This is a genomic window from Candidatus Limnocylindrales bacterium (assembly GCA_035559535.1).
Lineage (GTDB): Bacteria > Moduliflexota > Moduliflexia > Moduliflexales > JAUQPW01 > JAUQPW01.
Genome location: DATMBG010000022.1, coordinates 288,358 through 346,028 on the forward strand (window position 1 = coordinate 288,358; position 57,671 = coordinate 346,028).

A 57,671-nucleotide genomic window follows, 5' to 3' on the forward strand; every position below is an offset into this window, starting at 1 on the left:
TACAGCCGATCCCTGGACAGAAGATCGATTCAGCCAGGGCTGGTAATACAAAGAGGCAGGATATTAGATACACGAGAATACGGGGACAGGGAGGTTATTTCCTCGTCTCCATGTCCTCGCATTGTTTATGACTTATATCCCCGCGTCGGAAATTTTATCGCGGATTGGCGGGTACCCATACCTGATGTTGGGGAATCCACTGACCATTAACCCACTGACCAGGAACTGTGACCCAATAACCAGCCCCGGGGTTGTAAGTAGAATAACCTAAAGTTGGATTACCGTATTGACCGTATCTTTGCTGATCATATTTATCCATGGCATTTCCGATCACAGCCCCGGTTAACCCACCTAATGCCGTACCGATTAAAGTACTCTGTGTATCATGGCCAATGGCCTGTCCAGCCAGAGCTCCAGCCCCAGCACCTATGGCAGCTCCGGTTTCCGTTCGATACCCGGCACAACCCGCCGTCCACAACAAAAGACCTATAACCAGTAAAATTAAACCTGGCTTTTTCATGTTATCTCATCTCCTTTATCTTAGATGCTAGAAAAGCCTTAGCCCAACTGGATCCTTTTAACCCTTGGCTTCTCTAACTTCTAATTCCTATATTAATATAAGCGATTATTTCCAACCCGCAAGGAGTATACCATCCATTGAGATTTATCTCTCCAAACAAGGAAGACGTTGCCAAAATAAAAAAGTTGCAAAAATTCTTGAAACTCTCCTAAAAAAATCTTCAAGGTGAATACGAAATTCCCATTGACAAAACCTATTTTTATAAGGAAAATCCAGGGGTAAAAATCAAATTCATCCACACCTTGTTTCCAGGCCGGAACCTCACAGAGGATAACCGGAAGGATTCAACTCTTTTTCACATTCTTAAGTCAACAACCCGGGGCCCTGCCTGGAGCTGAGAACAGGGAAGAAGGAAAGAATTTGCATGCTAAATTTGGAGTCTATTCCAAGCTCGTTCCATAGCTTTTTTCTGGGAAGTTATAGCCTGACTCTGATAAGTATTTTTTTCTTTAGCTTTATTATATTCTTCGGTCAGGCCCGTTGGATTTCCCGGCTTAAATTTATTTTATTATCGATTCTGGTCTGGTTTACACTGTTTATAGGTTTCTACCCCCTGGTCAGAGATAACTTCCAACTGAATCGTTACTTTGAACTGTACCTGATTTCTTATTTGTTTGCATTTATTTTCATGCTTCACCAGGTCAATTACCGGAATTATGCACTTTTTCCCCTGATAACTTTACTCAACGGAACCGGACTTCTCTTACTCTATCGCTTGAGTTATTTTTCTCATCTGAACACGCAAAAAGAGTTCAGCAAACAGGCTTTATTTTCGGCGGTTGGACTTTTTTTTATGGTTTTAACCACCTGGACCCTTAAGGTAACCCTTCAGGTCGATGTACACAGGGATAGCTTTGCCTTGTTAAAACCCCCCAAACTGGATCTAGTCCTGGGCTGGATCATTAACCACCTGATATTTAATAACTTTGTGTCTTATCACTTCTGGCTCATTATCACGCTTATTTTATTGACAATTCCCATTATCTTTGGAACAGGCATGCGGATCACTTTAAGTGGGGTTCAGTTTCAACCCAGTGAGTTTGTTAAAGTTACGTTTATTTTTTACCTTACCTATCATTTGGTTAAATATCGAGAAAAGATCGGAGGATGGGAAACACCTCTTCGCCAACGGTTAGGATTTCTTATCTTTCCCCTAATAACCTTATCTTTACCTTTTGCTGGTTATGTTCTCCAAAAGGATTTTGGACCTTTGATGCTCTATTCGTTGGTGTTGATGGCCATGTTCTTTGTCGGAACATCTCGGATATTTGAGGTTGCTTTCATCATAAGTCTTTTTACCCTGATTATTTACGTGTATAATACTTTCTCCTCGGTTATCAATGCCGTTATACCAAAATACGCTTCGATTATTGTGGATCGGATCAATATCTGGCAAAATCCCTGGTTGCACACAAAGGGTGAGCAAATTGTTCGTTCTTTATGGGCCATTAAAGAGGGAGGGCTCTGGGGAACAGGCCTGGGGGCTGGACATCCTGAATTTTTTCCTTCTGAGGTTCAGCATGACTTTATTTTTACCTTAATGACCCATGAATTAGGCCTGTTGGGTGGTTTCTTGATCATCCTGGCTTATATTGGTTTTTGTCTTTTGGGGATCCGAATTGCCTTTGCAAACCGTAAAGATTATACCTGGAATGCTAAATGGGCTGAACTTCGACTTATCCTTGCCTTGGGATGTACTTTGATTATTTTTGTCCAAGCCATGATTAATATCGGTGGGGTTATCAATTTTAGCTTGATGACCGGGATCACCTTACCTTTCGTAAGTTATGGAGGGACTTCCATTATGGTGAGTTATATCGTGGTAGGGATATTATTGTTTTGTTCCCTCAGCCGAAGGGAGTTTACTTTCGTTTAACCGTTTGAGAATATTTTTTTCTTGATCTTCGTCTTGTTTACGCCTATTATAATTTATAACCTTAATCAGGAGTTCTATGCTGGATCATAATATCCTCATAGTTGGAACAGATCCCAGTGTGGTCGGTTTACTGAACATCCATCTGGAGGAAGAGGGGTTTTCAGTTTCCATTTCCGATAATATCCCCGATAGTCTTTCTTACCTGGAAAGAAAGAAGTTCGATCTGGTGGTGTTAGATCTTACGGAACTGGGAGCCGAACTTTATCACAGGGTCGGGAGTAATCCTGAAACCGCGGACATTCCTTTTATTTTATTGAATCCCTGGGGGGAAAAAATCTCCTTTACCCCCCGTTCTCGAGATCACATTGTGGAAGATATGAACATGGAGGAGATTGTAGGCAAGGTCAAAGATCTTCTCCATATTACCCAGGAACTGCAAAAATCGAATTCTAAACCGTCTGTTAAAGTCCAGGAACCGGAAAGTGCACCTGCAGAACTTCCCATAACAGTGGAAGATGGGGTTGTGTTTAAAGGATGTCTGGAGAAAATAAGGATCGATGAGATTTTAAGAGGCCTCTCCCTGATGGGAAAGAGTGGTAAACTTCTGGTCACGTATGGAGAGCGAAAGGGCTTTCTTTACTTTACGCAAGGTCATGTGGTCCATGCAGTGACCGGAAATTTAAAAGGGGAAAAGGCGGTATACCGGCTCCTCCTCTGGCATAAGGGACAATTTTTATTTGATCCCCAGACCATCTTAATAGAACAAAACATCCATACTCCCACGGAGACCCTTCTCATCGAATGCTCTCGACGTCTGGATCAATACAAACACCTGCTTACCCAGCTTCCCTCTTTAGAAACACGGATCGAGACGTTATCCCTGAGCCAGCTTAAGTCCTTAAACTCCCAGGAGATGAAGATTTTGAGTATAGCCAACCGTCAGCCGACCCTTCTACGCCTTATCGAGACATGTCCCCTGGATGATGGAATTACCCTTCAGATCGTAGCCCGGTTCTACAAGCAGAAGGTCATCGGTCCGGTAGAAGAAGAGGAAGAAGAAGCTACCCAAGCAATCCCATCCCCGGAACCTACAGCGGCTTTAGAGGGTAACCTGAAAGAGATTAATATTGGGGAAGTCATTCAAATTCTGGTACTAAGCCGGAAGGAAGGAAGGCTTCTGGTTGCCTGGGAGGATCGTAAAGGGGAAGTTTACATCCAGAATGGAAACATTACCTATGCGACGGTCGAGCGTCTCAAAGGGGAGAGTGCCGTCTACCGGCTCCTAACCTGGCGAGAAGGAAAATTTCGCTTTGACACCGGGGTTACCCTAAAGGGTCGTAACGTTCAAAAATCCCTGGAAAGTATCTTCTTCGAAGGTCTGGATATTTTAGAAGAATATAAGCGGTTTATGGAACAATTCCCTTCCCTGACGGCTTACGTGGAGGTTATCTCGGTTACGGGTCAAGAAAAGATCACACCAGATGAGGCAAAGATTCTAAAAGTCGTTAATGAATCGGATACCCTCCAGGATATTATTCACCACAGTCCCTTTGAAGATCTCAAGACGCTCAAAATTTTGAGTAAGCTTTATTCGGATCGTATCATCGGAATAAGTAAAGGGGCACCGGATAAAAAGTCCCAATCGGTTAATTATGATCAAATCGCAGATGATTTGTTTGGATAACTAACCCTCAGTTGTCCGTTGCTGTCGGGCCATGGAGAAAGGCACAGTAAATATTCGCTTCCAGATATGTGAAGTCTCCATGGCTTACTAGATAACGGACCCTAGACAGCTATGTCAGGAGTTGTATCCTTTAAAAAGGGTGAAGAAGGAAGTGACAATCACAAAGTATTGGAGTTAATTTTTGAAACGGCCAGTGAGTTAGTACCTAAAATTGTTGATAATGTAACCAAAACCTTGAATCGTTCCAGTTTCACCATCAAATGCACGGCCGAATATAATAAAGACGATGAGCTGGTGATTAAGGTCAGCGGAGCCTGTTCGCTCCCGACAGAAACCATCGAGCGAAAAGGAGAGATTCTCGAAGGTAAATTGAAGCTATGGTAGATCAATAAAACGTAATGGGTAATGCGTAATAGATAAAAAATGACCGGTTATTTAAGGAACTCTAAGCAGGTGTTACCATTACGTTTTACCTGTTACGTTTTACAGCCTACGTAGTTCATGGATTATCCAAAACTGCGTTACATTAATGCATTCCCCGTAGAGCATGAAGGGCAAAACCTGATTTGTATTCAAGACCCTGCAGGTTTTTGTGAAAAAGTTTTTTTTGTTTCCTATCCCCTTTTTACCTTAATGGCTTTTTTTGATGGTCAGCACTCCATTCGGGATATTCAGGTAGAATACATGCGCCGCTATGGGGAACTTCTCTATAAGGAAAACATTGTGGCGTTGATTAACGAGTTGGATAATCACTTACTGCTGGAGAGTGAGCGATTTGAGGCCCATCGCAAGAAATTAGAGAATGAATTCAGGCAGTTAACGTATCGTCCGGCGGCCCTGGCCGGAAAGAGTTACGAAGCGGATCCCGTTCGTTTGGAGAATCAACTACTCAGCTTTTTTACCTCTCCGGAGGGGCCCGGCCCCATCCCGGAGACTAAACCTTCAAGAACCCTCAAAGGGGTCATAGCTCCCCATGTGGATCTTCGAAACGGGGGACCCTGTTTTGCCTGGGCCTATCAAGAAATCCAGACCTGCTCAGAAGCCGATCTTTTTATCATCTTTGGTACGGCCCATAACCCAACCAGGGGGTTTTTTACCCTTACCACGAAGGATTTTGAAACCCCTCTGGGAACCGTGGAAACCGATAAAGAGTTCATCCAGGAATTGGAAAAAAAATATCCCTACGACCTTTATCAAGACGAATTAAATCATAAAACCGAACACTCGGTTGAATTCCAGGTTGTGTTCCTTCGCTATCTTTACCGGAACCGCCGACCCATCAAAATCCTCCCCATCCTCTGTGGTTCCCTCCATGAACTCATTGTAACCGGGGTTAATCCCATGACGGTTCCGGAAGTGAAGGATTTTATTCAAGCTCTCCGGGAGGTCATCACAGCCCGGTCTTCTAAAGTTTGCATGATCGCCGGAGCCGATCTGAGTCACATTGGTCCCCGTTACGGAGACCCTGAAGCACCTTCCCAGGCTTTCCGTAAATACATTGCCCGGGAAGACCTTTCTATGCTTCAGCAGATCGAACAGCTAAGCCTGGAAGGATTTTTTCAATCTATTCACAAAGATCATAACAAGCGTAGAATTTGCGGAGTGGCTCCGATTTATGCCTTATTGGCTTCCCTGGATGCCTCCCAGGGTAAGCTCCTTAAATATGATCAGACCATCATAGATCCTGTAACGCAATCGGTCGTCAGCTTCGCCAGTATGGCTTTCTATTAAACCCTGGAGGGTGAAAGGCCGTTATTTAAAAGCTATGAACTATCAAATCGCCGTAATTCCCGGAGATGGAATTGGTCCTGAAGTTATTAACGAAGGAATTAAAGTGATAGAGGCTGTTCAGCGCCGTATTCCTGGATTAAGTTTGAAATTTACCCGCTATAAGGCCGGAGCCGACTGCTATCGGGAAACCGGAATTCCTTTCCCAAAGGAAGCTTACAAAGCCTGTATAGAAGCCGATGCAATTTATTTGGGAGCCGTTGGTTATCCCGATGTTCTCATGCCGGACGGGACAGAAATAGCCGGAGAGGTCGTCTTGAAACTTCGCTTCGATCTGGATCTTTATGCCGGGGTCCGTCCCATTAAATTGTATCCGGGTATTGACTCCGTTCTTAAAGGTCGAACTGCAGGGGACATCGATTATGTCATTTTAAGAGAAAACACGGAAGGATTGTACGCTTCCCGGGGAGGTGGAAACCTTTTAAGAGGGGAAGTAACCACCGATACCATGGTTTTGACCCGTAAGGGGACCGAACGGATTATCCGATATGCCTTTGAATTGGCGAAAAAGCGAAAAGGGGCACCTAAGGATGGGAGAAAGCGAGTAACCTGCGTGGATAAGGCCAATGTTCTTAAAAGCTATGCCTTTTTCCGAAAAATCTATCATGAAGTTGCCAGAGATTATCCGGATATAGATCGAGATTATGCCTACATTGATGCCATGGTTCTCTGGATGAACCAGATACCTGAACACTACGATGTTATCGTCACTGAAAATATGTTCGGGGATATCATTTCGGACCTGGCTGCCAGCACCGTAGGCGGCATGGGTATGGCCCCTTCTGGAGATATCGGCGACCATCACGCGGTTTTTCAACCCTCCCATGGAACGGCCCCGACCCTGGCCGGAAAAGGAATTGCCAACCCCCTTGCAACCATCTTATCCGGGAGTATGATGCTGGAGTGGCTGGGTTCCCGGCATCGAGATGCTCAGGCCCTTGAGGCCGCCCAGAAAATTGAGGAAGCCGTTACCCGGGTTCTGGCCGAAGGAAAAGTCCGAACTCCAGATATCGGGGGAAGTGCAAAAACCTGGGAAGTGGGAGACGCCATTGTAGAAAGACTTTGAGAAAAAAGGAGGGATAGGTCATGAAAGAGTTTGTAGCCGTTGTTCTCGGTCTTTTGATGGGGAGTACTATTGTACTTGTCAGTATTTCTATTGGATACCTGATAGCCTCTCACTGAGGAAAGAGATGGGATTAAAAAAAGGGAATCGGGGCGAGAGGATTTGAACCTCCGACTTCTTGCTCCCGAAGCAAGCGCGCTAAACCAGACTGCGCCACGCCCCGATACTTTTTGAAAACAACCAGTACTCTATTTATTTGACCGGTATTCTACGTTTCCCAGCCGTACTTTCCGAGCAGTTTTACAAAGGTACATTGGCAAATCTTCTGGACTTCGAAGGTATCGCCTTTTTTTGTAAAAACCTTCAGGTGTTGTAATAATTTATTTCCAATGGGAATAACCAGTCGACCCCCATCGACCAATTGTTCCAGAAGGGGTTTCGGGAGGTTTGGAGCACTGGCCGTAACGATGATCCCGTTATAAGGGGCATGTTCTTTCCAACCCAGGGTTCCATCGCCAACCTTAATAAGAACGTTATAGTATCTTAAATAATCCAAAATTTTCCAGGCCTTTGTAGCCAGAGAGGGGAGACGTTCTATGGAAAAAACCTGATAAGCCAGTTCTGCCAGAACAGCCGTCTGATAGGCAGAACCAGTCCCGATTTCTAAAATGCGGTCTTCGGGATCTATCTTCAAAGCCTGGGTCATGACTCCCACCATATAAGGTTGGGAAATCGTCTGGTTTTCTCCTATAGGAAGGGGGTAATCATCATAGGCCCGATCTTGAAGTGCCTCCTCTACAAACAAATGCCTGGGGACTTTGGTCATTGCCGCAAGGACTCGGGCATCTTGAATTCCTCTCTGTATAAGCTGCTCCTCCACCATACGTTTCCGTGCTTTTTCAAAATCTACAATGGATAACCCGATCATTTTATCCTTTTTTTTAATCTATCCGGTCCTAAAAGTAAGAGTCGGGGCGAGAGGATTTGAACCTCCGACCACTGGCCCCCCATGCCAGTGCGCTAGCCAGGCTGCGCTACGCCCCGATAGAGTAATAGATTGGTGCTACCTCTGTAAAGCTATTTTAGGGTACACATCATACATTAAGTTGGTATTTTTATCCTGTCAAGTTCTTGCATTCCAAAATCTAGGGAATTAAATTTATTTGTCCGGTAAGATTTAGCTTTACAATTTTGAGTCCCGATGATAATTTCACCTTATGCCCGGGCCGATGATCCGCAAATTTCTGATTGTCTTTTCTATTTTCCTCTCTATAGGTGCAGGGGCGGCGGGAGGTATGCTCTATCTTTATTTACAAGATTTACCTCCCATATCAAAGCTCGAGGAGTTCGAGCCAAGTCTTATTACCAGGGTATATTCCGAAGAAGGGGAGTTAATCGGAGAATTTTTTGAAGAAAGGCGTATTTTAGTCAATTATGCCGATATTCCTAAGAACCTGATCAATGCCACCATTGCCAAGGAAGATCGGAGATTTTATCAACATCACGGTATTGACTTTTACGGAATTGCCCGGGCAGCCCTCGCCAACCTTAAATCCGGTAAGTCTAAAGAAGGCGCCAGCACCATTACCCAGCAATTGGCCCGGGTTTTGTTTTTAACCCCCGAAAAAAGGCTTGAACGGAAAATTAAAGAAATATTGCTGGCCCTTCAAATCGAAAAGAGGTACTCCAAAGAGGAGATTCTTCGTCTTTATTTTAACCAAATCTACTATGGTCACGGGGCCTATGGGGTAGAAGCGGCCGCACAAACTTATTTTAACAAAAGCGTTAAAGACTTAACCCTTGCAGAATGTGCCATGTTGGCGGGTCTTCCGAGATCTCCCAGGTATTACTCCCCCATCCTTTATCCAGAACGGGCCAAACAGCGACGAAAACAAGTCCTTGACTGGATGGTTAAAGAAGGGAAAATCTCAGAGGAAGAAGCCAGAAAGGCTGCGGAAGAACCTTTCAAGCAGAGAGTAGGACCTGTTCAAAAGCAAATCAATAAAGCTCCTTACTTTGTGGAATACGTTCGTCAGTATCTGGAGGATAAGTACGAGAGCCAGGCGGTTCATCGAAGTGGACTCAACGTTTATACCACCCTCAACTTAAAAATGCAGGAAGCCGCAGTGAAAGCTCTACAACAAGGACTTCGGGATCTGGATAAACGGCAGGGGTTCAGACCCCTCAAGCGGGATAAAACGGAGGAGGAATTGAAGGCGGAGCTGGAGAAAATCCGGGAAGAGGAATGGGCTTCACCTCCCGAGATAAATCAGGTTCTTCACGGAATCGTAAAAGACGTCACGCCTAAGAAAGCAACGGTTCAAATGGGGAATTACGTGGGTTCACTACCCCGGGAACGAATAGCTTGGACGGGTAGAACCTTGGAAGCTGTTCTTAAACCCAACGATCTCATTCTGGTCAAAGTCGTGGGAAAAGATGAGAAAACCGGTGAATTTATTCTGGCTTATGATCAAGAACCTCTGGTGGAGGGTGCTTTATTGGCCTTAGATCCCAGGACGGGTGCTATTAAGGCCATGGTCGGAGGTTATGATTTTTATGAAAGCAAGTTCAACCGGGCGACGCAGGCCCTACGGCAACCGGGCTCGGCCTTTAAGCCTTTTATCTATACAACCGCCATCGAAAAAGGATATACGCCCGCCTCTAAAATTGAAGACTCCCCCTTTGTTCTTACTGATCCTCAAACCGGTAAGGAATGGCAGCCAGAAAATTATACCCACCGATACTACGGACCTACCACGCTTCGGGTGGCCCTGGAACAATCCCGAAATGTCGTCGCCGCCAAGCTCTTGATGAAGGTGGGGATCCGTCATGTGATCGATACAGCCCGAAGAATGGGCATCACCAGTGTTTTAAGTCCTTATCCTTCCCTCGCTCTGGGCAGTTCTGAAGTAACTCTGTTGGAAATGGTCTCAGCCTACAGCATTTTCGCCAACCAGGGTATCTTGATGGAACCCATCTTTATAACCAAAATTACCGATCGGAACGGTAAAGTTATCGAGGAAAATATGGGAAGGGCCCAAGAAGTTCTCTCCGAATCTACCGCTGCCATCATGGTTTCTATGCTGAAAGGAGTTATTGAAAGAGGGACGGCTAAAAAAGCCAAAGTTCTTAATCGACCTCTGGCCGGTAAGACCGGAACCACCAACGATTATACCGATGCCTGGTTTATCGGTTTTTCTCCAAACCTTGTCGCAGGGGTCTGGGTCGGGTTTGACGAAAAGAAAAAGCTGGGCAAAGATGAAACCGGAGGAAAAGCCGCCCTTCCTATCTGGATCGCCTTCATGAAAGAAGCTCTGGCCGAAGAACCGGTTGAGGATTTTCCCATTCCAGATAGTGTCAGAGTTGTCAAGATGGATGCAGTATCCGGCCTGTTAGCCAACGGAGCCTGCGAAGGAAATATGGTCCTTCAGGCTTTTAAAAAGGGAACCGAGCCTAAAGAATTTTGTGGTTACAGCTTTGAACCTGAGGATTTTTCTAACGCAACCTCCTACGAAGCGGACTGATCAAAGTATAGAAGTGTGGGAGTGTGGGAGTGTGGGGGTATGGGAGTGTGGAAAGTAAAGTGTTCATACTCCCATACCCCCACACTCCCACACTCCCATACCCCCATTACTTTCCCTAGTCCTTCATGGATAAAATCCATAACTTCCGAGCTTTCTACTGGGCAATATAGAGTAAAAGATCCCGGATTCTACAGGAATACCCCCATTCGTTATCGTACCAGGAAAGAATTTTCACCATATTCCCTCCAATAACATTGGTGGAAGGACCATCTACAATCGAAGAATGGGGATCCCCGTTATAATCCACCGAAACCAGGGGTTCCTTGGAGAAGGCAAGAATTCCTTTCATATCCGTCTCTGCAGCTTTCTGTAAAGCTTCGTTAACCTCTTCCACCGTAACATTTCGACCGACCTGCGCGACCAGGTCTACTAGGGAAACATTGGGAGTAGGTACCCGAATGGCTATTCCGTCCATTTTACCCTTTAGTTGGGGCAGAACAAGGGATACGGCAATGGCCGCTCCGGTTGTCGTGGGTATCATGGAAAGAGCAGCCGCCCGGGCCCGTCGTAAATCTTTATGGGGAAGATCCAGAATCTGCTGATCGTTGGTATAGGAATGGGTGGTGGTCATAAAACCCTTTTCAATTCCAAAATTATCCAGGAGAACTTTTGCAATGGGAGCCAGACAGTTGGTGGTACAGGAAGCATTGGAAATAATATGATGTTTCCTGGCGTCATAGCTCTTTTCGTTAACTCCCATTACCACGGTAATATCCGGGTCCTTAGCGGGAGCTGAAATAATCACTTTTTTCGCACCGGCTGTGAGGTGTTTGGCAGCATCCTCTCTTTTTGTGAATAATCCGGTAGATTCCACCACAATATCCACTCCGAGATCTTTCCATGGAAGTTCGGCCGGGTTTTTTATGGCCGTAACTTTAATTTCTTTTCCGTTAACGATCAGACTATTCTCCTTAGCTTCTACCTGACCTTTAAATTTTCCATGGACCGAATCATATTTAAGAAGATGGGCTAAGGTCTTCGCATCAGTGATATCATTAACGGCTACAAAATCGATCTTTTCATGATCGTAAGAGGCACGAAAGAAATTACGTCCGATTCTTCCGAACCCGTTGATGGCAACACGTATAGCCATAACCTAACCTTCCTATTTAGCGTAAGGAGTATAGGCGTGGGGAAGTGTGGGAGTATGGGGGTATGAACACTTTACTTTCCACACTTCCATACCCCCGCACTCCCACACTTCCATACTCCCATACTTCCATGCTCCCCTACTTCCACACGCCCCTACCGCCTTTATCCTTTGTTAAATTCTGGATATAGAGGAAACTGGGAACACAATTCTCGGACCTCCCCGGCGACTCTCTTTTGCAGATCCACGTTGGTAACATCCTGAAGCACAGCAGCAATCCATCTTGCGATCTGGATACATTCTGCTTCTTTCATGCCTCGCGTGGTGATAGCGGGGGTTCCGATCCGAATACCACTGGTTACGAAGGGGCTCTGGGTTTCAAAGGGTACCGTATTTTTATTAACCGTAATTCCCGCCTGGTCTAAAGCCTTTTCTGCCTCCTTACCGGTTAGATTTTTATTGGTCAGATTGACCAACATCAGATGATTATCGGTACCTCCGGAGACGAGTCGAAATCCATGCCGCTTGAGCTCTTCGGCCATAGCCTTGGCATTTTTTACAATCTGCTCTTGATATTTGCGGAACTCCTCGGTCATGGCTTCTTTCAAAGCCACGGCCTTGGCCGCAATGACATGCATTAAGGGTCCTCCCTGCATTCCAGGAAAAACATTTTTATCGATGATCTGGGCAAATTCCTGTTTGCAGAGAATCATCCCACCCCGGGGACCTCGAAGGGTTTTATGGGTCGTTGTAGTAACAAATTCCGAATAGGGGATAGGACTTGGATGCATCTTACCTACAATTAGTCCGGCGATATGGGCAATATCCGCCATTACATAGGCTCCAACTTCATCGGCGATTTCCCGGAATTTTGCAAAATCGATGATTCGGGGATAAGCACTGGCCCCTACAACGATCAGCCTGGGTCTATACTCCCTGGCCAGATCGCGAACCTGCTTGAAATCGATCTGTTCGGTTTCCTTATCCACTCCGTAAAAAACCACCTGGAAATATTTTCCCGAAAAGTTAACCGGACTCCCATGGGTCAAATGCCCACCGTGGGATAAGTTCATCCCCAGAATGGTATCGCCGGGTTTTAATACGGCAAAATAGACTTCCATGTTAGCTTGAGATCCCGAGTGGGGTTGTACGTTCACATGATCGGCTCCGAAGAGTTGCTTGGCACGCTGAATGGCCAAACTTTCGGCTATGTCCACAAACTCACATCCCCCGTAATATCGTTTCCCCGGGTAACCCTCTGCATATTTATTGGTCATAATGGATCCCTGGGCCTCCAATACCGCCGGGCTCGTAAAGTTTTCCGATGCTATCAACTCCAGTTTCGTACGCTGTCTTTCGATTTCCCGCTCTATAGCCGTTGCAATCTCCGGATCAACTTCCCTTAAAAATTTCATCTCTATCCCTTATCTCTTGTCCATTGTCCGTTTTTCATTGTAGGAGCAAGGGATCGGTCACCTGCCTTACAACGAATCCCGGACTACAGACAACAGATCATCACATATTTTCTTCTATAAGTTTTTCAATTTTTTCTAACCTTTTAGAATGTCGCCCGCCTTCAAATTCCGTACTCAGCCAGATTTTTACCATCTCCCGGGCCAATCCTTTACCCACCACCCGACCCCCCATAATCAAAATATTGGCATCGTTATGTTCCCGGCTCATGCGGGCTGTATAGAGGTCCTGACAAAGGGCTGCCCGAACCCCCTTTAACCTTCCGGCGACAATGGACATACCGATTCCCGTTCCACAAATGAGAATACCCCGATCTACCTCTTTTCTGGCAACAGACCGGGCCACTTTAATCCCGAAATCGGGATAATCTACCGACCGGGTATCATAAGTTCCATGGTCGATAACTTCATGACCTCCCAGCTCTTTAAGATAAGCTTTAATTTCTTCTTTGAGCTCAAAGCCTGCATGGTCACTTCCAATAGCTATTTTCATATTCTAAAGGATACCCACAGCCCTGAGGACTGTCAAGAGTTTTAATCGTTGTCCGTGTAAAAGGACTACAGGGATTGAAACGAGATATACCCGGGTCCTTTTTAACAGGCAAAAGAAGAATTCCCTTTACCTCCCCTACACGCCAGGTCAAGCTGAAAAGCCCCTCAGGGGCGAACTGTCGGTAGCCTCCGATGTAAATCGGGGGATTCAATCATTCAGAATTTTTTCAAGCTCCGTGGCAGCGGCCTGTTAACTGGAGGGGGGATGGGGGGTGTTCAGACAGAAAAAGTGACACCTACTAAATTGGTATAGTTACCCGACATCCATTTTTGTTGACAGGCGCCTCAAAATATGGGAAAAAATAAAAGAAGAGGTCCCATAATCCTTGTCAGGCTGTAGGACGGTTACACAGCTTCTTCACCTCCTGATTTTCCTTCCCCTAAGCAAGGGCGAGGGGAACAGGAGATAAGGGAGGCAATTTCGATGAGGAAGGAGAACATGACCTTGGCCTTGCCGCTTGTCATAAGGGAATCTCAAGGTCTTTATCGTTCCAAGATCCCCATTGGCTGTACAAGAACCTGCTTGTGCCCATCCAATCATATAAACTGCCTGACGGCAAAGGAGTGGATCAAATGCCAGCTTGGGATTTGGCAATTCTTTTATGAGGGTGGGGATATTCGTGACAAAAACGTCCATCCGGCGACATTCCCGATTGCCCTTTCCAAAAGGGTCATCGGTCTCTTTACACACGAAGGTGAACTTGTCCTCGACCCATTCGTAGGAAGTGGTACGACCCTTGTGACGGCAAGAGATTTGAATCGAAATGCCATAGGCTTTGACCTCCAAGAAAAGTATATTAATCTTTGCATTGAACGCCTGGCTTCTGGTAATTTGTTCAACCGTGCTCAACAATTAGCCGTTCAAGATGATGCAAGAAACATCCCGGCCTACCTGAACCCCGAAACGGTCAGTCTGATTTGGACCTCTCCACCTTATGCTAATCTATTAAATAGAAAACGCCTCAATAAATCCAGACGTGACCGACGCAATGAACAGTTTGGAAGGATCGAACAGTACTCACAAGATCCGCGGGACTTAGGCACCATGCCCCTTGAAGAGTATACGAAAGCTATGGGGGACATTTTCGAAGCCTTGCTGCCTTTGCTCAGACCCAAGGCGCATTGCGTTATCAACGTCCCGGACATGTGGTGGGAAGATCGGCGTATCACCCTTCACGTTGCTCTCATTGAAGAGTTACGAAAGCGAGGGTATGAACTCAGGAATATCATCATTTGGGATAAAACGAATATTGTGAACAAGATAGGTATATTCGGTTGGCCGAGCAATTATATTACTATGGGGACAACGTTTGAGTATCTCTTGGATTTCTGGAGGCCACCGAATGGAACTCTATAAAAGATGAACTGATAGACATAGGGCTTTGTTTACTTAGTTTTACTTGACTTTTAAACGGCCCTCACCCCCGGCCCCTCTAACCTCCCCCTCACCCTCTCCACTTGTGGAGAGGAGGTGGGGGGGGTTAGGGGGGATTAGGGAGTTGATCTGGGGATTTGCCGGCTCCCCTCTCCCACGCTGTGGGAGAGGGGCCGGGGGGAGGGGAAATCAGACAGCTTTTTCAATAAAATCATAGGGAGAGAATATGGAGAGAAAAAACATATCAACGGGAACTCCTTGGGAACCGATAGTAGGATATTCCCGGGCCGTCCGGATAGGGCCCTTTGTCCACATATCGGGAACGACCGCCACCGATGAAACCGGTCGAATCATAGGCCTGGGGGATCCTTACGCCCAGACCGTCCAGGCCCTTCGAAATATTGAATCAGCTCTACGCCAGGCCGGAGCCGGCTTAAAGGATGTGGTTCGTACCCGGATTTATGTGGTCAATATCCAGGATTGGGAGAAAATCGGGAAAGCCCATGGAGAATTCTTCCGTGAAATTCGACCGGCTACCAGTATGGTAGAAGTAAGCCGATTAATTGCTCCGGAGATGCTGGTGGAGATCGAAGCAGATGCTTTTATTTCAGAAGGAGGGCAGGAAGGGTCTTCTGCCGAGACACTTTAAGCTGCCTTTATAAATTGCAGGATTTATCAGAAATCCTGACCGGGGATGGCCACCTTCGGCAGGCGGGTTTTTGGGCGTTGGGGCTCGAAGATACGTCTGAAGGGGCGGACATCCAGAAATGAGATCCATGTACGACCTCATCAAGTTAAATGAACTTAAAAAAGCTAAAGAAACCTGGGAAACTAACCTATCCAAGAAACTCGCACAGACGCCTGAAAGGAAAAAAGAATTTAAGACTCCCTCCGGGATTGAAATGAAGCGGGTTTTTACCCCGGAAGATATCCAGGATCTGGACTATCTGGAAAATCTAAACTTCCCCGGCAGTTACCCTTTTACCCGAGGCGTTCAGCCGACCATGTACCGGGGACGGCTCTGGACCATGCGGCAATATGCCGGATTTGCCACGGCAGAGGAGTCCAATAAACGTTACCGGTATCTGCTGGAACAGGGCCAGACCGGATTAAGTATCGCTTTCGATCTTCCCACCCAGATGGGATATGATTCTGATGATCCTCGGGCTTTTGGAGAAGTGGGAAAAGTCGGGGTAGCTATTGATTCTCTGGAAGATATGGAAATTTTATTGAAGGGAATCCCTTTAGATAAGGTCAGCACTTCTATGACCATCAACTCCACAGCAGCTATTCTTTTAGCTATGTATATCGCCGTAGCAGAAAAGCAGGGGGTTCCCTCGGAAAAACTGCGGGGAACGATTCAGAACGATTTACTGAAAGAATATATTGCCCGAGGTACCTATATTTACCCCCCGGAACCCTCCATGCGGATTATTACCGACATCTTTGCCTTTGCCAAAGACCACGTTCCCAATTGGAACACCATCAGCATCAGCGGGTACCATATTCGGGAAGCCGGAGCCACGGCAGTTCAAGAAGTTGCTTTTACCTTAGCCAACGGAATTGCTTACGTAGAAGCAGCTCTCAAAGCGGGTCTGGCGGTAGATGATTTTGCTCCTCAACTCTCATTTTTCTTTAATGTCCACAATAACTTCCTGGAAGAAGTAGCCAAGTTTCGGGCAGCTCGAAGGATGTGGGCCAGGATTATGAAAGAGCGTTTCAAAGCCCAAGATCCGAGGTCCATGATGCTACGATTCCATGCCCAAACGGCCGGAAGTTCTCTGACGGCGCAGCAGCCAGATAATAATGTAGTACGGGTAGCTTTACAGGCCCTGGCAGCTGTTTTCGGTGGTGCCCAATCCCTCCATACCAATTCCCGAGATGAAGCTTTGGCCCTTCCCACCGAAGACTCTGTACGTATCGCCCTGAGAACGCAACAAATCATTGCTTATGAAACAGGCGTGGCGGATACCGTTGATCCCCTGGCCGGTTCTTACACCATAGAAGCCCTTACCTGTGAAATTGAAACACGGGCCTGGGCCTACCTTCATAAAATCGATGAGCTGGGAGGTATGATCCGGGCCATCGAATCCGGATATGTCCAGAGGGAAATCCAGGAAAGTGCCTACCAGTACCAAAAAAGTATTGAAAATAAAGAACAAATTATCGTAGGGGTTAATGAGTTTGTCATGGAAGAACGGATACCCTTTGAGATTCTCAAACTCGATCCGGAGTTGGAAAAAGCCCAGGTGCGGCGGGTTCAAGAGCTCCGGAAGCGTCGAGATAATGAAGCGGTTAAATCGGCTCTAACCCGTTTAAAACAGGTCGCCCAGGGAACCGATAACCTCATGCCTGCAATCCTGGATGCGGTTAAATGCTATACCACCCTGGGAGAGATCTCCCATGCTTTACGGGAAGTGTTTGGAGAGTATCACGAATCGATTGTATTTTAAGGGGAATATTGTCTATGGCCCGAGGTCCAGGGTTGATAGGACCTCCCATGGACCACGGATCATAGACCACAGACCATTAAACAGAGTTTTACCCTTCGCGTTCTCGATTCAGATGCCCATCAACGGTTGGATACCTTCCTTGCCCACCGGTCCGATGTATCTTTATCCCGATCCCAGGCTGCAAAACTTATTAAACAGGAGCGGGTTCGGGTGAACGGCCGTCCGGTAAAGCCCAGTTACGAAGTGCAGGTAGGAGATTGGATTGAGGTAGATCTGCCGGAACCGGAACCGCTGGAACTCGTTCCCGAAGAAATCCCTTTAGATATTCTCTATGAAGATGAAGCCCTTATCGTTTTGAACAAACCGGCGGGCCTGGTGGTGCATCCGGCACCTGGACACCCAAAAGGAACCCTTGTCCATGCCTTACTGGCCCATTGCCAGAATCTTTCGGGGATCGGAGGGGTCCAAAGACCCGGTATTGTCCATCGACTGGATCGAGATACTTCCGGAGTTATGCTGATAGCTAAAACTGATCAGGCCCATCAAAGCCTTTCTACCCAACTGAAGAATCGGGAGATCATCAAGGAATATCTGGCCGTTGTTCATGGAATTTTTAAAGATAAAAAAGGGACTCTTTCCACAGTGATCGGACGGCATACCCATGATCGTAAGAAAATGTCCGTCTTTACCCGGCAGGGTCGTCCGGCCGTTACTTCCTATGAAGTGATTGAAGAATTTCCCAATTATTCGCTGGTGAAAATCCAGATCCACACCGGACGTACCCATCAAATCCGGGTCCATATGAAATATCTGAACCATCCTGTGGTAGGAGATCCTTTGTATGGAAGAGGTGCTAAAGATCAGGCCCTTATCCAGCGCCAGGCCCTCCATGCAAAACGTATCACTTTTAAACATCCGGTAACCGATCACCCCCTGGAGTTTGTGGCACCCCTACCGCAAGATATGAAAAATCTCCTTGAAAAGCTGCGAGCCTCATATGGAACTCAATCTCATTAAATTTAGAGTCGGTGGAGTAGATTTTGGAATTTCCGTTGAGGAAGTCCAGGAGGTTATCTTCTATCCTAAACTGCGCCCATTACCAAGACCTCTACCCCCTGTTAAAGGGGTCTTCGAATTTCGCAATAGCCTGATCCTTCTCGTGGATCTACGGAAAAGATTGGGATTAGACTTTACCGGTTTAACACGCAATACCCGGGTGATTGTAGCCAGATTAACCCAGGGACTTACGGGAATACTCGTGGAATCCCTCTCAGACTTCAAACGTATATCAACAGAGTCTCTCCTCCCTCCCATTCCTTTGGCCGGATTCGGTGAAGACCTTTTGAAGGGAATTTATTTACAGGACGATGAGATGATCCTGCTTCCCGATTTTAATAAGATTCTATTTTCATTTATCCGGATCCAGTTGTCACCTCCCAGCCTCTTCGATCGGATAGCCCTTCGACATAAATTTAATAAAGGTCCGTTAACTTCGATCCTGGAAGAAATTTATACCCACCGGCAGATACCTTTTTCGACGACGCAGGCCAAGATACTTGCCAGATCCCTGGATCTGCCTGTTACCCAACTTTGTAAAATAACCTCCTTCTATCAGCGGTTTCATCCTATCTCCCCTCCCATTGAGTCCCTTGAAAGCCCGAGAATAGCCCAATTTGGGGATCAGGAATATCTCCAGCTTTCTCAACGTTTAGAAGAAGAGGAAAGAAAAGGAAAATTAAACCTTCTGGAGATAGAATCCCATAAGGAATCCCAAGATCTTATGGAGAGATGGGATAGTTTCCTGGATAGAAATCCCTTTGACTTACCAAAGCCGGGCCCTAAGCAAGAAGCAAGGAACAAGACGCGAAGTTTTCTTGCTTCCCACCTCTTACCCCTGGTCACGGATTCTGGGAAGCAAATCCCTTTAACCCGATATAGAGATTTGGCCCGGAGACTGGATCTACCTACCCCCCAACTTGCGCATTTTATCTCCTTCTATAAAGGAAGTAGGGACAGGAAAATGAGCAAAGAGGATAAAGGGGAGGCCGCTGAGGTTAAATCGAAACCTGAGCTTTCTGTTAAGACCCTTTCGGAAGATCTTTTATCCGATAAGAACCAACCCTTACCGGAGGTACTTTATACCATTCTGGACCGACAAGGCTCTATCACCCCTGAAGATATTCGATTTATCAGTCGGGTTCGAAACCTTCCTGCCACGCAAGTCTACAAACTGGTTTCCTTTTTGTACGGGACGGAGGTCATTTTGAAAACAGAAAACTTGACAAGGAACCCGCAGGCAGTAGATAATGCCGGCTATAAATAAAAGGAAGATATTTCTCAAAAGTTCAGGTATTCTGAAAGCAGATTTTAAAATTTTGGGGTGAAAGACATCCGGGGAGCGAGGGAAATTTATTTCCGGTTCTGAATAAGATAAAAAAGGAATCAGGATCTCTGACCCTGGATGAGGCTAAACATGTGGCTTCTTTACAAGATATTTCCCATGTCCGGCTTCATAAGCTTCTCATAGTTTATAACGTAAGCGTCCCTATGGAACGTTGAACGTTAGATGAACGGTCATTACGCTGATTGTGAAAACCCTTACCGATAAATGTTGTTCAAAATGCTGGGACAGTGAACTCCAACGCTGTCCGGTTTTTACAGAGTGCCAACCTCAACGGCCTTTGTCCCACTGTCATACAGATGAGGCTTGTATTCGTCAGCGTGAGGAGGTTGTCACCCGACTCCGGTATGGAGCCGGAACTTTGATTCGGGTTGGAGTGGGCACTTGCGGTCAACAGGCAGGAGCTTCTTCGGTATTGGGAGCTATTTTCATAGAACTTCAACGACGAAATCTTTCCCATGTAAGCCTTTCGATAACGGGATGTCTGGGAAATTGCTTCCAGGAAGTTGTGGTTTCCATTTCTCATCCTAAATACCCCACCGTTCTTTACACCCAGGTAAGTGAAGACAGGGTTCCGTATTTGATTTCCGAGCACATCGAAAAAAAGCGTATTGCCCGGGATTTGGTTTTAGCTCAACTGGAGGAGCCCGGGAAAAAGCCTTTAGGTCATGTTCCGGTCTTCAAAAATCTAGATTTTTTCCGAAAGCAGATCTGGCGCGTCTCAGAACGTTGTGGGCATATGGATCCTGAAAGCCTGGACGACTTTTTGTTGCATGGAGGTTTTCTAGGTCTTTCTAAAACCATCAGAGAAGCTAAGCCGCCGGACCTGTTGAAATTGCTTAAAGAATCTAAGTTAAAGGGTCGTGGGGGGTCTGGAGAAGATGTGGCCGATAAATGGGCCCGCGTGGCTGCTGCAGATGGAGAGGAAAAATATATCATCTGTAATGCCCATGAAGGAGATCCGGCCTCCTTTAAGGATCGAAGGTTACTGGAAAGTGATCCCCTGGGGGTCATAGAGGCTATGACCCTGGCCGGATATACCGTTGGAGCCGGAAAAGGGATTATCTTTCTGAACCCCAGGTATGAACTGGCTAAAAAACGCTTAGAACTGGCCCTTACGAAGGCACGGGCCTTTAATTACCTGGGGAAAGAAATTCTCGGCTCGAACTTTTCTTTTGATATCGAGATTCGATTATCCCCAGGAGATTACCTGTCGGGAGAGGAAACTTCTTTGGTTACTTTCCTGGAAGGTAAAGCCGGGGTTAGAAGGGTCCCACCTCCCTTAACCAGCCAGGGTCTGTGGAATCTTCCTACGTTGATCCACAACGTAGAAACCCTCTTGAACATACCCCTTTTGGTGGTCAAAGGGGTTGATTGGTTTCGTGAACAGGGTACCGGGAACAGTCCGGGAACTCGATGCTGGACCTTATCCGGATGCCTTCAACGGAGGGGGATCGTAGAAGCTCCCGTCGGTATTTCGATTCAAGATCTGCTGGATATGGGGGGTGGGGCCCTGCCCGGGAAGAAAATTAAAGCCGTTCATGTGGGGGGATATGTGGGAGGTTATCTGCCGGAGAGTCTGTTTCAGACTCCTTTAGACGACGTGTCCCTGAAAAAATCAGGTATTAGCTTGGGAATCGGATCTCTGGTAGCCCTGGAGGAAACCACGTGTATGGTTCATAAGACCTGGCAAGACGCTCTTTTTACGGCTAAAGAAGAGTGTGGTCAGTGTACCCCGGGGCGGGAAGGCTCTTATCAGATATCTCGATTTCTGGAGAAAATCTGCCGGGGAAGAGGAGTCCGAAGTGATCTTCAGAAGCTCAAAGAAATTGCTTTCTATATGCGGGAGGCTTCCATGTGCGCTTATGGGCGCTTTTCCCCTGGACTTATATCCAGCTCTCTGGAGTATTTCCACTCTGAGTATGAGGAGCATTTGCAGAAGCACTGCCCGGCAGGGGTTTGTTTTAAATAAGAGGGGAAAATGGATCTCATTTCGATTCTTATCGATAACCGGGAAATTCAGATTCCCAGAGGAATTACGGTTTTAGAAGCGGCTGAATCCCTGGATATTAAAATTCCTGCACTATGTGTTTCCCCAGGCTGGGGAACGTCCGGTTTTTGTCGAAGTTGCGTGGTAGAGGTGGAAGGAGAGGATTACCTTCCCATAGCCTGTAGTCTGCCCGTTCAAGAAGGGATGGTTATCAAAACGAACTCCCCCAGAGTACTTGAATCCCGTAGATTAACGGTGGAATTGCTCCTTGCCCGCCATACCATGGATTGTGCTGTCTGTTATCGAAATGGCAGGTGTTCTCTCCAAGATCTGGCAAATACCTACGGAATCAAGGAATCTCGATTTCTTACCCGAGAGAAACCCCTGGAAATCGATGATAAAAGTCCGGCCATTGTGCATAATCCCAACCGCTGTATTCTATGTGGTTTATGTGTTCAGGCCTGTTGCGATATCCAAACCGTTTCGGTGATTGATTTTGCCCATCGAGGATTCGACCGGGTCGTGGAACCGGCCTTCGGACAGAGTCTTAATGAGGTGGAATGTGTTGCCTGTGGGCAGTGCATCCAGATCTGTCCGGTAGAATCTTTCTATGAAAAAAGCGAGATCGATAAAGTAAGGGAAGCCCTGAGAGATCCCCATAAAGAGGTTGTGGCGTTTTTATCTCCTTCGGTGCCGCTCTCTATCGGAGAAGAGTTTGGAATCGAGCCCGGAAAGTCTCTCTCCGGAGAAGTTATAAAGGCCTTGAAAATGGCCGGTTTTAAGAAGGTTTTTGATACCGCTCTGGGGGCCGATTTGGTAATCATGGAAGAAGCTTATGAGCTGTTAACCCGCTGGAATTCGGGTAAAAGTCTCCCTCTGATAACCTCCTGTAGTCCGGAGTGGGTCAAGTTCGTCGAGCACTTTTATCCGGAACTCTTACCTCATCTCTGTCCTACCAAATCCCCCCAGCAGATCATGGGAACTTTAGCCAAGACCTATTTTGCCGAGATTACGAAGATAGATTTGAAAAATCTCTTTACGGTTTCTATAACTCCTTGTACGGCTGAGAAGTTTGAGCGGACCCGACCGGAGTTAAATATCCAGGGTTTTCCGGATATAGATGCCTGTTTAACCGTCAAAGAGGTAGCCCGCCTCATTCGGATGACCCTGGGAAACCCTTTTCCCGATATCGGCTCCGAAGAGTTTGATCAACCCTTCGAGGTCTCATCGGGAGCAGGAGTTATATTCGGAGTGGCCGGGGGGGTCATGGAAGGTGTGCTGAGGACTCTGTACGAGCTTAAAGTCGGTAAGAAGTTGAAATCGGTAGCTTTTGAGAATATCCGGGAAGAAGTCAGAACTTCTTACAGCGGAGGCCTTCGGGAAGTGGAGGTTCAAGTAGGAAATGAAACCCTTCAGGTTGCTGTGGTGCACGGATTAGGAAATGCCAGAAGGATATTGGAGGCCCTTCGATCCGGGAAGAGCCGGTATCATTTTATCGAAGTAAAAGGATGCCCCAACGGCTGTGCTCAGGGGGGCGGTCAACCTATTCCAGCTACCCTTGAAATTATTCAGGCTCGAGAACGCGGCCTTTATCTAGAGGATGAAAAAAGAAAAATCCGTAAAGCCCATGAAAATCCCAGAATCAAAGAACTTTATGAAAAATTTTTTAAAAAACCCGCCAGTCCCACGGCCAGAAAATTCCTACACACGGAGTTTACGCCGCGGGAACACCATCTCTAAAAAATCTTTAAAAACCATCTTGTAAAAGTGTTGAAAGTTTATGTAATTTTATCTATCATTTCCTCCTCTTGTTCCTGAAATTTTACCTTCTGTCAAACGAGACGTTTAACCTACCTGGGTTAACTCAAGGACGGGTAAAAGAAGTTGAATACCTTTTAGCGGAGGAAATTTTCTTCTACCAATCTGGAGAATAGAAACGTGCTGATAGTTGATAAAATTTGTGTTTTCTATGGAGATATACAAGCCCTATGGGAAGTTTCTTTTCAGGTGAGGGAAGGGGAAATTGTCGCTCTGGTAGGAGCCAACGGAGCCGGCAAAACAACCATTTTGAAGACCCTGGTAGGGATTCTGCGTGCGGCGTCTGGAACCATTACCTTTCAAGATGAAGATATCACCCACGAGTCGACCCATAAAATCGTCGAAAAAGGAATTTCTTTAATTCCTGAAGGGCGTAAACTTTTTCCTCAAATGTCGGTCTACGAGAATCTGGAAATGGGGGCTTATTCCCAACGGGCCAGGAGTAAAAAAAATGAGATGCTCGCCCGAGTTTTTAGATTGTTTCCCATTTTAGAAGAGCGAAAAACTCAGCCGGCTGGAACCCTTAGCGGAGGAGAGCAACAGATGGTTGCCATTGGCAGAGGGTTAATGGCACTTCCCAAACTTCTGCTTATCGATGAACCTTCTCTGGGATTAGCACCTAGGATTGTTAAAGAGCTTTTTCAAGTCATTCAGGAGATTAATCAACAAGGAGTGACTATTCTTTTGGTAGAGCAGAATGTCCATCAGGCTCTGAAAATCGCTCATCGAGCCTATATACTGGAAACCGGTCATATTACCCTGGAAGGGAAAGGAGCCGAGCTCCTTCAGAATGATTATATAAAGACGGCCTATTTAGGATTGTAAATACAGAGGCAAGAGGCAAGAAGCCAGGGTTTTAGAGGCTGATCTGGCTTACCATAGGCTTCTGGCTCTTTGTTTCTCGAGAAAATCATGGATCGAAGAACCTTTCTTAAGGGCACAGGTGCTTTAGGGATTATAGCTGTTGTTCAGGGGTTTCCTGCCCTGGTTCGAGGGGCCGGGCAAGAAATTAAAATCGGCGCGACACATCCGTTAACCGGACCCTTGGCCGATATTGGTCAGTCTTGCCGCAGAGGGATGTTGTTGGCTGTAGAGAAAATTAACGCTGAGGGCGGGATTAAATCCCTAGGAGGTGCTCCACTGAAACTACTAGAGGGGGATGATCAGGCCAGGCCGGAGGTTGGGATTGCCGAAACAGAACGGCTTATTCGAGAAGGAGCCGTCGCACTGACTGGTCCTTTTACCAGTCAGGTGGCTATGGCAGCCACCCAGGTTGCAGAGCAACATCAGATCCCTTATGTCGTCAGTATCGGTGCAGCCGATCAAATTACGGAACGGGGGTTTAAGTATACCTTCCGAATCTTCGTTACCACCGATACCATCGGTCAGGATGTAATTAAATATATCGTAAAACTTTCGGAAGTGACCCACATACCCATTAAAACGGCGGTATTAATCCATACCAATGACTTGTTCGGCAAAGTTCAATCGGATAAAGTGATAGAACATTTAAAAAAAGCAGGCTCTCCCTTTGAAATTGTAGAACGAATTTCCTACGACTATACCTCCAAAGATCTGAGTGTAGAGGTGGCCAGGGCAAAGGCTGCTAAACCCGACGTGCTCCTTCCCATCTCTCGACTCCAGGATGCCATCCTCATCACCCGGGAGATGTTCAAACAGAGATTCGAGGTAAAGGGAATTATCGGTGCCCCCAGTCCGGGCCATTATGAAACAGAATATATCAAATCCCTGGGTAAACTGGCAGAGTATACCCTGGATGCCGCTCCCTGGTATAATGTCAAAGATCCTAAAGTACAGGCCATATCCACCGAGTTTGAGAAAAAATTTAATAAATTCTTTGATCTCAACGCCGCTTATAGTTACGATGCCATTCTGGTTATCGCAGATGCTCTGGAACGGGCGGCATCTACAGAGCCTGACAAACTGGTCGAAGCCTTGAGAGCTACCCGGTTAAACAGTCATCTCATGATTTCCAGAGGACCTATCCAATTCGATGAAAAAGGAAATAATATCAACGCAGGTCTTTCTTTTTTCCAAATTCAGGAAGGTCGGGTCAAGGTCATCTTTCCGGAGGAATATGCAGAGGCCAAAGTCGTTTTTCCGGTTCCCCTATGGAGTGAGAGAAAGTAGTATTTCCTCCATAAGGCAAATGATAACCTCTTGCTGACCACGAAAATTATCGTAGCCAAACTCCGAACGGAGCAGTTGAAGGGGATGTTCAGGCCTATTTAGTTATTTATACCCTTTATGGGTCCTACCGGCCGGGATAAAATGAGTCCTTAAATTTCCCGCCGTCCCTCTAAAGCCCTGGCCATGGTTACTTCGTCGGCATATTCTAAATCTCCACCCACCGGAATTCCATGGGCAATTCGGGTAATCTTAATGCCTAAGGGTTTCAGGAGTCTGGAAATGTACATGGCTGTCGCTTCCCCTTCCACATTGGGATTGGTAGCTAAAATAATCTCATTACGACTCTCTCGTTGAATCCTGTTGAGTAAACTTTTGATCTGAATATCATCCGGGCCAACTCCTTCCAAGGGGGAGAGAGAGCCCATGAGAACATGATAGACACCTTTATACCCCCCTGTTTTTTCAATAGCCAGAAGATCATTGGGCTCTTCAACCACACAGATGACTTTTCGATCTCGTCGGGGATCTGAACAAATATTACACAGTTCCTTTTCTGTAAGATTCCCACACTCAGAGCAATATCCTATTTTCTCCTTAAGATCAATCAGAGCCTTGGCCAGACGTCGTACGTCTTCTACGGGCATTTTAAGGAGAAAAAAGGTTAATCTTTGGGCAGTTTTTTCTCCGATTCCAGGGAGTTTGACCAATTCGTCGATAAGCTTTGCAACCGACTCTGTATAACGAGCCACTGGCTGGTAGATAGTAAGTGGAGTAAGTAGTGAGTAGTAAATCATGAGCAGGAAAGTACCGACTACTTACCTCCTACTCACTTTTAAGAAGTAAGTCCGGGTATTTTGATCCCACCGGTTAATTTAGACATTTCTTCGGCCATCATTTCCCGGCTTTTCTCAATGGCCTGATTTACGGCGGCAACAATTAAATCTTGAAGCATTTCTATATCATTCAGACTGATCACCCCCGGATCGATTCGAATAGACTTGATTTCTTGCTTTCCATTGGCTATCACCGTAACCATACCACCACCCGCAGAACCTTCTACCGTTTTATTGGCCAGTTCCTCTTGTAATTGAGCCATGCGGGCCTGGACTTCTTGAAGCTGCTTCATCACGTTTCCGAGGTTTCCGAGATTTCCTATTCCTTTAAACATAATATCTGTCCTCCATTCTTATGGGGTTAATCATTGGGGAGCCTTTCCATCAAACAATTGTAAGATCTTTTTAAGGACCTTCTGCTCGTCATCTTCCAACATTGTTGGATCCGAGGTAGAAACCTGGGATCGTTCCCCCACTGGGGAATTTACTTCTACGGAAGGTTGAATGACTGAAGGGACCGGTCTGGCAAACTTTCCGTTCTCTCTGGGAATATCCTGCTCTTCTTTAAGGAAAGTTACTTTAATTTTAGGGGTTATCTTGAATTCTTCATGTAAAATATCCCGAATAATCTTCAAACTATCAGGTTCCTCAACCTTCTCTTTGGCAAAACTGGAATTTTTACTAAATCCGATAACAATGGCTTCTGGAGATACCTCAATCACCTGACCTTTTCTTAAAGTAGAATTCAGAGAAGGTTTGATTTTCTCCGTTCTGGCCAGAATACGTTCCCACACATCCCCTACCGGTTCCGAATCTTTTTCATCCCCCGGCGATGCCGAACGATCTTCCCCTCCGACCAGGATTTCTTCCGATTTCTCGACCACTCCGGTTTCCATAGGAGGGGGCGGTTCTACCGGTTCTTCCTGTTTGGGTACCTTCATTTTCTCAGATAAAAGGGGCTTTTCCAGGACAGGAGGCTGGGATGGTCTGGAGCGAGAACTCCACTCCCTGAAGAGATCCAGGGAATTTTCTGAACCTTTCGGGGGTTCTAAATCTAAAGAGCCTTCGGAGGCCAGCTTTTCTTCCAGTTGCTGAATTTTCTCTAGGAGGCTTTCTACAGGTTGAAGAGAAGCGAGCTGGCCTGCACGGATTAAAGCCATTTCTAAAACAAACCGGGGATAAGAAGTACGTTTTAACTCCGATTCGGTTTCCAGCAAGAATTTAAAAATTTGCTGGAGTTCCTGGAGAGAGACCTTCTGAGCCTGTTCTTGTAATTTTTGAAGATCCAGAGAGATATCCTCGATAAAGGTATGGGGATCGGGAATCAGCTTTACCACGATCAAATTGCGGAAGTACTCGATGAGTTCTTTACAAAACTGTCCTAAATCATATCCGCGAAGCGTCAAATCTTCTACGAGTTGAAAAATCTCCCGGGTTTTTTTAGATAAAATAACCTCGGCAAAAAGCCTTAAAGTTTCCTGACCGATAACTCCCAATAGAGCACGAACATCTTCCTGGTGGACCTGAGTTCCGCTATACGAGATGATCTGATCGAGAAGGCTTTGGGCATCCCGCATACTCCCCTCGGCGGCTTTGGCGATATAAACCAGGCTTTGGTCATCTATCTGGACGGATTCCGATTCTGCGATATGTTTCAGGCTTGCCGTAAGCTCTTTTAGCGAAACCCTTCGAAAATCGAACCGTTGACAGCGGGAGAGGATGGTAACCGGGATTTTATGAACATCGGTGGTAGCCAGGATGAAAACCACGTGTTTAGGAGGTTCTTCCAACGTCTTCAGGAGTGCATTAAAAGCCTCGCGGGTTAGCATGTGGACTTCATCGATGATGTAGACCTTATAACGGAATTTGGCAGGAGCGTATTTAACACTCTCACGAAGTTCCCGGATTTCATCGATTCCCCGATTGGAGGCGCCGTCGATTTCAAGGACGTCCACCGAAATCCCCTGTTTAATTTCTAAGCAGGCCTCACAGTTATCACAGGGAACAGGAGTCGGTTTCTCTTCCTTTTGGCAATTAAGTGCTTTGGCCAGAATACGGGCGGTGGTTGTTTTTCCAACTCCTCGAGTTCCTGAGAACAGGAAAGCATGGGCAATACGTCCACCAGAAATTGCATTTTTTAGCGTTTGGGTTACGTGACTCTGCCCGATAACCTCATCAAATTGTTGGGGACGCCATTTCCGGGCAATAACTTCGTAAGACATGATGAAACTAAGAAACCCGTTTTTCTCCCTCTGGAGCCATGCAGACGCGAAGTAAGGGCGCAATGCCTTGCGCCCCTACCATTTTTATCGGCATGGATCTCCAGGGTAAAAAACGGGTTTTTCGGATAGTTTCAGTTTAGAGACCGTGCACCCAACCTTCGAATACCACTCCCCTGCGTTACAGTCTACAGTTAGCTCCGGTCAGGCACCCCCACGGCACACGAGAAAATCTCCTTAAGGCTGCTTCCGTCAGGACCTGACCTGGTTCGGAGCATCTCGTCGCGTGGGACCCAACCATCAACACCACTTATAGACTGTCTGACCAGAAGAATGGGACCCTCGGGTTGGGAATTAAACCCCGCTAAGCGGATTTCGGGTACAGGGCACCGCTACCTCCCCGTCTAGCACGGTCAACCGTAAAGTCTCGGAGACACAGGGGTATCGTCAGATGCGTCTCTAGACACGGGGTTTTAGGACGCGGGGACTGAGAGACACGGAGATGCGGGGAAATATCCTGCATCTCCGTGTCCTAAAACCCCTCGTCCCTCAAGTCCCCGCATCCCCCGGTCCGGGAAATGGCGGAGAGGGGGGGATTCGAACCCCCGGTGGAGTTGCCCCCACACATGCTCTCCAGGCATGCCGTTTCAACCACTCACGCACCTCTCCGGGAACTTCTCAGTGACCCTTTGCTTTCGTATAAGGTCTCTTATCAATATACATCTTTATCTTTTTTGGTGCGAGGAGAATTCTTTATCTTCTCCCCAATATTTAAAAGAGCACGGAGAGGGGGGGATTCGAACCCCCGAGGGACATAAAATCCCTAATGACTTTCGAGGCCATCCCGTTCAACCACTCCGGCACCTCTCCAGGGAAAAATCAAAAGTAGAACCAACCTGTATCTCGCCCCAGGCTTAACCCTTCCAAGACCCTACCGGGCGGAGGGTTTTAAAAAAAGTCTTTAAAATCTCGCTACAGGCCGCCTCCAGGATTCCGGAAGTGACTTCGATTTGATGATTTAACCGGGGGTCTTGAGCGAGGTTGTAAAGGGATCCTACTGCTCCTGCCTTGGGATCTGAGACCCCATACACGAGATGCTGGATGCGAGCTAAAATTAACGCCCCCACACACATGCTACAGGGCTCCAAAGTTACATAAACGGTTGCATGGGGTAGCCGCCAGGAATTCAACTTCCGACAGGCTTCCCGGAGAGCCAGCACCTCTGCATGGGCCGTAGGGTCCTGTAGGGCTTCTCGTTGATTATGACCTTTTCCTACTATCTGACCTTCGACGACTACAAGGGCTCCTACGGGTACTTCACCTTCTTTGAAGGCCAGCCCGGCCTCTTGAAGGGCCAGGCGCATAAACTCTTCATGCCGATGATTTTCCATAAAATCTACTTTTACTCCTACAGCACCTTATCTTTAAGAGTCGGCAGGACCTTCTGGAGCGTATCGAAGAAGGTAATACCCAGAGTAGAAAAGAAATGCGCCCAGGAGGAGTCGAACCCCCAGCCTACAGATCCGTAGTCTGTTGCTCTATCCAATTGAGCTATGGGCGCACGACACAAACAAATTCTGGCGGAGAGGGGGGGATTCGAACCCCCGGTACACCTTGCGGCGTACAACAGCTTAGCAGGCTGCCCTGTTCGACCACTCCAGCACCTCTCCCAGCCCCTCCCTCTCCCTCCCCGTATACGGGGAGGGCTGGGGTGGGACGCTGTTAAACTAACAATATATATTTTAATTGAAAACCCGATTTATTTCAACCTTTGTTTTAAGTACGGGCGCAAGGCATTGCGCCCCTACCGGGTTCTGATCTCACAGCAATAAATTCTAAAATTTATAGGCGGAGAGGGAGGGATTCGAACCCCCGGACCTCGTAAAAGGTCTGCGGTTTTCAAGACCGCCCCGTTCGGCCACTCCGGCACCTCTCCGATTCAAACCCGGTTCCGACTTATTCGTTCCATCCCGTTCATGTAAGGCCTGAGGGCCTCAGGAATCACAACACTTCCATCCCGTTGCTGATAGTTCTCTAAAATGGCTACCACGGTTCGTCCTATGGCAACTCCCGACCCGTTTAAAGTATGGACAAATTCCGGTTTTGCCTTGGGAGCCGGACGGTAACGAATGTTGGCACGACGCGCCTGCCAGTCTTCAAAATTACTGCAGGATGAGATTTCTCGATACGTATTCTGGGCAGGTAGCCAGACTTCAATATCATAGGTTTTAGCCGAAGCAAAACCCATATCTCCCGTACAGAGTACCACAACCCGATAGGGAAGTTTTAAACGTTTCAAAACCTCCTCGGCATTCAGTAACAAACTCTCCAATTCCTGATACGATGTGGCAGGTTCTACAAACTTGACCAACTCTACTTTATCAAACTGATGCTGTCGGATTAATCCCCGGGTATCCTTTCCATAGGAGCCTGCTTCACTTCGAAAGCAAGGCGTATAAGCCGTATAATAGAGGGGAAGTTGATCCTTCTCTAAAATCTCCTCCCGATGAATATTCGTAATGGGTACTTCAGCCGTGGGAATAAGATAATGAAGCCTTTTGTTCTCCCGACCCTCCACAATCTCAGTACTGACGACTTTAAATAAATCCTGTTCAAACTTCGGAAGTTGTCCGGTGCCGATCATGGCTTCCGCGTTAACCATCAACGGAGGCATATGCTCGATATAACCATGCTCTTTCGTGTGAAGGTCCAGCATGAAATTGATTAAAGCCCGAACCATTAAAGCCCCGGCTCCTACAAACAAACTAAACCGCGCACCGGACATTCGAGTCGCCCGGGCAAAATCCAAAATTCCAAGGGATTCTCCTATCTCCCAATGGGGCCTGGGTTGAAAATCAAACTGCGGAATCTCCCCCCACCGTTTTACCTCTACATTATCTTCACTGCTGGTCCCTACAGGGACAGAATCATGGGGTAAATTGGGAACCCAGAGCAATAATTGATAAAGCTTCTCCTCGCATTCTTTAAGACGTTGATCCAGTTCCTTGATTTCTTGCGAGACCTTCCGCATCTCCTCTTGTTTTTCCGTAGTATCCTGCTTTTCCCTTTTTAACCGTCCGATTTCTTCTGAAACCACATTCCGACGATGTTTGAGGGCTTCCGCAACTTGAAGCAATTCCCGCCGTTCCTCATCTACTTTAAGAATCTGCTGAAGATCTACCTCAACTCCCCGTTCCTTCAGCTTTCGGCTTACCTTATCTACATTTTCTCGAATAAATTTAATGTCCAGCATAGCAATCTGCTAATCTAGGATAGATATCCCTTCTATCAATTATAGGGCTGAAAACAAAGTTCAACGTAATAATTTAACAGCAAGGTCTCTTGAAGTCAACGGTTTTTTATGAAGTCCCAGGCCTTTGTTGAGACTGGAAATTCGTTTCAGGTGGGGGGGGTTATAAAGATAAATTTTCATACTCTATGACGATCCAGAGGGAGGCAGGAAGGTTTTGAGTTAAAATTGATCCTTCAGGCAGCGAAGCCCTTCCATAAACTCAGGACGGGTTTATGGAAGGGCTCCGGCCAGGCTCCGATGAGGGGTTGCTTTTCATGACAGCCTGGGAACCTCCCATCAACCGGGTCAGGAGGGGGAGGTACAGGAACAGATCCTTCTAGGTTTTGCTTGCAGATACCGGCTCCTGGGTTACCGGCTCCTGGACTTTGTCAAAGAGTATAGTTTGGGAAGCCCGGTCATAGCGAAGCTTAACCGTTTCCCCTTCTTTAATATCTCCCTTAAGCATGGCCGCAGCCAATTTTGTCTCCACTTCACTGCGAATGCGTCGTTTCAGTTCTCGAGCTCCGAACTCGGGTTGATAACCCACCTCGGCCAGATACTCAACCAGGGAATCCTCCAGGATCAGATTAATATTTTGGGCATGGGCCGTCCTTTTGACCCGTTCCAACTGTAATCTGACAATCTCCTTAATCTGTTCTTTACTCAGGGCGTGGAAAACAATGATTTCATCTATACGATTGAGAAACTCGGGTCGAAAATGCTGCCTCAAGATCCCCATTAACTCATTCTTGAGTTGCTCGTAACTTAGCTTGTCCTGGTCCCGAGCATGGAGATTTCGCTGAATAATATCAGAACCCAGATTGCTGGTAGCGATGATAATGGTATTGGTAAAATCCACTACCCGGCCTTTTCCATCGGTCAATCGACCTTCATCGAAAACCTGCAAAAGGATGTTATGGACATCGGGATGGGCTTTTTCAATTTCATCCAGTAAAATTACGCTGTAAGGACGGCGTCGCACCCGTTCGGTAAGCTGTCCACCTTCTTCGTACCCTACATAGCCCGGCGGAGCCCCTATCAAGCGGGAAACCGTATGACGCTCCATGTATTCGCTCATGTCAATGCGGATGACGGCGTCTTCATCTCCGAAGACGACCCAGGCCAGTGACTTTGCCAGCTCGGTTTTACCAACCCCGGTGGGACCCAGAAACAGAAAGGTTGCAATGGGATGACCGGCTTCTTTCAAACCCGCTCGGGCCAGACGAATGGCATCACTGACGGCTTTAATGGCTTCTTCCTGACCGACCACCCGTTCATGCAACTTCTCTTCCAGTTTAAGCAATCGTTCCCGTTCTTCCAAGGTAAGTTCGGTGACCGGAATACCGGTAAGTTTTGAGACAATCTCGGCAATATGTTCGGCCCTCACTTCGGCAGATTTAGAGGCTGTATCCTTCTTCCACTTTTCCGTTGCTTCGGCCATTTGCTGCTCTTTGGTTTTTATTTCAGATTCGATTTTTTTCGCCTTATCGAACTCCTTGCGGGATACGGCATAGTCTCGCTCTCGTTTGAGTTGTTTGATGGAATTCTCTAACTCTTGAATTTCTCTAGGGCGTGAGGTAGCGGAAATACGGACCCGTGCAGCGGCCTGATCGATAAGATCAATGGCTTTATCCGGCAAGTAGCGGTTCGTAATGTACCGGTCTGAGAGTTCTGCCGCTGCTACAATGGCCTCATCGGTAATTCTGACCTTATGATGGGCTTCGTAACGATCCCGTAGACCATATAAAATGTTAATAGTTTGTTCTACGGTGGGTTCTGCAATGAATACAGGTTGGAAGCGACGCTCCAGGGCCGCATCTTTTTCAATGTACTTCTGATATTCATTAAGGGTGGTTGCACCGATCAAATGGAGTTCTCCCCGGGCCAGAGCCGGTTTGAAGACATTGGCCACATCCAGGCTACCTTCTCCGGCCTGACCGGCTCCCATAATGGTGTGTAATTCATCGATAAAAATAATCAATTCGTCCTTATGGGCCACGATTTCATCTAAAACCTGTTTGACACGCTCCTCAAATTCGCCCCGGTATTTCGACCCGGCCACCATGGCGTTCACATTCAACTCAACCAATCGCTTGTTGCGGAGAACCTCTGGAACTTCTTCGTTGACGATGCGTTGGGCCAGTCCTTCCACAATGGCAGTCTTGCCAACTCCCGGTTCCCCGATGAGCACCGGATTGTTCTTGGTTCGTCGGGCCAGAATCTCAATGGTGGTTTCGATCTCCGTGGAACGTCCTATGACCGGATCCAGTTTCCCCTGGCGGGCTAAAGCGGTCAAATCCCGCACATATTTATCCAGATGGGGAGTAGGCGTTGGCGGCTCGACGCGTCCTTCTTCCGCTCCTTTTCCGACCACTTTCACAACCTGTTGACGAAGGGCATTGGAGGTTAACCCGTACTTACGCAATACATCCCCTGCCAGCCCATCTTGCTCCTCTACCAGACCGATGAGCAAATGTTCCGGTCCGATGTAACTGTGGCCTAATTCACGGGAAATATCAAAAGCGCGCTCCAGGGCGCTCTTCACCCGAGGAGAAACCGTAACCTCCACCGTCTCTTTTTCGGGTTTTTGATACTCTCCCCTGGGAGCATTGGCTTCAATATAACCTCGGAGATCCTCAGGAGAGATTTTGAACTGGTTAAGGATGGCCCGGACGACTTCACTGTCGGTCAAAGCGTACAACAGATGTTCGGTATCCACCTCCTTTTTGCCGAACTCTACTGCCTTTTGGGCGGCCTGTTGGAGAAGCTCCTTTGTATGTTCGCTCAAGAAAGTATCGAGATCAACAGCCTCTCGATCCCTGCCGCGCCATCCTCTATCGGAAAAAATCGACTCAAAGTCCTCCAACCCTGAGTCCCTGAAAAAGTCCTCGAAAAGACTCCCTCGAAAAAGGGATTCCAGGGGTGATAAGGGTCTGCGATCTTGACGGCGAAGTCTCGCATAATCCATATCACAGATATCGAGGGTTCTTCGTCTTCCATCCTGAGTAACCGTGACGCGTACCGTCGCCGGTCTGATTCCACACATTTCACAAAGTTTGGCAGCCATGTCTTTATCTCCTTCTGTGTTAAAAAGAATCAACCCTCCCTGAGAGGGTGATCAAATTTACCGTATCCGGATAGATCCAGGATTCAGGCAGGCTCATATCCCTCAAAATCCATGTCTAAGTTGGCCCAGATTGATTTTCGGTGAGAAAATTAAAAACGATTCTGTTAGAGACACCTTTAAGGAGGGTTGCAGAAACGCCCATATCTTGCAAGGGATTCTACAGGAAGTTCAGATACCTGCACCCTTAGATTGTAGGGGAGATCCGTAAGAAGATCGGTAAAAGAACCCCTCGCCTGGGTAAGCAATTCTCCCTTTGAACCCTATCAAGATCTATCCTGGATAAACAGGTTATATGTAGGGTTTATATCTCATTATTCAAAAATGTCAATAAAAATTTCCAAAAATACCCATATAAATTCTGAAAATCATAAGAAAATGAATTTTTACAAAATTTCTGAAACCTTTCTTCTTCCCATACATTGCTTCAAGCAGAAGTTAACAGCCCATTATAGCCCTCACCGACTCGGCTTAATTTTATAGGTTTCTCTTTTTAGAGGTCTGAAAGGTTCAGAAAGCCTCTCTTTGGCCTTATCAAACCTTAAAGGGTCCCAAAGGGGACTGGATTATGAGGTATAAAACCATTTATTTTCTTCTTCGGCTACCGAACACAGGTTGCTCTGGCTCACGGGAGCGTGGTGTCGGAATATACTCCACCGAGGGACGCCGTTGGGCCGTTTGGGGATAGAGTGCCATAATCTGATAGACCTGTTTGGGCATATTGGTACTGACCGGTAGACCGAGCTCTTGGGCTTCACGAACCGTGATGGGATAATCATGGGTGAAAACCCCGGTCGCCAGCGTCGTGGCCACCCGTTCTGCCTGCTGTTCACCCATTTTCTCCCTCAGTAATTCCATTACCATTGCTTTTACCTGCCGAATAGCCTTCTCGGCAATATCGGCCATGATTAACGTATTATCTTCTATCTCTTCGATGGGTTTTCGCTCCAGCACTTTCAGGATGGAAGCAGCAGGTTGCTGGCCGAGTTGGGGATCAACGGGTCCCAGAACGGCATTATTATCCATGACAATCTCGTCGGCAGCCAAAGCAATGAGGGTACCCCCTGACATGGCATAATGGGGTACAAACGCGGTCACCTTGGCCGGGTGCTGCTGTAAAGCATAGGCTATTTGTTCTGCCGCCAGGACTAACCCTCCAGGCGTATGGATGATCAGATCAATGGGCACATCGGGATCGGTCAGTTTAATAGCACGCAGGATGGCTTCGGAGTCATCAATATCGATATATCGTACGAGGGGAAATCCCAGGAAACTCATGGTTTCCTGCCGATGAATCAGGGCAATTACCCGGCTGTTTCTTTCACGTTCCAGGCGCTCCAGCATCCGTAACCTCTCCATCTCCAGCATCTTCTGGCGAATGACCGGTTGCAGGGATGAAATAATAAAGAAAATCCACAGCAGAGAAAAAAAGTCCATAAAACATCCCCTCCTTTTGGATTTACTCTACCAGGGAAAATATTCGTCGGCATAGACACGACGAATGTAACGATGGGATACAAACGGGCGTACCAACACGAGTCCGGTCAGGAAACCTCCGACATGGGCCCACCAGGCAACGCCACCAAACGCCTGCACTCCAGCTACAATGGTTAAAATACCATTGAGTAACTGGGACACAAACCAGAACCCGAGATAAAATACCGCCGGGATTTCGACAAACCAGGGTAAAAAGAACAACGGCACCAGGGTAATCACACGGGCAGTTGGAAAGAGTATCAGATAAGCCGCCAGTACCCCGCTGATTGCTCCACTTGCTCCCACGGTGGGGATAAGGGAGTTTGGGTTGAATGCAATATGAACAAAGGCCGCCGCGAGACCACAGAGCAGATAAAACAGGAGGTAGCGACCACTTCCCATCCGATCTTCCACATTGTCTCCAAAAATATAAAGGGCCATCATGTTGCTAATCAGATGGGCCCATCCACCATGAAGAAACATAGAAGTTAATAAGGTGAAGAATTCAAACGGACTGGGATAAGCTAATAAACGCGCAGGAACCAGGCTAAAAATGGTGACATAAACTTCGGCGAGAGGCCCTAAAGACAGCAGAACGAAGAAAATAAAAACATTAATCGCAATAAGCGTCCAGTTCACTACAGGAAAAGACCTGGACTGGACTGTATCTTGCAACGGGAACATAACCCCTTCACTTTTTAGAGTTCTGGCAAAGGCTATCCTCTCTTATCCCGGCAGAACTCCCTGCTGGTGGATACACCTTTGCCTTCCATGGGATAATTATACGATCCTCCGATGGGATCAGATTTGAACCCTGCTTCTCCATGTGGAAATATCACGAGCTTACCTTATCGAAGGGGGATTAGATAGTCAAGCGAAAACTGTTGGACCAGACAGGAAAGTCGAAGTTATGAGGAGAGCTGCTTAATTTATGACCGGGCCTATTGCCGTGGAGGAAGCTGAACCGGGAGATACGTTGGAGGTTCGGATCTTGGGCATGACCCCAAGACTTCCCTATAGTACCAATATTGCGGCCCATTGGGGCTACCTCTACAAAGACTTTAACACGGAGCGTATTACCATTTATAAATTCGATGTAGGGACCCGACTCGCTCGAGCCGAGTTTGCTTTTACCTACAAAACGACCCCCAAGTACGACCGACCCGGTCCTATTACCCCTCCAAATCCGGAAGCTCGACAAAAGGTTCTTCAAGGGGTGGTAGTGCTTTTACGTCCTCACTTCGGCGTTATGGGGGTAGCTCCCAAAGAAAGTGGAAAGATCAATAGTATTCCTCCAGGAGATTTCGGGGGAAATATCGACAATTGGAAAATCGGAGCTGGCGCTACCATGTATTATCCGGTCTTTAACAAGGGGGCTAATTTTTATATGGGAGATCCCCATATGGCTGAAGGAGATGGTGAACTGAGCGGTACGGCCATCGAAGCCTCGGCCAATGGATGGGTACAGATCTTTGTACGAAAAGATTTTCCCATCACCAATCCGATTTTGGAGACTGAGACCCATTGGATCACCCAAAGACCCTATCGGCCAACAGGGGATACCCATTCTGATGGATAGATCGCATTCTATGGCAGGTAAAGGCCTGGGACCTGGGGTTTTACCTATTTAAAGCTGTGGTCCCGGCTCCTATAAAAAAAGAAAAGTTTTTTCCTTTTTAGCTTGACAAACCTCCCAATTGTGGATATATATTGATATACCAAAACATAGATATACTATATATAGTATATTTTTTGCCTTTATTCTTTATCCAAAGTTATGAAATGTCCTGTTTGTGAAAAAGATGAAGATAAGGTGATTGACTCACGTTCGGCCAGGGGGGGGAGTGTCATTCGGCGACGAAGGGAATGCCTGAGTTGTGGTCATCGTTTTACCACGTATGAGACCATTGAACAGGCCCCTATTTATGTGATCAAAAAAGATGGACGTCGAGAACCCTTTAATAGAGAAAAACTGTTAAGTGGAATTTTGATGGCCTGTAAGAAGCGTCCGATTCCCATGGAAACTTTAGAAACCATTGTCCAGGAGATTGAGACCAAAATTCATAATAACTTTCCTATCGAAGTACCCAGTCGCGTTATCGGAGAAATGGTTATGGACAGGCTACAAGAGCTGGATGAAGTCGCCTATGTCCGATTTGCTTCTGTCTACCGACAGTTCAAGAATGCCCAGGAATTCATGGAGGAATCCGAAGCGGTACAAAAACGGCGAATACAAAAGGAAATGGATAAGTCCCAGTTATGGATATTTAATCAGAAGCCAGAAATCGGAAGTCAGAAGTCTTTTTGAATTCTGACTCCTGAGGTCTGATGCTTGGGAGAAGAGGGGGTATCATGGAGCCATTCAACAACGGTGCTAAAGGAAACCTAGAAATTCTGAATCGTTTTACTGCCGGGTCCGTTGGAGAGGGTTTAAAAATCGAAAGGTTTTTTACCAAACCTGGCATTCATCCCTTTGATGAACTGGAATGGGAACTTCGGACGGCTCTCATTACCAATGAAAGAGGAGAAAAAATCTTTGAACAAAAAGATGTGGAAGTTCCCAAAACCTGGTCTCAGACGGCTACCAACGTTGTGGTCCAGAAGTATTTCCATGGTACCCTGGGGACCCCCCAGCGGGAACGAAGTGTGAAAACCTTGATCCACCGGGTAGCCCGTACCCTTACCGACTGGGGAATCCGGGATGGATATTTCGCTTCCGACGAAGATGCAGAGGCTTTTTACCAGGAACTATGTCATATTCTGGTCAATCAGAAAGCGGCCTTTAACAGCCCGGTATGGTTTAATGTGGGGATTGAACTCAAACCTCAGTGCTCGGCATGTTTTATAAATTCGGTGGAAGATACCATGGAATCCATTCTAGATCTGGCCAAGACCGAAGGGATGCTTTTCAAGTACGGTTCAGGAACCGGCACGAATTTCTCGACCCTCCGTTCTTCAAAGGAAAGGCTTTCGGGGGGTGGGATACCCAGTGGGCCTGTTTCCTTTATGCGCGGATATGATGCCTTCGCGGGGGTCATCAAAAGTGGAGGGAAAACCCGAAGGGCAGCCAAAATGGTGATCCTTAACATCGACCACCCGGATATTGTAGAATTCATTAACTGTAAGGCCAACGAAGAAAAAAAGGCCTGGGCGCTTATTGAAGCAGGATACAGTGGAGATTTCAATGTTCCAGGAGGGGCGTACGATAGTGTTGCTTTCCAGAATGCTAATCACAGTGTTCGGGTTACCGATGAGTTCATGCGGGCGGTTTTAGAAGATAAAGAATGGAAGACCCGGGCGGTAACCACAGGCCAGATCATAGATACTTATAAGGCTCGGGATCTTATGCGGATGATTGTAGAATCAGCGTATATTTGCGGGGATCCAGGTTTACAATTTGATACCACCATCAACGACTGGCATACCTGCCCGAATACAGGCCGGATTAATGCCAGCAACCCCTGCTCGGAATATATGCATCTAGATGATAGCGCCTGTAATCTCTCTTCCCTGAATCTCATGAAGTTCCGAAAGGACAACGGAGAATTCGATATCGAAGCTTTTCGCCATGCGGTAGATATCATGATCCTGGCCCAGGATATCATTGTAGATAATGCCAGCTATCCTACTCCGAAAATTGACAAAAATGCCAAAGCTTACCGGCAGTTAGGATTGGGGTATGCGAATCTGGGGGCTCTCCTGATGGCCCGTGGACTACCCTATGATAGCGATGAGGGGAGGGCTTATGCTGCGACGATTACGGCGCTTATGTGTGGGGAAGCCTATCGGATGTCGTCGATCCTTGCAGGGCGAATCGGTCCCTTTGAAGGGTATGCCAAAAATCGGGAACCCATGCTCCGGGTTATCCAAAAACACCGGGAACATGTAGACAAAATTGATCGGTCTTTGGTACCCCATGAACTCTGGATGGCCGCAAAAGAGGTCTGGGATGAGGCTTATCTCCTGGGGAGTGAGTATGGTTATCGAAACTCCCAGGTTACTGTGCTGGCACCTACAGGAACCATCGCGTTCCTCATGGATTGTGATACTACCGGTATAGAACCGGATATCAGCCTGGTTAAATATAAAAAGTTGGTCGGTGGCGGACTCCTCAAAATCGTCAATCGAACGGTTCCAGAAGCCTTGAAAAAACTCGGATACTCTGCAAACCAGATCCAGGCCATCTTACAATACATTGACCAAAACGATACCATTGAAGGGGCTCCGGAGCTAAAACCAGAACATCTGCCGGTTTTCGATTGTGCTTTCAAACCCTTAAAAGGAACCCGCTCCATCCACTATAACGGGCATATTAAAATGATGGCAGCCGTTCAACCTTTCATCAGCGGGGCTATCAGCAAAACGGTTAATATGCCCCATGAAGCAACCCCCGAAGACATCTGGCAGGTATACATGGATGCCTGGAAGCTAGGGTTAAAAGCCATTGCTATTTATCGGGATGGATGCAAGCGGACCCAGCCTTTAAGTACTTCCAAGGGAAGTCCGGGGACTAAAACCCTGAGTCCTGAGCCAAAATTAAGTTCACAACTCACTGATTTCAAGCCGGTCCGTAGGCGGCTCCCGGATGAAAGGAAGGCGATCACCCATAAGTTCAGCGTTGCAGGCCATGAGGGGTATATCACAGTGGGTATGTATGAAGACGGGAAACCCGGAGAAATCTTTATTGTTATGTCTAAGGAAGGATCTACCATCTCAGGGCTCATGGATGCCTTTGCGACCGCTATCTCCATAGCTCTCCAGTATGGGGTCCCCTTAGAAGTTTTGGTGAACAAATTCAGTCATATGCGGTTCGAACCTTCTGGATATACAGGGAATAAGCAGATCCCCATTGCTAAATCCATCATGGACTACATCTTCCGATGGTTGGCCTTAAAGTTCTTACCGGAAAAGGCAGAAGCCCAGGTGTTAGAACCGTCTACTCCTAAATCCTTGAGCAACGGCACCCCAGGTTCTGAAACTCTAGATGAAGAACGTCGGGGTATACTGGAAAAACAGATTTTCCAAACTCAGGCCGATGCACCCCTTTGCAGTGATTGTGGTTGCTTGATGGTCAGAAACGGTTCCTGCTACAAATGTCTGAATTGTGGAGCAACCAGCGGCTGTTCATAACTATTGATTTTATTTATCCCTGCTTGTGGGGGGCGCGTCCCTCTGTCCCTGCATCCCTTGGTCTCTGCGTCCCCCTGTCCCTCTATCCAAGGTCCCCGTGTCTTAATAGGATGGGTAGCCTAAAACCAGAATCTCCGTACTTGCCGGTAAAGTGGCCTTGCGAACCTCAAGGGTTGAACTTTTGACCTTACGTACCGGATACTTATCTCCCACAAAAGAAATAAAGTTGTCGATCATACCTTTAAAATCATACTGCATCGGAATAACCACCCGGGGTTTCAATTGTTCAATCACGGTTAAGACATCCCTATGACTCATTGTCCAGCTTCCATCTACTGAAATAAGAACAATATCAATTCTCCCTAAGGTTTTAATCTGTTCTTCGTTTAGAGGATGCCCCAAATTACCCAGGTGGGCAATACAGACCTCTCCTATTTCAAAGACAAAAATCGAATTAACCCCCAACCCTCCCCCGGTCCTGGTATAAACATTAAAGATCCGTATATCCTTGATTTTCTCATCGATCTTATTCCATTCCCCTTGGGGATTTACCCCCAAGAGCTGAATGGGATTCCCTTTGACTGCTTTTGTATTATCGTGGGCATGATGAAGATTGCTCACTGTAACAATATCCGGAGGGGTATCCGGAACATAGGGTAGAAAAGGATCTGTCAAAACCGTTGTACCCTCTGGCGAAGTAATCAAAAAGCTAGAATGCCCCAGCCGTTGAATAAGCACAGAGTTTGCGTTTACCAGTGTATAGTTAACCGGAATGACCCGGTCACGGACCATTTCTAAATCACAACCCGCAAACGCCTGGGGCAGAAAAGTCAGGGTGAAAATCAAAGAAATAAAAAAGAACAGGTTCTTTTCCATGAAAACTTACCTCCCACCTGTTGAACTAAACTTATTTTAAAAATCTGATGATATTTTCTATAAAGAAATCCTCCTTATTTGAGATTGTCAAGATTGTCAAGGAACTTCTCCGAGTTTAAAGTAAAGAACAGGGGGGTAAAGAAAGACGTTTCTATCGCATCCTACCCAACCGGACTGATGTATCTTTAATGAATTGAGACGTCCTTCTGACCCCTTTAGAAGGACCAGAAAGGGGTTAAATAAAACCCCACCAGATGCCGTATTTTACGAAAGAAACTCCAACAGGGATACGTTAGGGAGATTTAACCCTCTTAATAAATTCTACTGAAGATATTCGTAAAAGCCTTCCAGTACTCTGTTAATCCAGGTTTTCCACCTTTTTATTTAGGCTCCCGGTCCCCATCCCGGCCCCTTGTATTTTTCATTCTCCCCAGGCACAGAACTTGCTCCCTTAATCTTTAGAGTTTGTAGTGGGTAGAGCGGTTTTAAGCCTGATATTCGGGTTATTGTAAACCGATGGATAACAGATTCAGTCCGGATAAAAACTTTGACCCGGATTGGGAAGGATAGAACCCTCAAGAGGATAGAAAGTTAAATCCCAAAAGGAGGGAAGGTAATATGAATGCCATTCAATTACTTACCGAGGACCATAACAAAGTAACCGGCTTATTCGATGAATATGAAGCAACAGACGATATAAATCGGAAGAAGGAAATTGCCGAGAAGGTTTTTATGGAGCTTGAAGTTCACTCTAAAATCGAAGAAGAGATCTTTTATCCGGCCGTAAGGTCGAAAACGGATGAGGAAGGTAAGTCTCTGATTTCTGAGAGTATTGAAGAACACCAGAGGGTTAAAGACCTCATTCAAGAACTTCGGGACCTTGATCCTGAAAAGGATGAATTTGATGATAAATTCGACGAGCTTATAGATAACGTCGAGCACCATGTGGATGAAGAAGAAAGCGAAGTGTTTTCTAAGGCCGAAGAGTATTTCGGTAACGAGCTGGATCGTTTAGGCTCAGAAATGGAAACCCGCAAGGAACAACTTATGACTTCCCCTCGCTATATATCTTCTTAAACGTGAAAAGGTTTTTTAAGAGTGGAAAAAGATCAAGACCGGAAGGTAAGTCTTCCTACCCTGTGGTCTTGATCTTTGTTCTTTAGGTTCAGGCCCTTTTTCAGAGTTATAAACTCTAGCTCCTCAGACTCTCTGGTAACCCACCCCATGAAGAAAGAAAAGGAGATCTTATATGAAAACCGTGGTTGGAATTTTTACTTCACATTCCGATGCCAAACAGGCCGCCGAACGTTTACGATCGGTGGGCATCTCAAAGGATCGTATTAACTTTCTGATTCCGGGCTCTTCTGGAAAAGAGCCTCAGACAATCCCAATTACAGAAACAGAACAACCTGGGATAGGCAAAGCTATCGGCAGTGTAGTTGGGGGGGCTGTAGGTGCCGGTGCAGGTCTGGCTATTCCGGCTTTCTTTTTACCGGGAGTCGGTCCCGTTATTGCCCTGGGATTTATTACCTCGGCTCTTTTAGGTACCGGTGGTGCCATTGGTGGAGCAATGGTCGGAGGGGCTTTGGAAGATTACCTTGCCCAGGGATTACCTAAAGACGAGTTATTTCTCTACGAAGATGCATTGAGACGAGGCCGTACCGTCTTGATGGCCCTTGTGGAAGAGGAGACCCAGGTGGAAACAGTCCGTGATATCCTCACACAGATCGGAGCAGAAAGTCTCGATTCGGCCCGTGAGGATTGGTGGATAGGACTCCGCCATGCTGAAGAATTATCTTACACGGCCCAGGGTGGAAATTTTAAACGAGATGAACAGAGTTATCGGCGTGGTTTCGAAGCTGCTTTACATGTAGAAACCCGGGGTAAGCCTTATGAAGAGGTCCTAGACTATCTCCAGAAGCATGATCCAGGTCTGTATCAAGAAGAAGCTTTTCGCCGTGGATATGAACGTGGTCGGGCTTATTATCAAGACTTAAGGGAAAGGTATCAAAGCAAGGATTAATCTTTTGTACGTTGTCTGTTGTCTATGAAGAGGTAACGTACAACGGATAATGGATAATGGACCAAAAGAATGGCGTCAAGAGATATAAAACCTACAGTTAACCGGGATATTTCAGGTATCCACCCGGAGGGGGAGCAATCTAACCCAGGTACTAATCCCGGTGGGGATATAGAAGAAACAGACCTTATAACGGATCCGGGATACTTCTCTCATTCGTTATGAAAATGGGCAACCCCTGAAAGCCAAAATGAGTAATATCAACGTTGGCGATACCGAACGTTGGGCCTTTGTAGGAGGAGGCGCCCTGCTGATGCGTTCCGGTTTAAGGCATAGTTCTTTAAAGGGTCTATTTCTGACACTTTTAGGCGAGACTCTTATTTTGTCATTACTCACCGGATGAGGTTGGAAGATGCGCCTTATGGTTACAAGATTTTTAGGGATAAAGAAGATCATTGCATTAAAAGAGTACTCAGACCATAATGTAATAAAGAAGGACCTTGGATAAAGTCTTACATGGAGTATAAAGATCTTTAGTAGGGGTGCGTGATTCCGCACCCTTACGGGAGGTAGGATCTCTCTTATCCAAAAATTATGGAGATACGATTCCGAGATCGAAGGGAAGCGGGTCGTATACTAGGTCAGAGGCTGGCAACTTATGCGAATCGCCAGGATGTATTGATACTTGCGCTCCCACGGGGGGGTGTACCGGTAGCTTTTGAAGTGGCTAAAGCCCTTAAGGCTCCACTGGATGTATTCGTCGTACGTAAGCTTGGCGTACCCGGTGATGAGGAACTGGCAATGGGAGCCGTTGCTACAGGAGATGTATGCGTGCTTAATGAAGATGTGATTCGGGCTTTGAAGATACCTGAGACGGTTATTGAAACGGTTACAGAAAAAGAAAAGCGAGAACTTGAACGGCGTGAGTTTATTTATCGAGGGAATCGTCCCCCGCTGGATGTACGTGCACGTACTGGTATTCTGGTAGATGATGGCCTTGCGACAGGCTCCACCATGCGAGCTGCAGTTGCTGCACTCAAGCAGCAGCAACCTGCCCGAATTATTATTGCGGTTCCCGTTGCCGCACCTTCGACCTGTGAAGAGCTCCGGGCTGAGGTAGATGAGATTGTATGCCTGGCAACTCCGGAACCCCTCTTCGCCATCAGCCTGTGGTATGAGGATTTCTCACAAACAACCGATGAAGAAGTCCGTAACCTGCTGGAACAGGCCATGGAGGGATCTTCTGCAAACTATACGAATTCATCCCCACAATAACTCCCCTACTTCCGGTAAGACAAGAAGGAACCCGTAAGGTACAACATAGATACCTAATAATCCAGCTCCATGGTTTCTAAGTTTCGGGCAAACGCCTGCAGGAATTGCGCTGCAGTACTTCCATCCACCGCTCGATAATCATAGGATAAAGAAGCGTACATCATCCAACGGATGCCGATCATATCCTCAACGACCACGGGTCGCTTCTTAACTGCACCAATTCCTAAAATCCCAATCTGGGGAGGTTGAATAAGGGGAGCATCTACCACAACCCCGAAAGCCCCGGCATTGCTGACAGTAAAGGTTCCTCCCTGGAGTTCTTCAGGCTCGAGTTTCCTGGTTTGAGCCCGATAAATCAGATCCTCAATGGCTTTGGACATTCCCAATAAATTTAAGCCTTGAGCCTCTTTAATAAGAGGTACAACAACCCTATCTTCCAAAGGTACTGTAAAGCCGATATGGACAGATTCCTTTAAAGCAATCGTTCCGTCCTCTATAAGACCATTTAAGGTAGGAAATTGCTTGAGCGCCTTAACCGTGGCCACCAGGACAAAAGGTAGAAAGACCCACTCAGACGATCTTATGATCTTCTCTCCCTGGGTTTTTTCCAGGTGCCGGACGATCCGCGTCATATCTACTTCTATCAAAGCGGTTGCATGGGGTACGAGCTGGGGGCCTAAGACCCGGAGACGTGGGATCGCAGAGATACCAGGTTGTCTGAACCCTATTTCCCTTTCCTTACCTTCTGGTTTCTGCACTTCTTCTTCCAGAACCTGAGAGGGAGAAGGAATCGGCTCGGGTTTCGTTTCTTGAATCCTTCTTTTCGTTTTCAGGTCTGCCAGAATATCCTGCTTCATGATCCTACCACTCGGACCACTTCCCTGTTTCTGCTCGATTTCTTCTAGAGGGATCCCTTCCTTTTCGGCGATAGCCCGGGCCAGGGGAGAAATACGGGGACGTGGGGATGTCATTTCCACCTTTCTATCCTCCTGCCTTTGCACCTCTATCTCCTCCTGTCTCTCTATCTCTCCACGTCCCCGTGTCTCCGTCTCTCCGCGTTCTCCTGTCTCCGTGTCCCCACGTCCCTCCTCTACCTCTGTTTCAATCGAGGCGACTTCTGCCCCCACAGGGACCGTCTCTCCCTCGGCAAACAAGATTCGACTGAGTTTTCCTGTGGCCGGAGCCGGCACTTCTGCATTTACTTTATCCGTACTCAGGACCAGAAGGACTTCATCCTTCTTTACAAAATCTCCCTCCTTTTTGTGCCACTCCAGAATCGTCCCTTCGACTACACTTTCTCCCAATTGGGGGATTGTAACGCTGACTTTCATTATGCATCGGAAGCCAGAAATCAGAGGTTATTCTAAATTCCCCACTCCGACTTCTGGCTTTTGATTCCTGATTTCCCTATCCTTTAAGGGCCGTTTCAATAATTTGTCTTTGTTCCTCCTGATGAATCTTTAGAGAGCCGGTTGCAGGGCTGGCACTTTCTGGACGACCCACATAGATGGGTTCTGCATCTCTGAGTTTAGGGAAGAAGGATAAATCTTGCCGGAGTAATTTGCACAGGCGAGGACTTATATAACCCCAGGCACCCATATTTTGAGGCTCTTCCTGTACCCAGAAAAGCTCTTGCAGATTGGGATACGTTCGTAAGAGTTCTTGAAGCCGGGCTTCAGGGAAAGGATAGAGTTGCTCCAGACGTAGCAGAGCCATGTGACGGATTTGACGTTTTTCTCGCTCTTGTAAGAGCTCGTAATAAACTTTACCATTACACAGAATAACCCGGGTTACCGGCTCTTTAGAATTCAATAGGGTATCATCCAGGATTTCCTGAAAATGACCCTTTATCATCTCCTCAAGGGTTGAAACTGCCCGTGGGTGTCGCAACAGACTCTTTGGGGTGGCTATAACGAGGGGTTTACAGGTTCCATCATAAACCTGACGACGCAGGAGGTGGAAATACTGGGCCGGGGTTGTACAATTACAGACCTGAATATTATCCTTGGCGCAGAGTTGTAAAAATCGTTCAAGTCGAGCAGAAGAATGCTCTGGCCCCTGTCCTTCATAGCCATGGGGAAGTAACAGGACAATATCACTGGACTGACCCCATTTTTCTTCGGAACTGGCCAGGAATTGATCGATAATGACCTGAGCTCCGTTGGCAAAATCACCAAATTGGGCTTCCCAAAGCACCAGAGTGGAAGGATCCGCAACGCTATATCCGTATTCAAAACCGAGTACGGCTGCTTCAGAAAGAAGACTATCAAACACATCAAACTTTGCCTGGGTAGGTTCGAGATGGTTCAAGGGGACATATTCCTGTTCGGTTTCATAGTCATAGAGAATGGCATGGCGCTGGCTAAAAGTACCCCGGGCGCTATCTTCTCCGCTCAACCTTACGTGGATTCCTTCGGTCAGCAAACTACCAAACGCCAGGGCCTCGGCAAAGGCCCAATCTATAGGAGCCTGAGGATTGGTGAGAATGGCTCTCCGTTTTTCCAGGAACCCATGAAGTTTGGGATGCAGCTTGAAATCCGAGGGAAGTGTAGTCATTCGCTCTGTAATCAGGATTAATCGATCTTTCTCGACCCCGGTATCTGAAAGTTCTTTAGGCTTTGGTTTTGCCACGTCTATTAAAGGATTCTTGGATAGACGAGGGGTCGTTGTGGGCTTGAGGGACTTGACCACTTCCAGGGCCTGTTCAAAGCGTTTGTGAAAATCTGCCGCCATTTCTTCAGCTTCCTCCGGCTTCAATTCGTTATCTCGAAGTAGCTGTTCGGTATAAATCTGCCGGACCGAGGGATGCTCCTGGATTTTTTTATAAAGCACAGGGTGGGTGTAACTGGGTTCATCCACTTCGCTGTGACCGTGGCGACGATAGCAAATAAGGTCAATAACTACATCGGTTGCAAACTTTTGCCGATAGGCAAACGCCAACTTTACCACATGGACCGTTGCTTCCGGATCGTCCCCGTTAACATGGAATATGGGTACCTGCAACATTTTAGCAATGTCGGTTGCATAGAGCGTAGAACGGGCCTGCTCCGGAGAGGTGGTAAAACCTATTTGATTATTGATGACAATATGAACGGTACCCCCCGTACGATATCCTCGAAGCTGAGAGAGGTTAAGCGTTTCAGCCACAATGCCCTGACCGGCAAAGGCAGCATCCCCATGGATTAGGACCGGGATGACCTTTTTCCTGTTGGTATCGCCGATCCGCTCCTGTTTAGCCCGGGTCATTCCTTCTACGACCGGATTGACGGCTTCCAGATGACTTGGGTTTGAGGCCAGCGAAAGGTTGATTTTCTTACCGGTGGGAGTTTCATAGAATCCGGTAGCTCCCAGGTGATACTTGACATCTCCGGAACCTTGAGGTGCGGTCGGGTCTATATATTCTTCGAACTCCGAAAAGATTTTTTCATAGGATTTACCGATAATATTGGCCAATACATTTAATCGTCCCCGATGGGCCATCCCCATCACGACTTCCACCACTCCCTGTTCCGCGGCTTCGTCTAATAAGGCATCGAGCATAGGAATCAGGGTCTCAGCCCCTTCCAGGGAAAAGCGCTTATAACCCACATATCGGGCATGGAGGAATTTCTCAAAGGCCTCGGCGGCATTCAATCTTAAGAGGATTCGGCGCTTGGCTTCACGGGAGAGCTGGGTTTTATTACGGCAACTCTCCATCCGCTCCTGAAGCCACAGCTTTTGCTCCGGGTTTTGGATATTTCTATACTCCACACCGATTTTCCCACAGTAAGTTTCCCGCAAGGTATCCAAAATATCCCGCAGGGTAGCAACCGACTGGCCTCCCAATCCTCCCGTAATAAACTTTCGATCAAGATCCCAAATGGTCAATCCATACTGAGCCGGATCCAACTCGGGATGATAGTGAGGCTCATAACCTAAAGGATTGAGATCTGCAAGTAAATGCCCTCGGACTCGATAAGCATTGATAAGCTGTAACACCCGGGCCTGTTTTTCTATAGCTTCAAGGTTACGGGTTAAATCCAGGAGCTCTTTATTCTCATCACGTTCCCAGTGGACAGGTTCATGGGGTAGCTTAAGATCCGTAAAGATTTGTTCATAGAAGCCATCTTCTCCCTGGAGCAATTGATGAATTCGAGCCAGATAGGAACCCGATTCGGCCCCTTGAATGATCCGGTGATCATAGGTGCTGGTAAGGGTCATGACTTTACTGACCCCCAACTGAGAGAGGGTCTCCTCGGACATCCCTTGATACTCCGCCGGATAATCAATCGCACCCGTTGCGATAATGGCTCCCTGTCCTGGCATAAGCCTTGGGACCGAAGCTACCGTACCTATCATTCCAGGATTGGTTAAACTAATGGTCGTGTCCTGAAAATCCTGGAGTGTCAACTTACCCGAGCGAGCCCGCTGAACCACATCGTTATACGCCTTCAGAAACTCAAGGAAGTTCATTTTATGAGCGTTCTTGATATTAGGTACCAGTAAAACCCTGGAGCCATCTTTTTGCTCAACATCTATTGCCAGCCCCAGATTGACCTCGGTCCTCTGAACCCTATGGGGTTCTCCGTTTAAGACCATAAAGGCCGAGTTCATATTGGGATAATCCTTCAGGGCTTTAACCATCGCCCAGGCAATAATATGGGTATAAGAAGCCTTCCCCTGTCCCATCAAACTCAGGTGCTGATTGATGATCCGCCTATTTTCTTCCAGTACTTTAACCGGTATCACACGAACAGACGTAGCCGTCGGCAAGGTTAAACTGGCCTCCATATTCTCTGCAATCTTGGCCATAACTCCCCGAAGGGCCTTGATTTCTCCCGTAGGCAACGAACGATAAGCCGTGGATAGTTCCTCTTTTTCCGGCTTCCGGCTTCTAACCTCCGGTCTTTTGTCCTCTCCAGGGGCTCCTCCATTACCTGCCTGAAAATCCCGTTCATAACCCGCAAAAAACCGCCGCCAGCTCTCACTTACCGCTGAAGGGTCCTTCAGGTACTGCTCATAAAGATCCTGGACAAAGTCGGAGTTAAATCCAAACTGCATTATTTTCAAGTCTTTATCCGACATTTTCTCTTTCATACCTCCTGATTATTAATTTAAGGTTAAACAATCCCCTAAGGCCAGAGTAAATCTCGGATTTCTTTCGTAGTCAATCAGACTCCAAGTGAGTACTCCTTAATCCCCTCAGAGTAATCTTTCCATGAAGAAAAAGAATAAACCTTTTGCTCCCATGGGGGGGGGTGACTCTCTGCTGGAGCTGTAAAGGATACCCGGAGAAACACCCCTCGTCTTTCCTATCTAACGATTTTTCCCTAATCCTTTAACCGACCTTTTATACTATTTTTTATCTTTTATTTTCACCTTATGTTCCCTTGAAAATAGGAGGTTAACATAAAAACAATCATCCGGTTGAAGGAGCACCTGTTCGTCAGGCGCAGAAAGATCAGCAAAATATTTCAACCGACCGCCAGGGGTAAGGGTTAGGGTTGATCAACCCCTTGATTTCAAGGCCACACATCTTTGAACTTCATGAGGAAGCAGTCTTCCACAGATTTCCTGCCAGACAGAGAACGGCTAACCATCCGATGATCCCTGAAAAGGCAAAGGCAGTTTTAGCGACCCACACACTTGCGGGAACTGCTTCAAATAGAGCTGAAGGGAGAAGCAAAGGAAATATACGGCAGATGGTGGCTACAGTGCCCAACCAGAAGGTCAAATCTACCAGTTGTGTGCTGGCTACTCGCTTCTTCTTAATAAAGCCCGGAATCATACGTACGGACATACCGAAAATCAAGTGGGTAATGAAGCCTAACAAATACAGATGTCGTATCACATCATTCCCGATACTAACCGGGCGTCCCCACAGGGTAGCAATCCCCAGAAGGATTTCAAAGAAGGCCCCCACGACAAGCCATACATAAGCGGCATAGACCGGTCTCTCAAATCGACCAAATTCCCCGTAATCCGGCATACCCGGTCGGGTGGGTCGGCGGTCTGGGGCTGGTTGTAAAGCCCGTTGACCTGTCCAGGGTTCCCGAAAGCGGGTGAGAATATCCAGCTTCCAAACAAACCAGAAGATAATCCCTCCCTTTAGGAGCATCCCTACCTGGGATAGGTAGAAAGACGCCCGGGGTATCAGATCTGAAAGGGGAGGAAAAGCAGGAACAGTTTGTAAGCAAAAGGCAAAAAGGTAGGCATAAGCGACCCTACAAACAGGCCAATCGATAGGAGCAAGGCGGAAATAAAGCGGAAACGTACGAATCGAAAAGGCAAAGGCGACCGGAAGAAGAACCAGACTAACAAATACCTGGATGGAAAATTCGTTCCAGGCCGGATTTATCATACTCCCTTTGCTCAAAACCATCTGGATAAGCAAAATAAGGTTGAGGCTGGCATAAAAAAGCCAGCCAACCAGCATCATACCAAAGTAGGGTTTTACCGATGTCAAGGCCGGACGTTGGTCCACCCCCTTTACCCCGTAAAGGGTTTTACTTAACAAAAATAAATAGGCAAAAATACCCGACCCTTCTAACAATCCTGAGCCGACAACCATTCCGCCGAAAAGAACAAACAACGTGCTTCCGGTTACATAAGGTAAAATTACATGGCCGATGCTCCGAAGCAAAAGCCCACCTCCCATCAGCCAAAGGATGCGGTGGATCCACCGGGGTTGAGAAATGGGGACTCCGGCCAGCCGGGGAATAAAATGGAGGCTAATTCCAAGGATAAATAACCCGGCCCAGCCAACCAACTGGAGATGGCCGTGGGTTTGAATAAAACTGTGATAGCCTTTTCCCAGTGGAAAGTCATAACCAATGACAAAAGTTAAATGGGCACCGATGTCAAACCCTGCAAATAAAGCAGCAGACAGCGCCACCCAGATATAGCCTATTTGAAACTCTGCCTGTTTACTTCTCGATTCAGGAATAGACTCGTTTAACACTGTCCCTGAAAGGAATAAAAAATAACTGAGATCATCCGAGAACCCAAAATCGATTTAAATATAAACCGACTATTTGTTGCATCAAGGAAAAATTTGAACTTTTCAACAGGCCTGGAGAATCCAGTCCCATGGTCGGATATCCGACCGAATTAAGAAGGTTAAAAGGGGAATCCTTTCAAAATTTTGAATCTTCTCTTGACGGCGAAGGAGATCGGCTTTCTCTTATAAGTGAAAGCAGATTCACAAAAAGGAGAAGATGTGGGTATAGAAAAACTGAGGACAGAAATCAGGAGAGAGCAAATCGTTCAGGCGGCCCTGAACCTGATTGCCAGCCATGGCATGAGGAAGTTAAGCATAGCCGGGGTAGCTCGCCGGGTTGGTCTGGTTCCCTCTGCCATTTACCGCCACTTTAAGAATAAGGACGAGGTATTGGATGCGACTCTGGAATTTATCCGAAATAGACTCCTGGACAACGTCAAGGAGGTCTTTGAAGAAACTCCAGACCCGCTGGAGCGTCTCAGGCGATTGTTGATGCGCCATGTCAGACTGATCCGAGAGAACCAGGCCATCCCGCTGGTTATCTTTTCTGAAGAGGTCTACCACGGTTCCCCGGAGAGAAAAGCCAGAGTTCGTGGAATTATGCAGGGGTATCTGGATAGGGTGGGGGACATTGTTCGCCAGGGCCAGCGGGAAGGGCGTATACGTTCCGAGATCGATCCGAAAACAATCTCTCTGATGTTTATAGGTCTGTTCCAACCGGCGGCGATCTTCTGGCATATAAGTGATGGAGGGTTCGATGTAACAAAGCATACTGAGAAAGCCTGGAAGGTTTTCAGTAAAGCGATTCAGAGAGGTTAATTTTTGTAATTTCTGTGAATTCCTATTCACATAAAATGGAATAGGAAAGATTACTACTCCCTTTTTTTAATGAAACCCTTCAGGCAGAACAATTTTTTAGTTCTGGATACCAGTCGGTATTTGCAGAGGAGGGGCAGCCATGAAGAATAAGAAAAAGCTGATCATCTTGTTCTCCATCCTGATAATCGCCGTCCTGCTGATCTACGAGTATATCCAGGGTAGATCCGGCAAGGAGCCGAACATCCTTCGGGTTTCCGGTAATATTGAAATTACAGACGCTGAAATAAGTTTCAAAATTGCAGGCCGGGTGGAAGAGCGTCTGGTCTCAGAAGGTGAGAGGGTCCAGGCGGGTCAGGTCGTGGCCCGATTAGATCATACGGAGCTGGTTCATCAGGTTGCTCTGCGTAAAGCAGAAGTTGAAGTAGCCCGTGCAGCCCTTGCCGAACTCGAAGCAGGACCTCGACCGGAAGAAATTGCTCAGGCCGAGGCTGTGGTCCGGAAGGCACAGGCACAACTCGACGAACTGCTGGCCGGATCAAGGCCCCAGGATATAGCCGTTGCAGAGGCAGCGGTACAACGGGCGAAGGTTGAAGTAAACCGTTTAAAAGCAGACTATGAGCGGCGTTATAAACTCTACCAGGAGGGAATCCTATCCACCAACGAATATGAAGCGGCACAAACGGCTTATAAAGTAGCTACTGCCCAGCTAAAAGAAGCAGAAGAGCGTTTGAAACTCCTCAAAGAGGGTCCCCGAAAAGAGCAAATCGAACAAGCCCGTGCAGCGTTGATGCAGGCCAAAGAGACGCTTACTCTGGTCAAAAAAGGTCCTCGTAAAGAGACCATCGATCAAGCCCGTGCCCGCCTGGACCAGGCTAACCAGGCCCTGGCAATGGCAGAAACCCAGTTAGACTATGCAACCCTGGTCTCACCGATCTCCGGGGTTGTGCTGTCTAAGAACGTCGAGCCGGGAGAATATGTTGCTCCCGGAACACCGGTTGTTACCCTTGGTAATCTGGATAATGTGTGGTTACGGGCCTATATCAACGAAACCGACCTGGGTCGCGTGAAAGTAGGCCAACGGGTGCAGGTGACCACCGATACCTATCCAGGTAAAGTATATGAAGGACACATTTCCTTCATTGCTTCGCAGGCAGAGTTTACACCCAAGAATGTGCAGACCGAGAAGGAGCGCGTGAAGCTTGTTTATCGCATTAAAATCCATATCCCCAATCCCAATATGGAGCTGAAACCTGGAATGCCCGCCGACGCAGATATTCTGATCTCCAGTACTGACAGGGAGGAGGTTTTAAAATGAGGAAACCTGAACTACGTCAAGATGCAGCAGCTAAAGAATGGGTTATGAGGGTCGTAAGCCATGCCAGGCGGTTATCTGTGTTTGCAGTAAGGACGCCGACATGCCCAAGCCGATGGATATTGGAGGTATATCATGGAAGCTATTAAGATCAGCCGTCTTACAAAGACCTTTGGGGACCTACGAGCGGTTGATGACCTTACTCTTGGTGTATCTCAAGGAGAAATCTTCGGACTTGTGGGCCCGGACGGGGCCGGGAAGACCACTACCCTGCGACTCCTCACGGCGATTCTGAGTCCTACTTCGGGAGATGCCTGGATAATGGGCAAACATATCGTTCGGGAAGCAGAAGCTCTTAAGGAAGAGATCGGTTACCTGAGCCAGCGCTTTGGACTCTACCCGGACCTGACGGTAATGGAAAATATCCATTTCTATGCAGATATCTATGGTGTACCACGCAGGAGTCGAGACTCAAAGATTGATAGGTTACTCTCTTTCAGTAATTTAACCCCTTTCAAAAACCGTCTGGCAGGAAATTTATCCGGTGGAATGAAGCAAAAGCTTGGCCTGATTTGTGCGCTGATCCATACCCCAAAGGTACTCTTCCTGGATGAGCCGACCAACGGGGTGGATCCCCTTTCACGCCGGGACTTCTGGCGCATCCTGTATCAACTACTTCGTGAGAAAGTTACCATCTTTATTTCCACCGCTTATCTCGATGAAGCCGAGCGCTGCAATCGGGTGGGTCTCATCCATAAAGGCAGGCTTCTTGCCTGTGGAACCCCCCTGGAGGTGAAGAAGTTGATGCAGGGAACCATCCTGGAGGTTCGCCCCTCAGAGCCCCACAAAGCTACAACTCTCCTGCGCCAACGGTTTGGAGCCGACCTGGTAAGCCTGTTCGGTGATCGTGTTCACGTTATAACTCAGGAGCCAGACCGGACCCTGGTTCAGGTGGAAGGAATCCTCACCGAGGCTGGTCTTAAAGTCCTGGACACGCAATCTACCGAACCGACGCTTGAGGATGTGTTTATCTCGGTTCTTGCCAGGGATAAAGGGTGAAGGGGAAGGGGGAAGTGTGGGGGGTATGGAGGTAGGAGAGTATGGAGGTTTGGGTAAGTTGCCTCCACTCCTCCACTTCCCCACTTCCCCGCTTCCCCACTCCCATACTTCCATACCCCCACACTTCAATAACAGAAAAGAGGACCATGAACACCGGTAAAAATGAAAAGGCTGTAATCGTAAAGGACCTGGAAAAGCGGTTTGGTAGCTTCATTGCTGTGAATCGTATTAGTTTCGAGGTTGCCAAAGGGGAGATTTTCGGTTTCCTGGGTCCCAACGGTTCGGGCAAATCCACAACAATTCGTATGCTGTGTGGTATTCTGGCTCCTACTGCCGGGACAGGAACGGTTGCTGGATTTGATCTTCGTACCGAAGCGGAAAAGATCAAGGCCCATATTGGTTACATGAGCCAGAAGTTCTCGCTCTACGAGGATCTCACCGTCGAGGAGAATATAACCTTCTACAGTGGCATCTACCGCATCCCTCCGGAAAAAAAGAAAGAACGTAAGGAATGGGTCATGGAGATGGCCGGTCTCAAGGAGCATCGACATTCTCAAACAGCCATTCTGTCGGGCGGTTGGAAACAGCGATTAGCCCTGGGGTGTGCCATTCTCCACGAGCCGCCGATTCTCTTCCTGGACGAACCCACATCGGGTGTGGACCCTATCAGTCGTCGTCAGTTCTGGGATCTGATCTATGAGCTTTCTGGCAAAGGAGTGACGGTCTTCGTCACCACCCACTACCTGGATGAGGCCGAATATTGCCATCGCATCGGCTTTATCCACCAAGGTGAGTTGATTGCCGTGGGAACCCCCCAGGTGCTCAAGACCGAATTCATACAAGAAGATATCCTGGAAGTCTTGTGTGAACGGCCTCAGGACGTAATAGATGAGATCGAGAAGGTGGCAGGTGTCAAGGAAGTCACTCTGTTCGGTCAAGGATTGCATATCACAACCGGGGAGAGCCGTAAGGTTTCGGCAATTGTTCAGAACCTCCTCAACGCGCGAGGTTATCCGGCCGACCGTATCAAGAAAATAGTCCCTTCCCTGGAAGATGTATTCGTTTCACTCCTTTCGGCCCGGAATCGAGACCTCACTCCTTCTTCCCATCCCCGCCCCTTTAGGCCCTCCCTCCCCCTCTCCCAGGTTGGGAAAGGCGAAAGGGAGAAGGGGAAGGAAAGGGAGAGAGAGGAGGTGGGAAGAGGTTCGACGATAAAGTTATTGCGAATTTGGGCAATTGCCCGTAAGGAGTTTACCCATATCATCCGCGATCCCCGAAGCCTCGGAATGGCCATTGCCATTCCCATACTCATGTTGGTACTCTTTGGTTACGCACTGACGTTAGACGTGGATAACGTGCCGATGGTTATCTGGGATCAGG

The 57,671-nt window shown here is 47.2% G+C and carries 44 protein-coding genes, 7 tRNA genes and 1 other RNA gene (2 of these 52 only partly in view); 27 read left to right on the top strand and 25 right to left on the bottom strand.

All coding sequences use genetic code 11. From position 1 onward, the window contains the following. Positions 1–46, top strand: partial view of a sulfite oxidase-like oxidoreductase gene (locus VNM22_08000; GenBank protein HWP47093.1) — the 3' portion only. Its footprint begins 539 nt before the window's first position; 46 of the gene's 585 nt are visible here — the last part of the coding sequence; its start codon lies off the left edge, out of view; its stop codon occupies positions 44–46. Between the two features lie 108 nt (positions 47–154). On the opposite strand, the gene VNM22_08005 is transcribed toward VNM22_08000, so the two are convergent. Continuing rightward, a complete protein-coding gene (locus VNM22_08005) occupies positions 155–520 on the bottom strand; it encodes a glycine zipper domain-containing protein (protein HWP47094.1) in 366 nt (121 codons plus the stop codon). A gap of 424 nt (positions 521–944) precedes the next feature. Here VNM22_08005 and VNM22_08010 point away from each other — a divergent pair, with 424 nt between their 5' ends. The 5 genes from VNM22_08010 (at position 945) to VNM22_08030 (ending at position 6,994) form a co-directional block, all read left to right on the top strand. Then, entirely contained in the window at positions 945–2,456 is a 1,512-nt protein-coding gene (locus VNM22_08010; protein ID HWP47095.1) for an FtsW/RodA/SpoVE family cell cycle protein, read from the top strand. Positions 2,457–2,532: 76 nt separating this feature from the next. Then, positions 2,533–4,140, top strand: a complete 1,608-nt coding sequence (locus VNM22_08015; protein ID HWP47096.1) for a DUF4388 domain-containing protein — start codon at positions 2,533–2,535, stop codon at positions 4,138–4,140. Positions 4,141–4,251: 111 nt separating this feature from the next. After that, on the top strand, positions 4,252–4,524 hold the full coding sequence (locus VNM22_08020; GenBank protein HWP47097.1) for a hypothetical protein: 273 nt from the start codon (positions 4,252–4,254) through the stop codon (positions 4,522–4,524). Positions 4,525–4,641: 117 nt separating this feature from the next. Beyond that, positions 4,642–5,871 carry an AmmeMemoRadiSam system protein B gene (gene amrB / locus VNM22_08025; protein ID HWP47098.1) on the top strand — a complete coding sequence of 410 codons (1,230 nt, stop codon included), beginning with the start codon at positions 4,642–4,644 and terminating at the stop codon, positions 5,869–5,871. A gap of 10 nt (positions 5,872–5,881) precedes the next feature. Beyond that, positions 5,882–6,994 (top strand): isocitrate/isopropylmalate dehydrogenase family protein, encoded by a 1,113-nt coding sequence (locus VNM22_08030; GenBank protein ID HWP47099.1) that lies wholly within the window; start codon positions 5,882–5,884, stop codon positions 6,992–6,994. Between the two features lie 144 nt (positions 6,995–7,138). Here the strand turns inward: VNM22_08030 and VNM22_08035 are convergent. From VNM22_08035 to VNM22_08045, 3 genes are all read right to left on the bottom strand, one after another. After that, positions 7,139–7,214, bottom strand: a tRNA-Pro gene (locus VNM22_08035). Between the two features lie 45 nt (positions 7,215–7,259). After that, positions 7,260–7,919: a protein-L-isoaspartate(D-aspartate) O-methyltransferase gene (locus VNM22_08040; GenBank protein ID HWP47100.1), complete on the bottom strand. Its 660-nt coding sequence runs from the start codon at positions 7,917–7,919 to the stop codon at positions 7,260–7,262. A gap of 41 nt (positions 7,920–7,960) precedes the next feature. Continuing rightward, positions 7,961–8,035, bottom strand: a tRNA-Pro gene (locus tag VNM22_08045). 173 nt (positions 8,036–8,208) lie between these two features. Here VNM22_08045 and VNM22_08050 point away from each other — a divergent pair. Continuing rightward, positions 8,209–10,515: a PBP1A family penicillin-binding protein gene (locus VNM22_08050; protein ID HWP47101.1), complete on the top strand. Its 2,307-nt coding sequence runs from the start codon at positions 8,209–8,211 to the stop codon at positions 10,513–10,515. Between the two features lie 154 nt (positions 10,516–10,669). On the opposite strand, the gene gap is transcribed toward VNM22_08050, so the two are convergent. From gap to rpiB, 3 genes are all read right to left on the bottom strand, one after another. Then, a complete protein-coding gene (gene gap, locus VNM22_08055) occupies positions 10,670–11,668 on the bottom strand; it encodes a type I glyceraldehyde-3-phosphate dehydrogenase (GenBank protein HWP47102.1) in 999 nt (332 codons plus the stop codon). 161 nt (positions 11,669–11,829) lie between these two features. Then, a complete protein-coding gene (gene glyA / locus VNM22_08060; GenBank protein HWP47103.1) occupies positions 11,830–13,080 on the bottom strand; it encodes a serine hydroxymethyltransferase in 1,251 nt (416 codons plus the stop codon). Positions 13,081–13,180: 100 nt separating this feature from the next. Then, positions 13,181–13,630 (bottom strand): ribose 5-phosphate isomerase B, encoded by a 450-nt coding sequence (gene rpiB / locus VNM22_08065; GenBank protein ID HWP47104.1) that lies wholly within the window; start codon positions 13,628–13,630, stop codon positions 13,181–13,183. Positions 13,631–14,113: 483 nt separating this feature from the next. Here rpiB and VNM22_08070 point away from each other — a divergent pair, with 483 nt between their 5' ends. From VNM22_08070 to VNM22_08110, 9 genes are all read left to right on the top strand, one after another. After that, positions 14,114–15,046, top strand: a complete 933-nt coding sequence (locus VNM22_08070) for a DNA methyltransferase (protein HWP47105.1) — start codon at positions 14,114–14,116, stop codon at positions 15,044–15,046. Between the two features lie 244 nt (positions 15,047–15,290). Beyond that, positions 15,291–15,713: a RidA family protein gene (locus tag VNM22_08075; protein ID HWP47106.1), complete on the top strand. Its 423-nt coding sequence runs from the start codon at positions 15,291–15,293 to the stop codon at positions 15,711–15,713. Between the two features lie 127 nt (positions 15,714–15,840). Then, a complete protein-coding gene (locus VNM22_08080; GenBank protein HWP47107.1) occupies positions 15,841–17,517 on the top strand; it encodes a methylmalonyl-CoA mutase family protein in 1,677 nt (558 codons plus the stop codon). Between the two features lie 126 nt (positions 17,518–17,643). Further along, positions 17,644–18,534 carry an RluA family pseudouridine synthase gene (locus VNM22_08085; GenBank protein ID HWP47108.1) on the top strand — a complete coding sequence of 297 codons (891 nt, stop codon included), beginning with the start codon at positions 17,644–17,646 and terminating at the stop codon, positions 18,532–18,534. Beyond that, positions 18,515–19,840: a chemotaxis protein CheW gene (locus tag VNM22_08090; protein HWP47109.1), complete on the top strand. Its 1,326-nt coding sequence runs from the start codon at positions 18,515–18,517 to the stop codon at positions 19,838–19,840. The genes VNM22_08085 and VNM22_08090 overlap by 20 nt, the downstream gene beginning before the upstream one ends. Positions 19,841–20,105: 265 nt before the next feature. Further along, entirely contained in the window at positions 20,106–21,890 is a 1,785-nt protein-coding gene (locus VNM22_08095; GenBank protein HWP47110.1) for an NADH-ubiquinone oxidoreductase-F iron-sulfur binding region domain-containing protein, read from the top strand. A gap of 9 nt (positions 21,891–21,899) precedes the next feature. After that, positions 21,900–23,648 (top strand): [FeFe] hydrogenase, group A, encoded by a 1,749-nt coding sequence (locus tag VNM22_08100; GenBank protein HWP47111.1) that lies wholly within the window; start codon positions 21,900–21,902, stop codon positions 23,646–23,648. A gap of 198 nt (positions 23,649–23,846) precedes the next feature. After that, positions 23,847–24,551 (top strand): ABC transporter ATP-binding protein, encoded by a 705-nt coding sequence (locus tag VNM22_08105; protein HWP47112.1) that lies wholly within the window; start codon positions 23,847–23,849, stop codon positions 24,549–24,551. An 87-nt stretch (positions 24,552–24,638) separates the two neighbouring features. Next, entirely contained in the window at positions 24,639–25,877 is a 1,239-nt protein-coding gene (locus tag VNM22_08110; GenBank protein HWP47113.1) for an ABC transporter substrate-binding protein, read from the top strand. A gap of 149 nt (positions 25,878–26,026) precedes the next feature. Here VNM22_08110 and recR read toward each other — a convergent pair whose 3' ends face one another. From recR to VNM22_08180, 14 genes are all read right to left on the bottom strand, one after another. Beyond that, positions 26,027–26,671: a recombination mediator RecR gene (gene recR, locus VNM22_08115; GenBank protein ID HWP47114.1), complete on the bottom strand. Its 645-nt coding sequence runs from the start codon at positions 26,669–26,671 to the stop codon at positions 26,027–26,029. Positions 26,672–26,709: 38 nt separating this feature from the next. Beyond that, entirely contained in the window at positions 26,710–27,045 is a 336-nt protein-coding gene (locus VNM22_08120; protein HWP47115.1) for a YbaB/EbfC family nucleoid-associated protein, read from the bottom strand. Between the two features lie 30 nt (positions 27,046–27,075). Further along, on the bottom strand, positions 27,076–28,932 hold the full coding sequence (gene dnaX, locus VNM22_08125) for a DNA polymerase III subunit gamma/tau (GenBank protein HWP47116.1): 1,857 nt from the start codon (positions 28,930–28,932) through the stop codon (positions 27,076–27,078). Positions 28,933–29,075: 143 nt separating this feature from the next. Continuing rightward, positions 29,076–29,342: signal recognition particle sRNA large type (gene ffs / locus VNM22_08130), an RNA gene on the bottom strand. 166 nt (positions 29,343–29,508) lie between these two features. Continuing rightward, positions 29,509–29,598 (bottom strand) — tRNA-Ser (locus VNM22_08135). A gap of 113 nt (positions 29,599–29,711) precedes the next feature. Next, positions 29,712–29,799: transfer RNA gene (locus tag VNM22_08140), tRNA-Ser, on the bottom strand. Positions 29,800–29,843: 44 nt separating this feature from the next. Beyond that, positions 29,844–30,320 (bottom strand): tRNA adenosine(34) deaminase TadA, encoded by a 477-nt coding sequence (gene tadA / locus VNM22_08145; protein ID HWP47117.1) that lies wholly within the window; start codon positions 30,318–30,320, stop codon positions 29,844–29,846. Between the two features lie 96 nt (positions 30,321–30,416). Beyond that, positions 30,417–30,490: transfer RNA gene (locus tag VNM22_08150), tRNA-Arg, on the bottom strand. Positions 30,491–30,507: 17 nt separating this feature from the next. Further along, positions 30,508–30,599 (bottom strand) — tRNA-Ser (locus VNM22_08155). A 179-nt stretch (positions 30,600–30,778) separates the two neighbouring features. After that, positions 30,779–30,865, bottom strand: a tRNA-Ser gene (locus tag VNM22_08160). Positions 30,866–30,868: 3 nt separating this feature from the next. Beyond that, positions 30,869–32,182, bottom strand: coding sequence for a serine--tRNA ligase (gene serS / locus VNM22_08165; GenBank protein ID HWP47118.1), 1,314 nt, complete (start codon positions 32,180–32,182; stop codon positions 30,869–30,871). A 376-nt stretch (positions 32,183–32,558) separates the two neighbouring features. Continuing rightward, complete coding sequence (locus VNM22_08170) at positions 32,559–35,288, bottom strand: AAA family ATPase (protein HWP47119.1); 2,730 nt, start codon at positions 35,286–35,288, stop codon at positions 32,559–32,561. 642 nt (positions 35,289–35,930) lie between these two features. After that, positions 35,931–36,782 carry an ATP-dependent Clp protease proteolytic subunit gene (locus tag VNM22_08175; protein HWP47120.1) on the bottom strand — a complete coding sequence of 284 codons (852 nt, stop codon included), beginning with the start codon at positions 36,780–36,782 and terminating at the stop codon, positions 35,931–35,933. Between the two features lie 27 nt (positions 36,783–36,809). Then, the gene (locus VNM22_08180; protein HWP47121.1) at positions 36,810–37,505 is read right to left on the bottom strand and encodes a rhomboid family intramembrane serine protease; all 696 of its coding nucleotides are present in this window, start codon (positions 37,503–37,505) and stop codon (positions 36,810–36,812) included. A 247-nt stretch (positions 37,506–37,752) separates the two neighbouring features. Here VNM22_08180 and VNM22_08185 point away from each other — a divergent pair, with 247 nt between their 5' ends. From VNM22_08185 to VNM22_08195, 3 genes are all read left to right on the top strand, one after another. After that, entirely contained in the window at positions 37,753–38,400 is a 648-nt protein-coding gene (locus tag VNM22_08185) for an acetamidase/formamidase family protein (protein ID HWP47122.1), read from the top strand. Positions 38,401–38,598: 198 nt separating this feature from the next. After that, on the top strand, positions 38,599–39,129 hold the full coding sequence (nrdR, locus tag VNM22_08190; protein HWP47123.1) for a transcriptional regulator NrdR: 531 nt from the start codon (positions 38,599–38,601) through the stop codon (positions 39,127–39,129). A gap of 44 nt (positions 39,130–39,173) precedes the next feature. Beyond that, positions 39,174–41,951 carry a vitamin B12-dependent ribonucleotide reductase gene (locus VNM22_08195; protein HWP47124.1) on the top strand — a complete coding sequence of 926 codons (2,778 nt, stop codon included), beginning with the start codon at positions 39,174–39,176 and terminating at the stop codon, positions 41,949–41,951. A gap of 102 nt (positions 41,952–42,053) precedes the next feature. Here the strand turns inward: VNM22_08195 and VNM22_08200 are convergent, their stop codons facing one another. Next, entirely contained in the window at positions 42,054–42,827 is a 774-nt protein-coding gene (locus VNM22_08200; GenBank protein ID HWP47125.1) for an MBL fold metallo-hydrolase, read from the bottom strand. A gap of 618 nt (positions 42,828–43,445) precedes the next feature. Between VNM22_08200 and VNM22_08205 the strand changes: the two genes are divergently transcribed. The 3 genes from VNM22_08205 (at position 43,446) to VNM22_08215 (ending at position 46,122) form a co-directional block, all read left to right on the top strand. Next, a complete protein-coding gene (locus VNM22_08205) occupies positions 43,446–43,904 on the top strand; it encodes a hemerythrin domain-containing protein (protein HWP47126.1) in 459 nt (152 codons plus the stop codon). A 172-nt stretch (positions 43,905–44,076) separates the two neighbouring features. Then, entirely contained in the window at positions 44,077–44,850 is a 774-nt protein-coding gene (locus VNM22_08210) for a hypothetical protein (GenBank protein ID HWP47127.1), read from the top strand. Between the two features lie 591 nt (positions 44,851–45,441). Continuing rightward, positions 45,442–46,122, top strand: coding sequence for a phosphoribosyltransferase (locus VNM22_08215; protein HWP47128.1), 681 nt, complete (start codon positions 45,442–45,444; stop codon positions 46,120–46,122). 53 nt (positions 46,123–46,175) lie between these two features. Here the strand turns inward: VNM22_08215 and VNM22_08220 are convergent, their stop codons facing one another. The 3 genes from VNM22_08220 to VNM22_08230 form a co-directional block, all read right to left on the bottom strand. Next, positions 46,176–47,453: a dihydrolipoamide acetyltransferase family protein gene (locus tag VNM22_08220; GenBank protein HWP47129.1), complete on the bottom strand. Its 1,278-nt coding sequence runs from the start codon at positions 47,451–47,453 to the stop codon at positions 46,176–46,178. 76 nt (positions 47,454–47,529) lie between these two features. Next, the gene (locus tag VNM22_08225; GenBank protein ID HWP47130.1) at positions 47,530–51,198 is read right to left on the bottom strand and encodes a multifunctional oxoglutarate decarboxylase/oxoglutarate dehydrogenase thiamine pyrophosphate-binding subunit/dihydrolipoyllysine-residue succinyltransferase subunit; all 3,669 of its coding nucleotides are present in this window, start codon (positions 51,196–51,198) and stop codon (positions 47,530–47,532) included. A gap of 448 nt (positions 51,199–51,646) precedes the next feature. After that, positions 51,647–53,062 (bottom strand): hypothetical protein, encoded by a 1,416-nt coding sequence (locus VNM22_08230; GenBank protein ID HWP47131.1) that lies wholly within the window; start codon positions 53,060–53,062, stop codon positions 51,647–51,649. Positions 53,063–53,320: 258 nt separating this feature from the next. On the opposite strand from VNM22_08230, the gene VNM22_08235 reads away from it, so the two are divergent. The 5 genes from VNM22_08235 to VNM22_08255 all read left to right on the top strand — a co-directional run. Beyond that, on the top strand, positions 53,321–53,920 hold the full coding sequence (locus tag VNM22_08235) for a TetR/AcrR family transcriptional regulator (GenBank protein HWP47132.1): 600 nt from the start codon (positions 53,321–53,323) through the stop codon (positions 53,918–53,920). A 139-nt stretch (positions 53,921–54,059) separates the two neighbouring features. Next, positions 54,060–55,235, top strand: a complete 1,176-nt coding sequence (locus tag VNM22_08240; protein HWP47133.1) for an efflux RND transporter periplasmic adaptor subunit — start codon at positions 54,060–54,062, stop codon at positions 55,233–55,235. Further along, positions 55,232–55,381 (top strand): hypothetical protein, encoded by a 150-nt coding sequence (locus VNM22_08245; protein HWP47134.1) that lies wholly within the window; start codon positions 55,232–55,234, stop codon positions 55,379–55,381. The genes VNM22_08240 and VNM22_08245 overlap by 4 nt, the downstream gene beginning before the upstream one ends. Then, complete coding sequence (locus VNM22_08250; protein HWP47135.1) at positions 55,368–56,291, top strand: ABC transporter ATP-binding protein; 924 nt, start codon at positions 55,368–55,370, stop codon at positions 56,289–56,291. Before VNM22_08245 ends, VNM22_08250 begins: the two co-directional genes overlap by 14 nt. Before the next feature lie 146 nt (positions 56,292–56,437). Next, a protein-coding gene (locus tag VNM22_08255; GenBank protein HWP47136.1) for an ABC transporter permease crosses the window boundary here: on the top strand, positions 56,438–57,671 show its 5' portion. Its footprint extends 965 nt past the window's final position; the window shows 1,234 of its 2,199 coding nt (coding positions 1–1,234); the start codon lies at positions 56,438–56,440; its stop codon lies beyond the right edge, outside the window.

Coding starts and splice junctions, on each gene's coding strand:
- VNM22_08090 (HWP47109.1), top strand. CDS start 18,515: ATGGAACTCAATCTCATTAAATTTAGAGTCGGTGGAGTAGATTTTGGA.
- VNM22_08075 (HWP47106.1), top strand. CDS start 15,291: ATGGAGAGAAAAAACATATCAACGGGAACTCCTTGGGAACCGATAGTA.
- serS (HWP47118.1), bottom strand. CDS start 32,182: ATGCTGGACATTAAATTTATTCGAGAAAATGTAGATAAGGTAAGCCGA.
- VNM22_08250 (HWP47135.1), top strand. CDS start 55,368: ATGGAAGCTATTAAGATCAGCCGTCTTACAAAGACCTTTGGGGACCTA.
- tadA (HWP47117.1), bottom strand. CDS start 30,320: ATGGAAAATCATCGGCATGAAGAGTTTATGCGCCTGGCCCTTCAAGAG.
- VNM22_08200 (HWP47125.1), bottom strand. CDS start 42,827: ATGGAAAAGAACCTGTTCTTTTTTATTTCTTTGATTTTCACCCTGACT.
- VNM22_08080 (HWP47107.1), top strand. CDS start 15,841: ATGTACGACCTCATCAAGTTAAATGAACTTAAAAAAGCTAAAGAAACC.
- VNM22_08120 (HWP47115.1), bottom strand. CDS start 27,045: ATGTTTAAAGGAATAGGAAATCTCGGAAACCTCGGAAACGTGATGAAG.
- VNM22_08225 (HWP47130.1), bottom strand. CDS start 51,198: ATGAAAGAGAAAATGTCGGATAAAGACTTGAAAATAATGCAGTTTGGA.
- VNM22_08220 (HWP47129.1), bottom strand. CDS start 47,453: ATGAAAGTCAGCGTTACAATCCCCCAATTGGGAGAAAGTGTAGTCGAA.
- VNM22_08020 (HWP47097.1), top strand. CDS start 4,252: ATGTCAGGAGTTGTATCCTTTAAAAAGGGTGAAGAAGGAAGTGACAAT.
- VNM22_08050 (HWP47101.1), top strand. CDS start 8,209: ATGCCCGGGCCGATGATCCGCAAATTTCTGATTGTCTTTTCTATTTTC.
- VNM22_08240 (HWP47133.1), top strand. CDS start 54,060: ATGAAGAATAAGAAAAAGCTGATCATCTTGTTCTCCATCCTGATAATC.
- VNM22_08195 (HWP47124.1), top strand. CDS start 39,174: ATGGAGCCATTCAACAACGGTGCTAAAGGAAACCTAGAAATTCTGAAT.
- recR (HWP47114.1), bottom strand. CDS start 26,671: ATGATTTACTACTCACTACTTACTCCACTTACTATCTACCAGCCAGTG.
- VNM22_08245 (HWP47134.1), top strand. CDS start 55,232: ATGAGGAAACCTGAACTACGTCAAGATGCAGCAGCTAAAGAATGGGTT.
- VNM22_08005 (HWP47094.1), bottom strand. CDS start 520: ATGAAAAAGCCAGGTTTAATTTTACTGGTTATAGGTCTTTTGTTGTGG.
- VNM22_08180 (HWP47121.1), bottom strand. CDS start 37,505: ATGTTCCCGTTGCAAGATACAGTCCAGTCCAGGTCTTTTCCTGTAGTG.
- VNM22_08175 (HWP47120.1), bottom strand. CDS start 36,782: ATGGACTTTTTTTCTCTGCTGTGGATTTTCTTTATTATTTCATCCCTG.
- VNM22_08215 (HWP47128.1), top strand. CDS start 45,442: ATGGAGATACGATTCCGAGATCGAAGGGAAGCGGGTCGTATACTAGGT.
- amrB (HWP47098.1), top strand. CDS start 4,642: ATGGATTATCCAAAACTGCGTTACATTAATGCATTCCCCGTAGAGCAT.
- rpiB (HWP47104.1), bottom strand. CDS start 13,630: ATGAAAATAGCTATTGGAAGTGACCATGCAGGCTTTGAGCTCAAAGAA.
- gap (HWP47102.1), bottom strand. CDS start 11,668: ATGGCTATACGTGTTGCCATCAACGGGTTCGGAAGAATCGGACGTAAT.
- VNM22_08010 (HWP47095.1), top strand. CDS start 945: ATGCTAAATTTGGAGTCTATTCCAAGCTCGTTCCATAGCTTTTTTCTG.
- dnaX (HWP47116.1), bottom strand. CDS start 28,932: ATGTCTTACGAAGTTATTGCCCGGAAATGGCGTCCCCAACAATTTGAT.
- VNM22_08110 (HWP47113.1), top strand. CDS start 24,639: ATGGATCGAAGAACCTTTCTTAAGGGCACAGGTGCTTTAGGGATTATA.
- glyA (HWP47103.1), bottom strand. CDS start 13,080: ATGAAATTTTTAAGGGAAGTTGATCCGGAGATTGCAACGGCTATAGAG.
- VNM22_08210 (HWP47127.1), top strand. CDS start 44,077: ATGAAAACCGTGGTTGGAATTTTTACTTCACATTCCGATGCCAAACAG.
- VNM22_08185 (HWP47122.1), top strand. CDS start 37,753: ATGACCGGGCCTATTGCCGTGGAGGAAGCTGAACCGGGAGATACGTTG.
- VNM22_08170 (HWP47119.1), bottom strand. CDS start 35,288: ATGGCTGCCAAACTTTGTGAAATGTGTGGAATCAGACCGGCGACGGTA.
- VNM22_08070 (HWP47105.1), top strand. CDS start 14,114: ATGAGGAAGGAGAACATGACCTTGGCCTTGCCGCTTGTCATAAGGGAA.
- VNM22_08205 (HWP47126.1), top strand. CDS start 43,446: ATGAATGCCATTCAATTACTTACCGAGGACCATAACAAAGTAACCGGC.
- VNM22_08100 (HWP47111.1), top strand. CDS start 21,900: ATGGATCTCATTTCGATTCTTATCGATAACCGGGAAATTCAGATTCCC.
- nrdR (HWP47123.1), top strand. CDS start 38,599: ATGAAATGTCCTGTTTGTGAAAAAGATGAAGATAAGGTGATTGACTCA.
- VNM22_08040 (HWP47100.1), bottom strand. CDS start 7,919: ATGATCGGGTTATCCATTGTAGATTTTGAAAAAGCACGGAAACGTATG.
- VNM22_08015 (HWP47096.1), top strand. CDS start 2,533: ATGCTGGATCATAATATCCTCATAGTTGGAACAGATCCCAGTGTGGTC.